Annotated in this window: 53 protein-coding genes and 1 pseudogene (1 of these 54 cut by a window edge); 12 read left to right on the plus strand and 42 right to left on the minus strand. The window is 69.3% G+C overall.

Translation table 11 applies throughout. The features are described from left to right. Nucleotides 1-47: 47 nt before the first annotated feature. The 5 genes from whiA to AB3M82_RS12120 all read right to left on the minus strand — a co-directional run bounded on the left by whiA (nt 48) and on the right by AB3M82_RS12120 (nt 7274). On the minus strand, nt 48-1025 hold the full coding sequence (whiA, locus tag AB3M82_RS12100; protein ID WP_412958192.1) for a DNA-binding protein WhiA: 978 nt from the start codon (nt 1023-1025) through the stop codon (nt 48-50). Nucleotides 1026-1092: 67 nt separating this feature from the next. Beyond that, nucleotides 1093-1965, minus strand: coding sequence for an RNase adapter RapZ (gene rapZ, locus AB3M82_RS12105; RefSeq protein WP_412958193.1), 873 nt, complete (start codon nt 1963-1965; stop codon nt 1093-1095). 36 nt (nt 1966-2001) lie between these two features. Continuing rightward, nucleotides 2002-3891 (minus strand): excinuclease ABC subunit UvrC, encoded by a 1890-nt coding sequence (gene uvrC / locus AB3M82_RS12110; protein WP_412958194.1) that lies wholly within the window; start codon nt 3889-3891, stop codon nt 2002-2004. Continuing rightward, entirely contained in the window at nt 3891-6779 is a 2889-nt protein-coding gene (uvrA, locus tag AB3M82_RS12115; protein WP_412958195.1) for an excinuclease ABC subunit UvrA, read from the minus strand. Before uvrA ends, uvrC begins: the two co-directional genes overlap by 1 nt. Before the next feature lie 60 nt (nt 6780-6839). Further along, nucleotides 6840-7274: a MarR family winged helix-turn-helix transcriptional regulator gene (locus AB3M82_RS12120; protein WP_412958196.1), complete on the minus strand. Its 435-nt coding sequence runs from the start codon at nt 7272-7274 to the stop codon at nt 6840-6842. A 44-nt stretch (nt 7275-7318) separates the two neighbouring features. Here AB3M82_RS12120 and AB3M82_RS12125 point away from each other — a divergent pair, with 44 nt between their 5' ends. Further along, the gene (locus AB3M82_RS12125; RefSeq protein WP_412958197.1) at nt 7319-7561 is read left to right on the plus strand and encodes a hypothetical protein; all 243 of its coding nucleotides are present in this window, start codon (nt 7319-7321) and stop codon (nt 7559-7561) included. Nucleotides 7562-7576: 15 nt separating this feature from the next. Here AB3M82_RS12125 and AB3M82_RS12130 read toward each other — a convergent pair whose 3' ends face one another. From AB3M82_RS12130 to rpsA, 4 genes are all read right to left on the minus strand, one after another. After that, nucleotides 7577-7900, minus strand: coding sequence for a TfoX/Sxy family protein (locus tag AB3M82_RS12130; protein ID WP_412958198.1), 324 nt, complete (start codon nt 7898-7900; stop codon nt 7577-7579). Nucleotides 7901-7921: 21 nt separating this feature from the next. Beyond that, nucleotides 7922-9994 carry an excinuclease ABC subunit UvrB gene (gene uvrB / locus AB3M82_RS12135; RefSeq protein WP_412958199.1) on the minus strand — a complete coding sequence of 691 codons (2073 nt, stop codon included), beginning with the start codon at nt 9992-9994 and terminating at the stop codon, nt 7922-7924. A gap of 69 nt (nt 9995-10063) precedes the next feature. Continuing rightward, nucleotides 10064-10663 carry a dephospho-CoA kinase gene (coaE, locus tag AB3M82_RS12140; RefSeq protein ID WP_412958594.1) on the minus strand — a complete coding sequence of 200 codons (600 nt, stop codon included), beginning with the start codon at nt 10661-10663 and terminating at the stop codon, nt 10064-10066. Nucleotides 10664-10735: 72 nt separating this feature from the next. Continuing rightward, entirely contained in the window at nt 10736-12190 is a 1455-nt protein-coding gene (rpsA, locus tag AB3M82_RS12145; protein ID WP_412958200.1) for a 30S ribosomal protein S1, read from the minus strand. A gap of 220 nt (nt 12191-12410) precedes the next feature. Here rpsA and AB3M82_RS12150 point away from each other — a divergent pair, with 220 nt between their 5' ends. Continuing rightward, nucleotides 12411-13337 carry a 5'-3' exonuclease gene (locus tag AB3M82_RS12150; RefSeq protein WP_412958201.1) on the plus strand — a complete coding sequence of 309 codons (927 nt, stop codon included), beginning with the start codon at nt 12411-12413 and terminating at the stop codon, nt 13335-13337. Between the two features lie 42 nt (nt 13338-13379). On the opposite strand, the gene AB3M82_RS12155 is transcribed toward AB3M82_RS12150, so the two are convergent. After that, nucleotides 13380-14366, minus strand: coding sequence for a PHP domain-containing protein (locus tag AB3M82_RS12155; RefSeq protein WP_412958202.1), 987 nt, complete (start codon nt 14364-14366; stop codon nt 13380-13382). Between the two features lie 7 nt (nt 14367-14373). Then, nucleotides 14374-15438, minus strand: a complete 1065-nt coding sequence (gene trpD, locus AB3M82_RS12160) for an anthranilate phosphoribosyltransferase (RefSeq protein WP_412958203.1) — start codon at nt 15436-15438, stop codon at nt 14374-14376. A 192-nt stretch (nt 15439-15630) separates the two neighbouring features. Here trpD and ctaE point away from each other — a divergent pair, with 192 nt between their 5' ends. The 6 genes and pseudogenes from ctaE to AB3M82_RS12190 all read left to right on the plus strand — a co-directional run bounded on the left by ctaE (nt 15631) and on the right by AB3M82_RS12190 (nt 20824). Further along, on the plus strand, nt 15631-16284 hold the full coding sequence (ctaE, locus tag AB3M82_RS12165) for an aa3-type cytochrome oxidase subunit III (RefSeq protein WP_412958204.1): 654 nt from the start codon (nt 15631-15633) through the stop codon (nt 16282-16284). Nucleotides 16285-16304: 20 nt separating this feature from the next. Then, complete coding sequence (qcrC, locus tag AB3M82_RS12170; RefSeq protein ID WP_412958205.1) at nt 16305-17108, plus strand: cytochrome bc1 complex diheme cytochrome c subunit; 804 nt, start codon at nt 16305-16307, stop codon at nt 17106-17108. Between the two features lie 36 nt (nt 17109-17144). Beyond that, the gene (qcrA, locus tag AB3M82_RS12175) at nt 17145-18221 is read left to right on the plus strand and encodes a cytochrome bc1 complex Rieske iron-sulfur subunit (protein ID WP_412958206.1); all 1077 of its coding nucleotides are present in this window, start codon (nt 17145-17147) and stop codon (nt 18219-18221) included. Then, nucleotides 18218-20038 (plus strand): cytochrome bc1 complex cytochrome b subunit, encoded by a 1821-nt coding sequence (gene qcrB / locus AB3M82_RS12180; RefSeq protein ID WP_412958207.1) that lies wholly within the window; start codon nt 18218-18220, stop codon nt 20036-20038. The genes qcrA and qcrB overlap by 4 nt, the downstream gene beginning before the upstream one ends. 68 nt (nt 20039-20106) lie before the next feature. Further along, a pseudogene (locus AB3M82_RS12185) lies at nt 20107-20325 on the plus strand (Rid family hydrolase); the annotation flags it as partial. A gap of 73 nt (nt 20326-20398) precedes the next feature. Further along, a complete protein-coding gene (locus AB3M82_RS12190) occupies nt 20399-20824 on the plus strand; it encodes a rhodanese-like domain-containing protein (RefSeq protein WP_412958208.1) in 426 nt (141 codons plus the stop codon). A 58-nt stretch (nt 20825-20882) separates the two neighbouring features. Here the strand turns inward: AB3M82_RS12190 and AB3M82_RS12195 are convergent, their stop codons facing one another. The 5 genes from AB3M82_RS12195 to AB3M82_RS12215 form a co-directional block, all read right to left on the minus strand. Then, nucleotides 20883-21317 carry a cytochrome c oxidase subunit 4 gene (locus AB3M82_RS12195; RefSeq protein ID WP_412958209.1) on the minus strand — a complete coding sequence of 145 codons (435 nt, stop codon included), beginning with the start codon at nt 21315-21317 and terminating at the stop codon, nt 20883-20885. 3 nt (nt 21318-21320) lie between these two features. After that, complete coding sequence (ctaD, locus tag AB3M82_RS12200) at nt 21321-23054, minus strand: aa3-type cytochrome oxidase subunit I (protein WP_412958210.1); 1734 nt, start codon at nt 23052-23054, stop codon at nt 21321-21323. Nucleotides 23055-23057: 3 nt separating this feature from the next. Further along, nucleotides 23058-23954 (minus strand): aa3-type cytochrome oxidase subunit II, encoded by an 897-nt coding sequence (gene ctaC, locus AB3M82_RS12205; protein WP_412958211.1) that lies wholly within the window; start codon nt 23952-23954, stop codon nt 23058-23060. A 96-nt stretch (nt 23955-24050) separates the two neighbouring features. Next, a complete protein-coding gene (gene erpA, locus AB3M82_RS12210; protein WP_412958212.1) occupies nt 24051-24413 on the minus strand; it encodes an iron-sulfur cluster insertion protein ErpA in 363 nt (120 codons plus the stop codon). Nucleotides 24414-24515: 102 nt separating this feature from the next. Continuing rightward, on the minus strand, nt 24516-25925 hold the full coding sequence (locus AB3M82_RS12215; protein WP_412958213.1) for a dipeptidase: 1410 nt from the start codon (nt 25923-25925) through the stop codon (nt 24516-24518). A gap of 47 nt (nt 25926-25972) precedes the next feature. On the opposite strand from AB3M82_RS12215, the gene AB3M82_RS12220 reads away from it, so the two are divergent. After that, the gene (locus AB3M82_RS12220; protein WP_412958214.1) at nt 25973-26545 is read left to right on the plus strand and encodes a DUF3043 domain-containing protein; all 573 of its coding nucleotides are present in this window, start codon (nt 25973-25975) and stop codon (nt 26543-26545) included. Nucleotides 26546-26608: 63 nt separating this feature from the next. Here the strand turns inward: AB3M82_RS12220 and AB3M82_RS12225 are convergent, their stop codons facing one another. The 25 genes from AB3M82_RS12225 to AB3M82_RS12345 all read right to left on the minus strand — a co-directional run bounded on the left by AB3M82_RS12225 (nt 26609) and on the right by AB3M82_RS12345 (nt 53286). After that, nucleotides 26609-27631, minus strand: a complete 1023-nt coding sequence (locus AB3M82_RS12225) for a quinone-dependent dihydroorotate dehydrogenase (RefSeq protein ID WP_412958215.1) — start codon at nt 27629-27631, stop codon at nt 26609-26611. Nucleotides 27632-27641: 10 nt separating this feature from the next. Next, nucleotides 27642-28112, minus strand: a complete 471-nt coding sequence (nrdR, locus tag AB3M82_RS12230) for a transcriptional regulator NrdR (protein WP_412958216.1) — start codon at nt 28110-28112, stop codon at nt 27642-27644. Nucleotides 28113-28121: 9 nt separating this feature from the next. Next, a complete protein-coding gene (gene hisD / locus AB3M82_RS12235; protein WP_412958217.1) occupies nt 28122-29426 on the minus strand; it encodes a histidinol dehydrogenase in 1305 nt (434 codons plus the stop codon). A gap of 2 nt (nt 29427-29428) precedes the next feature. After that, nucleotides 29429-30661, minus strand: a complete 1233-nt coding sequence (locus AB3M82_RS12240; protein ID WP_412958218.1) for a hypothetical protein — start codon at nt 30659-30661, stop codon at nt 29429-29431. Nucleotides 30662-30725: 64 nt separating this feature from the next. Further along, entirely contained in the window at nt 30726-34244 is a 3519-nt protein-coding gene (gene dnaE, locus AB3M82_RS12245) for a DNA polymerase III subunit alpha (protein ID WP_412958219.1), read from the minus strand. 105 nt (nt 34245-34349) lie between these two features. Next, a complete protein-coding gene (locus tag AB3M82_RS12250) occupies nt 34350-34922 on the minus strand; it encodes a GNAT family N-acetyltransferase (RefSeq protein ID WP_412958220.1) in 573 nt (190 codons plus the stop codon). 48 nt (nt 34923-34970) lie between these two features. Then, nucleotides 34971-35891 carry an RluA family pseudouridine synthase gene (locus tag AB3M82_RS12255; protein ID WP_412958221.1) on the minus strand — a complete coding sequence of 307 codons (921 nt, stop codon included), beginning with the start codon at nt 35889-35891 and terminating at the stop codon, nt 34971-34973. A gap of 1 nt (nt 35892) precedes the next feature. Beyond that, on the minus strand, nt 35893-36462 hold the full coding sequence (lspA, locus tag AB3M82_RS12260) for a signal peptidase II (RefSeq protein ID WP_412958222.1): 570 nt from the start codon (nt 36460-36462) through the stop codon (nt 35893-35895). Between the two features lie 10 nt (nt 36463-36472). Next, nucleotides 36473-37069 (minus strand): DivIVA domain-containing protein, encoded by a 597-nt coding sequence (locus tag AB3M82_RS12265; protein WP_412958223.1) that lies wholly within the window; start codon nt 37067-37069, stop codon nt 36473-36475. Nucleotides 37070-37219: 150 nt separating this feature from the next. After that, the gene (locus tag AB3M82_RS12270) at nt 37220-37516 is read right to left on the minus strand and encodes a YggT family protein (RefSeq protein ID WP_412958224.1); all 297 of its coding nucleotides are present in this window, start codon (nt 37514-37516) and stop codon (nt 37220-37222) included. 3 nt (nt 37517-37519) lie between these two features. Then, complete coding sequence (locus tag AB3M82_RS12275; RefSeq protein WP_412958225.1) at nt 37520-37999, minus strand: cell division protein SepF; 480 nt, start codon at nt 37997-37999, stop codon at nt 37520-37522. 44 nt (nt 38000-38043) lie between these two features. Continuing rightward, a complete protein-coding gene (locus AB3M82_RS12280) occupies nt 38044-38769 on the minus strand; it encodes a YggS family pyridoxal phosphate-dependent enzyme (protein ID WP_412958226.1) in 726 nt (241 codons plus the stop codon). A gap of 4 nt (nt 38770-38773) precedes the next feature. Next, nucleotides 38774-39928 (minus strand): cell division protein FtsZ, encoded by a 1155-nt coding sequence (gene ftsZ / locus AB3M82_RS12285; protein WP_412958227.1) that lies wholly within the window; start codon nt 39926-39928, stop codon nt 38774-38776. A 190-nt stretch (nt 39929-40118) separates the two neighbouring features. Next, nucleotides 40119-41039, minus strand: coding sequence for a cell division protein FtsQ/DivIB (locus AB3M82_RS12290; RefSeq protein ID WP_412958228.1), 921 nt, complete (start codon nt 41037-41039; stop codon nt 40119-40121). Nucleotide 41040: 1 nt separating this feature from the next. Next, nucleotides 41041-42438 carry a UDP-N-acetylmuramate--L-alanine ligase gene (murC, locus tag AB3M82_RS12295; protein WP_412958229.1) on the minus strand — a complete coding sequence of 466 codons (1398 nt, stop codon included), beginning with the start codon at nt 42436-42438 and terminating at the stop codon, nt 41041-41043. A 12-nt stretch (nt 42439-42450) separates the two neighbouring features. Next, the gene (locus AB3M82_RS12300) at nt 42451-43530 is read right to left on the minus strand and encodes a UDP-N-acetylglucosamine--N-acetylmuramyl-(pentapeptide) pyrophosphoryl-undecaprenol N-acetylglucosamine transferase (RefSeq protein ID WP_412958230.1); all 1080 of its coding nucleotides are present in this window, start codon (nt 43528-43530) and stop codon (nt 42451-42453) included. Further along, a complete protein-coding gene (gene ftsW / locus AB3M82_RS12305) occupies nt 43527-44768 on the minus strand; it encodes a putative lipid II flippase FtsW (RefSeq protein ID WP_412958231.1) in 1242 nt (413 codons plus the stop codon). Before ftsW ends, AB3M82_RS12300 begins: the two co-directional genes overlap by 4 nt. After that, nucleotides 44737-46275, minus strand: a complete 1539-nt coding sequence (gene murD / locus AB3M82_RS12310) for a UDP-N-acetylmuramoyl-L-alanine--D-glutamate ligase (RefSeq protein ID WP_412958232.1) — start codon at nt 46273-46275, stop codon at nt 44737-44739. Before murD ends, ftsW begins: the two co-directional genes overlap by 32 nt. After that, nucleotides 46265-47371 carry a phospho-N-acetylmuramoyl-pentapeptide-transferase gene (gene mraY / locus AB3M82_RS12315; protein WP_412958233.1) on the minus strand — a complete coding sequence of 369 codons (1107 nt, stop codon included), beginning with the start codon at nt 47369-47371 and terminating at the stop codon, nt 46265-46267. The genes murD and mraY overlap by 11 nt, the downstream gene beginning before the upstream one ends. After that, the gene (locus AB3M82_RS12320; protein ID WP_412958234.1) at nt 47368-48780 is read right to left on the minus strand and encodes a UDP-N-acetylmuramoyl-tripeptide--D-alanyl-D-alanine ligase; all 1413 of its coding nucleotides are present in this window, start codon (nt 48778-48780) and stop codon (nt 47368-47370) included. Before AB3M82_RS12320 ends, mraY begins: the two co-directional genes overlap by 4 nt. 27 nt (nt 48781-48807) lie before the next feature. Next, the gene (locus tag AB3M82_RS12325) at nt 48808-50574 is read right to left on the minus strand and encodes a peptidoglycan D,D-transpeptidase FtsI family protein (RefSeq protein WP_412958235.1); all 1767 of its coding nucleotides are present in this window, start codon (nt 50572-50574) and stop codon (nt 48808-48810) included. A 23-nt stretch (nt 50575-50597) separates the two neighbouring features. Continuing rightward, nucleotides 50598-51173, minus strand: coding sequence for a cell division protein FtsL (gene ftsL, locus AB3M82_RS12330; RefSeq protein WP_412958236.1), 576 nt, complete (start codon nt 51171-51173; stop codon nt 50598-50600). Further along, nucleotides 51170-52108: a 16S rRNA (cytosine(1402)-N(4))-methyltransferase RsmH gene (rsmH, locus tag AB3M82_RS12335; RefSeq protein WP_412958237.1), complete on the minus strand. Its 939-nt coding sequence runs from the start codon at nt 52106-52108 to the stop codon at nt 51170-51172. Before rsmH ends, ftsL begins: the two co-directional genes overlap by 4 nt. Nucleotides 52109-52209: 101 nt before the next feature. Then, nucleotides 52210-52641, minus strand: coding sequence for a division/cell wall cluster transcriptional repressor MraZ (mraZ, locus tag AB3M82_RS12340; RefSeq protein ID WP_391478398.1), 432 nt, complete (start codon nt 52639-52641; stop codon nt 52210-52212). A gap of 270 nt (nt 52642-52911) precedes the next feature. Then, complete coding sequence (locus AB3M82_RS12345; protein WP_412958238.1) at nt 52912-53286, minus strand: SCO2097 family morphological protein; 375 nt, start codon at nt 53284-53286, stop codon at nt 52912-52914. Nucleotides 53287-53371: 85 nt separating this feature from the next. On the opposite strand from AB3M82_RS12345, the gene AB3M82_RS12350 reads away from it, so the two are divergent. Beyond that, entirely contained in the window at nt 53372-54472 is a 1101-nt protein-coding gene (locus AB3M82_RS12350; protein ID WP_412958239.1) for a polyprenyl synthetase family protein, read from the plus strand. Nucleotides 54473-54484: 12 nt separating this feature from the next. Here AB3M82_RS12350 and AB3M82_RS12355 read toward each other — a convergent pair whose 3' ends face one another. Further along, complete coding sequence (locus AB3M82_RS12355) at nt 54485-54835, minus strand: Rv2175c family DNA-binding protein (protein ID WP_412958240.1); 351 nt, start codon at nt 54833-54835, stop codon at nt 54485-54487. A 141-nt stretch (nt 54836-54976) separates the two neighbouring features. Here AB3M82_RS12355 and AB3M82_RS12360 point away from each other — a divergent pair, with 141 nt between their 5' ends. Both AB3M82_RS12360 and pknB read left to right on the plus strand, forming a co-directional pair. Then, a complete protein-coding gene (locus AB3M82_RS12360; protein WP_412958241.1) occupies nt 54977-56167 on the plus strand; it encodes a LysM peptidoglycan-binding domain-containing protein in 1191 nt (396 codons plus the stop codon). 78 nt (nt 56168-56245) lie between these two features. Next, nucleotides 56246-57194, plus strand: partial view of a Stk1 family PASTA domain-containing Ser/Thr kinase gene (gene pknB / locus AB3M82_RS12365; RefSeq protein ID WP_412958242.1) — the 5' end (the start) only. Its footprint extends 998 nt past the window's final position; 949 of the gene's 1947 nt are visible here — the first part of the coding sequence; it begins with the start codon at nt 56246-56248; its stop codon lies off the right edge, out of view.

Here is a 57194-nt window from a genome sequence, read left to right on the forward strand (position 1 = left end):
CGGGGTGGGGATCGGCTCGTCGACGGATGCCGTCGCTTCGTCTGCTCCTAGACGTCGAGACCGGCCGGCACCGCGGCCTCGGTGCCGGGGATGCCCTCCTGCTGCGCGCGCTTGTCGGCCATCGCGAGCAGGCGGCGGATGCGACCCGCCACGGCATCCTTCGTCAGCGGCGGGTCCGCGTGGTGCCCGAGCTCGTCGAGGCTGGCGTCGCGGTGCGCGAGACGCAGCTCCCCCGCGACCTTCAGGTGATCGGGCACCTCGTCGGCGAGGATCTCGAGGGCGCGCTCGACGCGGGCGCAGGCGGCGACGGCGGCCTGGGCGGAGCGGCGCAGGTTGGCGTCGTCGAAGTTGACGAGGCGGTTGACCCCGGCGCGCACCTCGCGGCGCTGACGGAGCTCCTCCCACGCGACGGCGGTCCGGTGGGCGCCCATCTCGGCCAGGATCGCCCGGATGGCCTCCCCCTCGCGGACGACCACGCGGGGCATGCCGCGCACCTCGCGCGCCTTGGCCGCGACGCCGAGACGGTGAGCGGCGCCGACGAGCGCCATGGCCGCCTCCGACGACGGGCACACGACCTCGAGCATCGCCGAGCGTCCGGGCTCGCTGAGCGACCCGGCGGCCAGGAAGGCGCCGCGCCACAGGCCGGCGAGCTCCGAACGCGATCCCGTGGTGAGTCGGTTGGGCAGTCCGCGCACGGGGCGCCGACGCTGGTCGAGCAGACCGGTCTGACGGGCGAGGGTCTCCCCCGACTCGATCACGCGGACAGCCCAGCGGGCACCGTCGTTCGCGGTGCTGGACTGGACCTGCGCGATCTCGGGACGCACGCCGTAGATCTCGGCCAGATCGCGCGCGACGCGGCGCGCGAGGGTCTCGGCATCCACCTCGGCCTCGACGGCCACACGACCGGCGATCGAATGCAGGCCACCGGCGAACCGGAGGATCGCGGTCACCTCCGCGACGCGCACCGTGGGCGGTGCGTTTCGGATGCTGACCAGCTCGGCCTTGACGTCGGTGGTGAGTGCCACGAGACTCCTTTTTCGTTCACGCGCCGGATCGCGACGCAAACGTCCAGCTTACCGGCTGGGCGAGCGCCTACTCACGCCCCAGGTCGCGGTGGCGGACGTTGACGGCGACGCCCGGGATGGCCGACAGCCGCCGCGCCAGCTCCTCCGACATGGCGACGGAGCGGTGCTTGCCGCCCGTGCACCCGATCGCGACCGTCGAGTGGCTCTTGTTCTCGCGCTGGTACCCCTCCAGCACGGGTGTCAGCGCTGCCGCGTACGCATCGAGGAACTCGGCCGCGCCCTCGCGTGACAGCACGTAGTCGCGGACCGACTCGTCCTGACCGGTGAGGCCGCGCAGCTCCTCGTTCCAGAACGGGTTGGGCAGGAAGCGCATGTCGGCGACGAGGTCGACGTCCGTCGGCAGCCCGTACTTGAAGCCGAAGCTGAGCAGGGTGAGCCGGTGCCGAGCCTGCCCGTCATCGGAGAAGAGCTCCGAGACCTGGGTCGCGAGCTGGTGGATGTTGAGGTTCGTCGTGTCGATGACGATGTCCGCCGACTCGCGGATGGGCGCCAGCCGCGATCGCTCACCGCGGATGCCGTCGAGCAGCGTGCCGCCATCTTGGAGCGGGTGCGGGCGACGGACCGCCTCGAACCGCCGCACGAGCACGTCGTCCGAGGCGTCCAGGAACAGGACCCGCACCGATCCCCGGGTGCGCAGCACGCGCGCCACTCCGGGGAAGTCGTCGAACAGGTTGCGTCCGCGCACATCGACGACGGCCGCCACCTTCGGCAGCGCGTCGCCGCCGAGGTCCGTCAGATCGATCAGGGGGCGGAGGATCTGCGGGGGCAGGTTGTCGACGACGTACCAGCCGAGATCCTCGAGGGCGTTCGCGACGGTCGTCCGCCCCGCGCCGGACATGCCCGTCACGATCAGGAACTCGCCCTTTTCGGACTCGGTCATCGTTCTCAACGCTCCCTCTTCGATGCAGCTTTCAGCCTAGCGAGTCGAGAGGTGGGTATGGATGTTCTGAGCCAGCACCGGGCCGATGCCCTGCACCTCTTCGATGGCCCCGGGTTCTGCGGCTCGCAGCGCGGTCACGGAGCCGAAGTGCTTGAGGAGCACCTTGATGCGAGCGGCGCCGAGGCCCGGCACTTCGGCGAGGACGGTGGTGATGTCGTTCTTCCGCTTCTTGCGCTGATGCGTGATGGCGAAGCGATGCGCCTCGTCGCGCAGGCGCTGCAGCAGATACAGCGACTCGCTGGTGCGCGGAAGGATGACCGGGAAGTCCTCGCCCGGCAGCCAGACCTCCTCGAGCCGCTTCGCGATGCCGCAGACCGTGATCTCCGGGTGGCCGGCGTCTCGGAGCGCTCTCGCTGCCGCCTCGACCTGCGGCTTCCCGCCGTCCACGAGGAGCAGTTGCGGCCGGTAGGCGAACCGCGGTTTGCGCCGAGCGATCTCCTCCCCGTCGCCTGCCGCATCCTCGCCCTCCGCCGCGACCGGGTCCGGCCGGTCGAGATAGGCGAGCCGACGACGGAGCACCTGGTACATGGAGTCGGTGTCGTCGGTGGTCTCCGCGATGCCGAAGGACCGATACTGATCCTTCCGGGGCAGGCCGTCTTCGAACACGACCATCGACGCCACGACGTTGGTGCCGCCGAGGTGCGAGATGTCGAAGCACTCGATGCGGAGCGGCGCCTCCTCCATGCCCAGCGCCTCCTGCAGATCGGTGAGCGCCTGTGTGCGGGCGACGTAGTCGCTGGTGCGCCGGGTCTTGTGCCGGATCAGCGCTTGTTGGGCGTTCAGGGTGGCGGTGCGCATGAGATCGGCGCGCTGGCCCCTCTGCGCGACCGTGACCTCGACCTTCTTGCCCCGACGCTCGCGGAGCCACAATTCGAGCTCGGGAGCGTCGTCCGGGAGGGTCGGGACAAGGATGCGTCGAGGGATGTCCTGGGAGTCGCCGTACGCCCGCTGAAGCACCTGGTCGACCAGTTCGGAGCCGGAGATGTCGATCTCCTTCTCGATGGTCATCGCGCGCACGCCTCGAACGCGCCCTCCGCGGATCACGAAGTGCTGCACGGCCGCAGCGAGCTCGTCCTCCGCGATGCCGAACAGGTCGGCGTCCTCATCGGAGGGCAGCACCAGCGCGCTCTTGCCCAGCACGGCCTCGATGGCGGTCAGCTTGTCGCGGTATCGGGCGGCGGCTTCGTAGTCCATCGCGGCGGAGGCGTCCAGCATCCGCCGGCGCAGCTCGCGGGTGAACCGCTCATCGCCTCCGGCCATGAAGGCGACGAAGTCGTCGACCATCGCCCGATGCTCCTCGATCGTGACCGTCATGGAGCACGGTCCGCCGCACTTCCCGATCTGGCCGGGGAAGCACGGTCGCCCCGTCTGCATGGCGCGCTTGTAGCTGGCGTCGCTGCAGGTGCGGATCGGGAACGCCTTGATCATCAGGTCGATGGTCTCGTGCACCGCCCAGACCTTCGGATACGGACCGAAGTACCGCGCCCCGGGGATCTTGTGGTTCCGCGTCACGATGACGCGCGGCGCCTCGTCGGCGAGCGTCACGGCCATGAAGGGATACGACTTGTCGTCGCGGTAGCGCACATTGAAGGGCGGATCGAACTCCTTGATCCACATGTACTCGAGCTGCAGCGAATCGACGTCCGTGGGCACGACCGTCCACTCCACGGACGCGGCCGTCGTCACCATCCGCCGGGTTCGTTCGTGGAGGGTGCGCAGGGGTGCGAAGTAGTTCGACAACCGCTGACGCAGATTCTTCGCCTTGCCGACGTACAGCACCCGCCCGTCGGCGTCGCGGAAGCGATACACCCCCGGGTCGGTGGGTATCTCCCCCGTCTTCGGCCGGTAAGGGAGGACGTCGGCCACTAGCTGGCCTTCCGCGCCGCGCGACCTTCCCCGAGGATCTCGGCGAGGAACTGGCCGGTGTGGCTCTCCTCGACGCGAGCGATCTGCTCGGGCGTGCCGGTGGCGAGGATCTCGCCGCCTCCGGAGCCCCCCTCGGGGCCGAGGTCGATGACCCAGTCGGCCGACTTGATGACGTCGAGATTGTGCTCGATGACGACGACCGTGTTGCCCTTGTCGACCAGACCGTTCAGCACCTCGAGGAGCTTGCGGACGTCTTCGAAGTGCAGACCCGTGGTCGGCTCGTCGAGCACGTAGATGCTGCGTCCGTTGCTGCGGCGCTGGAGCTCGGTCGCGAGCTTCACGCGCTGCGCCTCACCGCCCGACAGGGTGGTCGCGGACTGGCCGAGCCGGACATAGCCGAGACCCACGTCGACGAGCGTCTTCATGTACCGGTGGATGGCCTGGATGGGCTCGAAGAACTCGGCGGCCTCCTCGATCGGCATCTCGAGGACCTCGGCGATGTTCTTGCCCTTGTAGTGGACCGCCAGCGTGTCGCGGTTGTAGCGCTTGCCGTGGCAGACCTCGCAGTCGACGTACACGTCGGGGAGGAAGTTCATCTCGATCTTGATCGTGCCGTCGCCGGAGCACGCCTCGCAGCGACCGCCCTTGACGTTGAAGCTGAACCGACCGGGCAGGTACCCGCGGACCTTGGCCTCGGGCGTCTCGCTGAAGAGCGATCGGATGCGGTCGAACACGCCGGTGTAGGTGGCCGGGTTGGACCGGGGCGTCCGCCCGATCGGGGCCTGGTCGACGTGCACGACCTTGTCGAGGTTGTCGAGGCCCGTCACGCGCTTGTGCTTGCCCGGAACCGTGCGCGCGCCGTTCAGCCGGGATGCGAGCACCTGGTAGAGGATGTCGTTCACCAGGGACGACTTGCCGGACCCGCTGACGCCGGTCACGGCGGTGAGCACCCCGAGCGGGAACGACGCGTCGACGTTCTTGAGGTTGTTCTCGCGTGCTCCCACCACCTGGATCATGCGCTTGCGATCGAGCTTGCGGCGCTTCGCGGGGACCGCGATCTCGCGACGCCCGGACAGGTACTCCCCCGTCATCGACGAGCGGTCCGCGAGCAGGGCCTCGTAGGGGCCCGAGTGGACGACCTCTCCGCCGTTCACACCGGCGCCCGGGCCGATGTCGACGACCCAGTCGGCCGCCTCGATCGTCTCCTCGTCGTGCTCGACGACGATCAGGGTGTTGCCCAGATCGCGGAGCTTGATGAGCGTGTTGATGAGGCGCCGGTTGTCGCGCTGGTGCAGCCCGATAGACGGCTCGTCGAGAACGTAGAGGACACCGGTGAGGCCGGAGCCGATCTGCGTCGCGAGCCGGATCCGCTGGGCCTCGCCGCCCGAGAGCGAGCCGGCCGAGCGGCTCAGGTTGAGGTACGACAGCCCGACCTGGAGCAGGAAGTCCAGGCGCAGCCGGATCTCCCTCAGCACCTGCGCGGCGATCTTCGCCTCGCGCTCGGTGAGGACGAGCGCCTCCATGAACTCGCGAGCATCACTGAGGCTGAGGTGCGAGACCTCGGCGATCGAGTGACCGTGCACCTGCACGGCGAGCACCTCGGGCTTCAGACGATCCCCGTCGCACACCGGGCAGGGCACCTCGCGGAGGTACTCGCCCCACCGGCTGCGCTGGGTGTCTGATTCGGCCTGCAGGTACTGACGCTCGATGTACGGCACGACGCCCTCGAACCCGGAGGCGTAGCGCATCTCCCGGCCGTAGCGGTTCTTCCACTTGACCGTGACCTTGTAGTTCTCGCCTCGGAGCACCGCGTTCTGCACGTCCGAGTGGAGCTGGTTCCACGGGGTGTCGAGAGAGAAGTCGAGGTCTCGAGCCAGTCCCTCGAGCAGCCGCTCGTAGTACTGGAACAAGCCCTTCCCCTGGGTCGTCCAGGGGATGATGACGCCTTCGCGGATCGAGAGGTCCTCGTCGCCGAGCATCAGATCGACATCGACGGACATGCGGGTGCCCAGGCCGGAGCACGCGGGGCACGCGCCGAAGGGCGCGTTGAAGGAGAAGGTGCGCGGCTCGATCTCGGTGAGGGTCAGGGCATGCCCGTTCGGGCACGCGAGCTTCTCGGAGAACGACTGCCAGGCGTCGTCGCCCTCCTCGTCGACGAAGTTGACCTGCATGACGCCGCCCGCGAGTCCGAGCGCCGTCTCGACCGAGTCGGTGACCCGACCGAGGATGTCGTCGGAGGCGACCAGACGGTCGACCACGACGGCGATGTCGTGCTTGTAGCTCTTCTTCAGCGTCGGCGGCTCGGCCAGCTGGATCAGGTCGCCGTCGACGATCGCGCGCGAGTAGCCCTTGGCTCCCAGCTCGCGGAAGAGGTCGACGAACTCGCCCTTCTTCTGGGACACGATCGGCGCGACGATCTGATACCGCGTCCGCTCCGGCAGCTCCATGAGCTGATCGGCGATCTGCTGGACGGTCTGGCGCTGGATCTTGGCCCCGCACTCGGGGCAATGGGGCACGCCGATGCGCGCCCACAGGAGCCGCATGTAGTCGTAGATCTCGGTGATCGTGCCGACGGTCGATCGCGGGTTGCGGTTGGTGGACTTCTGGTCGATGGACACCGCGGGACTCAGCCCCTCGATGAAGTCGACGTCCGGACGGTCGACCTGCCCCAGGAACTGGCGCGCGTAAGCGCTCAGGGACTCGACGTAGCGGCGCTGGCCTTCGGCGAAGATCGTGTCGAAGGCGAGGCTCGACTTTCCCGAACCGGAGAGACCGGTGAAGACCACGAGCGAGTCGCGGGGGATGTCGATGTCGATGTTCTTGAGGTTGTGCACGCGGGAACCGCGAACACTGAGTTTTCCGGGGGTGGCGACGGGAACGATGGGCACCAGACAAGTCTACGAGGGGCCACCGACATCGGCTCCGCCGGGGGTTCGCGCTCAGCGTTCTCAGAGGCGCCGGCCGGCGAACGGCTCCAGGCCGTCGCGGAGGACGCTGATCTGCTCCTCGTCCATCCCGACCGCCTCCATGACCCGGCGCGGCACCTCGAGGGCGCGGACGCGGAGTTCGCGCCCGGCATCCGTCAGCCCGATCTGGAGTCGACGCTCGTCGGCCGCGCTGCGCTCGCGGATCACGAGACCGTCGAACTCCAACCGCTTCACGAGGGGCGACGCCGTGGCCGGATCCATGGCCAGGTCCGCGGCGAGGTCGTTCAGCGTCCGGGGAGCCCGCTCCCAGAGCGCCAGCATCACGAGGTACTGCGGATGCGTGAGGCCGAGCGGCTCGAGGATCGGTCGGTAGATGGAGACCACATTGCGCGCGGCCGTGACCAGCGCGAAGCAGAGCTGGTTCTCGAGACGGAGGAGCGCATCGGGATCGGTCACGGGTCCACGATACATGTGCCCTAATCGTTAGTACACTAATAGACATGTCGAAGGAATCGGACCGTCCCCCGCTCCGCACCCGGATCCGCGAAGCGGGCGGACTCTACTCGTGGGTGAACTCGAATCTCATCCGCTTCGCCGGACCCGCGTCGGTGGGACCCTACGAGAAGACGCCCCCGCCGACCGCGGCCGAGCGCGCCGAACGCGCGTGCCCGCTCTGCGGCGCGCCGATGACCGAGCACGAGATCGACCGCTCGGGGCCCAAGCCGATCATGCACTGCCCCTGAGCCCCGGGAGCGCCCTCATGCGCTCCCGGCGCGCCCCGCGTCGAGCCAGAACATCAACTGCTCGTCGTCGGCGATGATCTCGGCCGCCACGTCCAGCCACCGGGCACTCATCGTCTGTCTGCCCATCACGGCCCGCGAGACGCCCCGGCGCGCCAGCAACGCCTCCTCCTCGCCGGGCGGGACGCGAACCAGGAGCACTCCCCCGCGGCGGGCGGCTGCCAGGATGCGGCCCTCGGCGAGGAAGGCGCGAGTCCCGAACATCCGTCGCTCCTCGACCCCGTCGCCCATCGTCAGCAGCGCGCGGAGTCGATCCGCGAGCTCCTCGGCCGCTGCATCCATGGCATCCTCCTGGGCGACTCGCTACGCGTGCCCTGCCCGCTCCATCGCTCGGAGTTCCTTCTTGAGGTCCTGCACCTCGTCTCGGAGGCGTCCGGCGAGCTCGAACTTCAGCTCGCTCGCCGCCGCGAGCATCTGGTCGGACAGATCCTGGATCGTCGCCTCGAGCTGCTTGGCGCCCTCGGCGGCGATCCCTGTGCGTCGCAGGTTCGGCGTCGGCGACTTGCCCTTGCCGCTCGCACGGCCGCGTCCGGACATCATGTCGGCGGTGTCCGCTCCTTCGCGCGCCAGCACCTCGGTGATGTCCGCGATCCGCTTGCGCAGAGGCTGCGGATCGATGCCGTTCTCCGTGTTGTAGGCGATCTGCTTCTCGCGGCGGCGGTCTGTCTCCTCGATGGCCTTCGCCATGGAGTCGGTCACCTTGTCGGCATACATGTGCACCTGGCCCGAGACGTTTCGCGCCGCGCGACCGATCGTCTGGATGAGAGACGTTCCGGAGCGCAGGAACCCCTCCTTGTCGGCATCGAGGATGGCGACGAGCGACACCTCCGGCAGGTCGAGCCCCTCACGCAGCAGGTTGATGCCGACCAGCACGTCGTAGACGCCTGCGCGGAGCTCGCTCAGCAGCTCGACACGGCGCAGCGTGTCGACATCCGAGTGGAGATAGCGGACCCGCACCCCGTGCTCGCCGAGGAAGTCGGTGAGCTCCTCCGCCATCTTCTTCGTGAGGGTGGTGACGAGCACGCGCTCGTCTCGCTCGACCCGTAGCCGGATCTCCTCGAGCAGGTCGTCGATCTGCCCCTTCGACGGCTTGACGATGATCTCCGGGTCGACCAGACCCGTCGGGCGGATGATCTGCTCCACCACGCCGTCGGCGATGCCCATCTCGTACTTGCCGGGCGTCGCCGACAGGTAGACGGTCTGCCCGATGCGGTTCTTGAATTCGTCCCACCGCAGGGGCCGGTTGTCCATTGCGCTGGGCAGCCGGAAGCCGTGGTCGACGAGGGTGCGCTTGCGCGAGGCGTCGCCCTCGTACATCGCGCCGATCTGCGGCACGGTGACGTGCGACTCGTCGATCACGAGAAGGAAGTCGTCCGGGAAGAAGTCGAGCAGCGTATGGGGCGGCTCGCCCGGCATCCGACCGTCCATGTGCCGCGAGTAGTTCTCGATTCCCGAGCAGAATCCGAGCTGCTGCAGCATCTCGAGGTCGAACGTGGTCCGCATGCGCAGACGCTGCGCCTCGAGCAGCTTGCCCTGTCGTTCGAACTCGGCGAGACGCTCCTCCAGCTCGTGCTCGATCGTGCCGATCGAGCGCTGGATCACGTCGGTGCCGGCGACATAGTGCGACGCCGGGAAGATCGGGACCGCGTCCAGCTTCTCGATGACCTCGCCCGTCAAGGGGTGGAGCGAGTACAGCGCCTCGATCTCGTCGCCGAAGAGCTCGATGCGGATGGCGTGCTCCTCGTAGACGGGGATGATCTCGATGGTGTCGCCGCGCACCCGGAAGTTCCCGCGCGAGAAATCGACGTCGTTGCGGTTGTACTGCATCGCGATGAACTGGCGGATGAGCGCGTCGCGGTCGTACCGCTCCCCCACCTGCAGCGCCACCATGGCACGCAGGTACTCCTCCGGAGCACCCAGACCGTAGATGCACGAGACGGTCGACACCACGACGACGTCGCGCCGGCTCAGGAGCGAGTTGGTTGTGGAGTGGCGCAGACGCTCGACCTCGGCATTGATCGACGAGTCCTTCTCGATGAAGGTGTCCGTCTGCGGGACGTAGGCCTCGGGCTGGTAGTAGTCGTAGTACGACACGAAGTACTCGACCGCGTTGTTCGGCAGGAGCTCGCGGAACTCGTTCGCGAGCTGCGCGGCGAGGGTCTTGTTGTGGGCGAGCACGAGGGTCGGGCGCTGCACCTGCTCCACCAGCCAGGCGGTCGTCGCGGACTTTCCGGTACCGGTCGCGCCGAGCAGGACGACATCGGTCTCACCCGCGTTGATACGCGCCGCGAGGTCGGCGATCGCCTGGGGCTGGTCGCCGGCCGGGGCGTACTCGCTGATGACCTCGAAGGGACGGACACTGCGCGTGGTCTGCATCCCTCCAGCGTAGGCCGGGGGTCGGACATCCGGGTCGCGGGGCGCATGCCCAGAGCGAACGGACCGGCCTCAGCGCACGCTGAGGCGCTCCCAGAGGGCGTCGGTCTGCGCCTCGGTCTCCCCGAGCGAGCCCGCCGTGTCGATGACGACGTCCGCGACCGCCAAGCGCTGATCGTCGGGCACCTGCGCCGCGATGCGGTCCGCTGCGGCCTTCGGATCCATGCCCCGCAGCTCCACAAGCCGACGGAGTCTCTCGGACGCCGGGGCGTGCGCGACGACGATCAGGCTCCAGGGGTCGTCGACCCGTGCCTCGACGAGCAGGGGGACGTCATAGACGACCACGGCCTCGGCATCCGACGCGAAAGCGCGGTCGAAACGTCGCTGCGACTCGGCGCGCACGGCCGGGTGCACGATTTCGTTGAGGCGCCCGAGCAGTTCCGCGTCGCCGAACACCCGCGCGCCCAGCGCGGGACGGTCGAGCGCCCCCTCCGCCGTCAGCACGTCCTCGCCGAACGCCTCGACGATCTGCTCGAGCACCGGCCCCCCGGGGGCCTGGACGTCGCGGACGATCTGATCCGCATCGACCACGACGGCTCCGTGCTCGGCGAGGCGACGCGCGATCGTGGACTTTCCCGAGGCGATGCCGCCGGTCAGCGCGATGAGAGGCATGGCTCCCATCCTGGCACGGGACGAAGAACGGGCCGCCACCCGAAGGTGACGGCCCGTTCCGAGAGGATCCGCTTACGCGTTGCCGCCCGAGAGCTTCTCGCGGAGAGCCGCGAGAGCCTCGTCGTCCGCGAGCGTGCCCGCGCCGGCGGTCTCGCTCGAGAAGGTCTGGCCGCCGAAGTCCTCGCCGGCAGCAGCCTCGGCCTCGGCCGCCTTGGTGACCTGAGCCTTGTGGGCCTCCCAGCGAGCCTGGGCCGCAGCGTACTCCTGCTCCCATGCCTCGCGCTGAGCGTCGAAGCCTTCCTTCCAGGCACCGGTCTCGGCGTCGAAGCCCTCCGGGTACTTGTACTCGCCGTTCTCGTCGTACTCCGCGACCATGCCGTAGAGGGCCGGGTCGAACTCGGTGCCGTTGGGGTCGACCGACTCGTTGGCCTGCTTCAGCGACAGCGAGATGCGACGACGCTCGAGGTCGATGTCGATGACCTTGACGAAGACCTCTTCGCCGACCGACACGACCTGCTCGGCGAGCTCGACGTGCTTGCTGGAGAGCTCGGAGATGTGAACGAGGCCCTCGATGCCGTCTGCGACGCGCACGAACGCACCGAACGGGACGAGCTTGGTGACCTTACCCGGCGTGACCTGACCGATCGCGTGGGTACGGGCGAACACCTGCCACGGGTCTTCCTGCGTCGCCTTGAGCGACAGCGAGACGCGCTCGCGGTCGAGGTCGACCTCGAGGATCTCGACGGTGACCTCCTGGCCCACCTCGACGACCTCGGAGGCGTGCTCGATGTGCTTCCAGGAGAGCTCGGAGACGTGCACGAGGCCGTCCACGCCGCCCAGGTCGACGAACGCACCGAAGTTGACGATCGACGAGACGACGCCCTTGCGGACCTGACCCTTGTGCAGGTTGTTCAGGAACGTGGTGCGCGACTCCGACTGCGTCTGCTCGAGCAGCGCGCGGCGGCTGAGGACGACGTTGTTGCGGTTCTTGTCGAGCTCGAGGATCTTGGCCTCGATCTCCTGGCCGAGGTACGGCGTGAGGTCGCGGACGCGGCGCAGCTCGATGAGCGAGGCCGGCAGGAAGCCGCGGAGGCCGATGTCGACGATGAGTCCACCCTTGACGACCTCGATGACGGTGCCGGTGACGACTCCGTCGTTCTCCTTGATCTTCTCGACGTCGCCCCAGGCGCGCTCGTACTGGGCGCGCTTCTTGGAGAGGATCAGTCGGCCTTCCTTGTCCTCCTTCTGGAGAACGAGCGCCTCGACCTGATCGCCGACGGCGACGACCTCGTTGGGGTCGACGTCGTGCTTGATCGAGAGCTCGCGCGAGGGGATGACGCCCTCGGTCTTGTAGCCGACGTCCAGCAGAACCTCATCGCGGTCGATCTTGACGATCGTGCCCTCGATGATGTCGCCGTCGTTGAAGAACTTCAGGGTCTTCTCGACCGCGGCCAGGAAGTCCTCAGCAGATCCGATGTCGTTGATGGCGACCTGCTTGGTGGCCGGGGCGGTCGTTGCGGTAGTCATGTAGTGGGTTGTCCTTGTTGAATGGGAACTCGGGCTGGCAGCACAGGCCGCGCACGGCCGACAGGATGCTTCACAGCGGGTGGATTTGATGTGATCGTCACGAGCGCATGCAAGTGCACGCCACGAGTGACACTTCAGATTATCAGAAGTTCGGATGCTGCGACAGCGGTCCCGCGAGGGCACACCGCGCCGTGTCGGGGGTGCATGCCAGACTGTCCCCGTGACCGATCGCCTCATGCTGCTCGACACCGCAAGCCTCTACTTCCGGGCGTTCTACGGCGTGCCGGACAGCGTCAAAGCGCCCGACGGCTCGCCCGTGAACGCGGCCCGCGGTCTGCTCGACATCATCGCGAAGCTCGTCTCGACCTACGCGCCGACGCACCTGGTCGCGTGCTGGGACGACGACTGGCGCCCCCAGTGGCGCGTCGATCTGATCCCCAGCTACAAGACGCACCGGGTGGTCGAGGTCGTCGCCGGGGCTCCGGACGTCGAAGAGGTGCCCGATCCGCTCGAGGCCCAGATCCCGCTCATCCGCCAGACGCTCGATCTGCTCGGCATCCCGATCGTCGGCGTCGCCGAGCACGAGGCGGACGATGTGATCGGCACCCTGGCGACGCGTTCTCCCCTGCCGGTCGACATCGTCACCGGCGACCGCGACCTGTTCCAGCTCGTCGACGACGCCCGGGACGTCCGCGTCATCTACACGGCGCGCGGCATGAGCAACCTCGAGGTCGTGACCGACGCGACGGTGGTCGCCAAGTACGGGGTCCTCCCCCAGCAGTACGCGGACTTCGCGACGATGCGCGGCGACGCGTCCGACGGCCTGCCCGGCGTCGCCGGTGTGGGCGAGAAGACGGCGGCGACGCTGTTGCAGGCCCACGGAGATCTCGCCGGCATCCGCGACGCCGCCGAGGCGGGGGAAGGCATGAGCGCGGGCGTCCGCGCGAAGATCCTGGCGGCGGCTCCGTACCTCGACGTCGCACCGACGGTCGTCGCCGTCGCCACCGATCTCGACATCGCGGTGCCGGACACGCGTCTCGGGAACCTCGACGACGCGACGCTCGCACGGGCCGCGGAGCTCGCGGAGAAGTGGAATCTCGGCACGTCGATGACTCGTGCGCTCACCGCGATCGCGGCCGTCGCCTGACGCTGCCGCCCCGCAACACCCCCGGCACTCGCCCGGCGATGATCACTCGGCCCAGGCCAGGAGCCGTTCGAGTCCCCACGTCGTGACGATCCGGGAAGCGGGCACGCCCGCCCGCTCCGCACGCTCGGCGCCGTGATCCAGGAGCGAGAGCTGCCCGGGCGCGTGCGCGTCCGAGTCGATCGAGAAGAGGCAGCCGGCCGCCAACGCGACGGCGATCAGCTCGTCCGGGGGGTCCTGTCGCTCGGGACGCGAGTTGATCTCGACGGCGACGCCGTTCTCCGCACAGGCGGCGAAGACGGCGGCCGCGTCGAACTCGGACTGCGGTCGCGTTCCCCGGTCCCCCTGCACCAGGCGGCCCGTGCAGTGCCCCAGAACGTTGACGCGCGGATGCGCCACCGCGGCGAGCATCCGCTTCGTCATGGAGCGAGCGTCCATGCGGAGTTTGGAATGGACGGAGGCCACGACGATGTCGAGCTCGCCCAGCAGGGAGTCCTCCTGATCCAGCGTGCCGTCCTCGAGGATGTCGACCTCGATCCCCGCGAGAAGGGTGAACCCGTCCCCCGACTCGGCACGGACGAGCGGCATCTGCTCCCGCAGGCGCTCGGCCGACAGGCCGCGAGCCACGCGAAGACGCGGCGAGTGATCCGTGATGGCCTGGTACTCGTGCCCGAGCGCCCGGGCCGCCGCCGCCATGACGCCGATCGGCGTCGTCCCGTCGGACCAGTCGGTGTGCGCGTGCAGGTCGCCGCGCAACCGAGCACGGAGCTCCGACGCGATCTCCGGCTCGACGTCTCCGCGTAGCTCGACGAGGTACTCGGGCACCCGCCCGTCCTGGGCCTGTCGGATGACGGCGAAGGTCGACTCGCCGATCCCTCGGCTCGCACGCAGACGGGTCGGATCCGACCGCACGTCGTCCGGCAGGGACTGGAAGGTCGCCGCTGCCTGGCGGAAGGCCTTCGCGCGGTAGCGGGACGCCCGCTCCCGCTCCAGCAGCGAGGCGATCTCCAGCAGCGCGTCGACCGGGTCCATCGTCGCCCTAACTCGCCGCGAGCTCGCGGCTCGCGCCGATCCACTCGTCGAGCTTCGCCGCCGCGCGTCCGTCGTCCACGGCCGCCGCCGCGCGCTCGTACCCGCTGCGCAGACGCTCGAGGATCGGGTACTGCACCTGACCGGCGTCCTGCGCCAGCTCGAAGGCGACGATGCCGGCTGCGGCGTTGAGGAGCACGATGTCGCGCACCGCCCCCGCCTCTCCGGAGAGTGTGCGCCGCAGCACCTCGGCGTTGTGCTCCGGCGACCCGCCGATCAGCTCCGAGAGGTCGGCGATGCGGATGCCGAGGTCGCGGGGATCCAGATCGTGCTCGTGCACGTCGCCGCGGGTGACCTCCCAGATGCGACTGTGGCCCGTGGTGGTCAGCTCGTCGAGCCCGTCGTCGCCGCGGAAGACGAGCGCGGTCGCACCCCGGGTGCGGAACACGCCGGTGATGAGGGGAACGCGTTCCATCTGGGCCACGCCCACGGCGTTGGCCTCCGCCCGCGCCGGGTTGCAGAGGGGCCCGAGCATGTTGAACACCGTCGGCACGCCGAGCTGCGCACGGACGGCGCCCGCGTGGCGGAAACCGGGGTGGAAGGCCCCCGCCCAGGCGAACGTGATCCCTGTGCGGTCGAGGATGGAGGCGACGGATTCCGGATCCAGCGACAGCTCGAGACCGAGCGCCCCGAGCACGTCGGAGGAGCCGGAGGACGAACTCGCCGCGCGGTTGCCGTGCTTCACCACGGGGATGCCCATCGCGCCGATGATGATCGCGGCCGTGGTGGAGACGTTCACCGTTCCGACGCGGTCGCCGCCGGTGCCCACGATGTCCAGGACATCCGGCGAGACGGGAAGCGGCACCGCCGCTTCGAGGATGGCGTCGCGGAAGCCGACGATCTCGTCGATCGTCTCGCCCTTAGCCCGCAGTGCGATGAGGAAGCCCGCCAGCTGCGCCTCGGTCACGTCCCCGCGCATGATCTGTCGCATGGCCCATGTCGATTCCCAGACGCTGAGGTCACGGCGCTCCAACAGAGAGGTGAGCACATCGGACCAGGTCAGGGTTTCAGCCATGTGTGCGATCCTATCCGCGCCCGGAAATGCTCCCGCACCCTCCTGTTCCTCCGTCCTCTCGCGCCCAGCCGCGGTTTCCCGCGGATTCACCGAGGATTCGCAGTGTTTTCTTAGGGTCCCCTAACCCGGACCGAGGCGAATCGAAGGTCGCGGGTGCAAGAATCACCCCCGGGAATCGGCCATAATGGAACGGTGACGACCTCAGCGACGTATGCCCCGGCGGCGAGAACCATCAAGCGGCCCAACCCGGTAGCTGTCGGCACCATTGTGTGGCTCGGCAGTGAAGTGATGTTCTTCGCGGGACTCTTCGCGATCTACTTCACCCTCCGCAGCACCTCCCCCGAGCTGTGGGCCGACCGCACGGAGCTGCTGAACGTCCCGTTCGCCTTCGTGAACACGGCCATCCTGGTCCTCTCCTCGTTCACGTGCCAGATGGGCGTCTTCGCCGCCGAGGATCTGCAGCCGTACCGCATCGCGAAGGGCCAGAAGAACGGCGCAGGACGCCGTCGCCTGTTCGGCTGGGGCATGGTCGAGTGGTTCTTCCTCACCTTCGCTCTCGGCGCGATCTTCGTCTCCGGTCAGGTGTGGGAGTACGCGCAGCTGGTCGCCGAGGGCATGCCCATCAATGCGGACTCGTACGCCTCCGCGTTCTACCTGACGACCGGCTTCCACGCCCTGCACGTCACCGGCGGCCTCATCGCGTTCCTCCTCGTCATCGGCCGCGCATACGCCGTCAAGAATTTCCGGCACAAGGAGGCGACCTCCTCGATCGTGGTGTCCTACTACTGGCACTTCGTCGACGTCGTCTGGATCGTGCTGTTCGTCGTTATCTACTTCCTGAAATAAGAGCGGAGCTGATCCCCGAGATGGCACGAGAGAAGAAGCGCCGTTCTGGCGGTCGTCGCAGCCCCCTGGCAGCGGCGGCCCTGATCGGAGCAGGCCTGATGATCACCGGTGCGGTCTATGCCGGCGCGTCCGCGGCCTTCGCTGCGACCGACACGCAGACCGCAGCGGCCACGCAGCTCACGGTGGAGGACGGCGAGAAGCTGTTCCAGGCCAACTGCGCCACCTGTCACGGCCTCGACCTGCAGGGCACGCCGAACGGCCCGAGCCTCTACGGCGTGGGCGAGCTGGCCGTGGAGTTCCAGGTGTCCACCGGACGCATGCCGCTGCAGATGCAGGGTCCGCAGGCCCCGCAGAAGGAGCCGCAGTTCACCGAGGAGCAGGTCCTCGCGATGTCGGCCTACGTGCAGTCGGAGGCCCCCGGCCCGACCTTCCCGGAGGAGCGGATCCTCGACGGAGAGGGCGACGTCTCCCACGGCGCCGAGCTCTTCCGCGTCAACTGCGCGATGTGCCACAACGTCGCCGCCGCCGGTGGTGCTCTCACCGAAGGCAAGTACGCGCCGTCGATCAAGGAGACGAGCGCGCTCCACATCTACGCCGCCATGGTCACCGGCCCGCAGAACATGCCCGTCTTCGGCGACATGAACCTGTCGGACGAGGACAAGCGCGACATCATCTCGGCGCTGCTCTTCCAGCAGCAGTCCGTGCAGCCCGGAGGCTTCGACCTCGGCTCTCTCGGACCGGTCTCCGAGGGCCTGTTCGTCTGGATCTTCGGCATCGGCGCTCTCGTCGCCATCACCGTGTGGATCACGGCGAAGTCCAACTGACGCTTATTCATCGAAGAGGAACGTACGAGGAGCACCATGGCACACGACGACGACTCGCAGGCTCTTGACAGGGCCTACCAGCCCTCTCCGGGGCTGGGCGTCGCAGTCAGCGACCCTGTGCAGAACCCGGGGCTGCCCCCGCACCGTGAGCGGATGACCGACAAGGACCCGCGCGTCGAGAAGACCGCGGTCCGCACCGTCTACACGCTGTTCTACCTGTCGCTCGCAGGCAGCATCTGGGCGGTCGCCGCCTACATGCTGTTCCCGATCGAGAGCGGCGCGCTCATCGACATCCGTCAGAACAACCTCTTCATCGGTCTGGGCATCGGTCTCGCGCTCTTGTCGCTCGGCCTCGGCGCCATCCACTGGGCGAAGGCCCTGATGTCCGACAAGGAGCACATCGAGCACCGGCACCCCACGCGAGGCAAGGACTCGACCCGCGAGGCGGCCGTCAAGGCCTTCGCCGATGCGAACGAGGAGTCCGGGTTCGGACGCCGCACGATGATCCGGAACTCGCTGTTCGCCGCCGTGGTCGCGTCGATCATCCCCGGCGTCACGCTGTTCCGCGGTCTCGCGCCGCACGCCACCCCGGACGACCCGCACGCCGGCGACCCCGTGCACCTGCTCAAGCACACGATGTGGGACGAGGGCATGCGCCTGGTGCGCGACCCCGACGGCACCCCCATCCGAGCGGCGGACGTCACCCTGGGATCGGCCTTCCACGTCATCCCCGCCGACCTGGCTGAACTGAGCCACCACGACGGATACCTCGAGGAGAAGGCGAAGGCCATCGTGCTGATGATGCGCCTGCGCCCCGAGCAGCTGATCGAGGCCGAGGACCGCAAGGACTGGTCGTACGACGGCATCGTCGCGTACTCGAAGGTCTGCACGCACGTCGGATGCCCCGTGGCCCTGTACGAGCAGCAGACGCACCACCTCCTCTGCCCCTGCCACCAGTCGCAGTTCGACGTGACGGACCACGCCAAGGTCATCTTCGGCCCGGCCGCGCGTCCGCTGCCTCAGCTGCCCATCACCGTCGACGACGAGGGATACCTCATCGCGCGGAGTGACTTCACCGAGCCCGTCGGCCCGAGCTTCTGGGAGCGCCATTGAGCACCGCAACGCTGTCCAAAGAGGACAAGGACACCAAGGCGCCCCTGGGCGGCCGATTCGTCGGCGCCGCGTCGAACTACATCGACGAGCGCACCAGCCTCTCCGGCTTCGTCAAGGAGCTCGGCCGCAAGATCTTCCCCGACCACTGGTCGTTCATGCTGGGCGAGATCGCGCTGTGGAGCTTCGTCGTCGTGTTCCTCTCGGGGACCTTCCTGACGTTCTTCTTCGAGGCATCCATGGTCGAGACGCATTACACCGGCGCGTACGCTCCGATGCGCGGCATCGAGATGTCCGCGGCCCTCGAGTCCACGCTGAACATCTCCTTCGATGTGCGCGGCGGTCTCCTCGTGCGTCAGATCCACCACTGGGCGGCTCTGGTCTTCATCGCCGGCATCGGTGTGCACATGCTCCGGGTGTTCTTCACCGGGGCGTTCCGCAAGCCGCGTGAGCTCAACTGGGTGATCGGCTTCCTGCTCTTCATCCTGGCTCTGGCCGAGGGCTTCACCGGCTACTCGCTCCCCGACGACCTGCTGTCGGGCAACGGCCTCCGCATCATCGACGGCATGGTCAAGGGCATCCCGCTGATCGGCACCTGGACGTCGTTCCTGCTGTTCGGCGGTGAGTTCCCCGGCACTGCGATCGTCGGCCGCCTGTACACGCTCCACATCCTGCTGCTGCCGCTGCTGGTGATCGCGTTCATCGCGGTGCACCTCATGCTGATGATCGTGAACAAGCACACGCAGTTCGCGGGCCCCGGCCGTACGAACGACAACGTCGTGGGCTACCCGATGATGCCGGTCTACATGTCCAAGATGGGCGGCTACCTGTTCATCGTGTTCGGCACCATCGTGCTGATCGCGACGTTCTTCCAGATCAACCCGATCTGGAACTACGGACCCTACGACCCGTCCCCGGTGTCGGCGGGAACGCAGCCCGACTGGTACATCGGCTTCGCCGACGGCGCGCTGCGTCTGGCACCGTCCAACTGGGACATCGTGTTCCTCGACCACACCTGGTCGTTCGGAATCCTCGCCCCTGTGGCGGTCCTGGGTCTGTTCATCGTGATCGTCGCGATCTACCCGTTCATCGAGGCGTGGATCACCGGCGACAGGCGCGAGCACCACATCGCCCAGCGTCCGCGTAACGCCGCGACCCGCACGGCCATCGGCGCTGCCGGAGTCATCTTCTACGCCGTGCTGTGGGCTGCCGCCTCGTCGGACCTCATCGCGACGCATTTCATGCTGACCATGGAAGGCGTCATCCACACGCTGCAGGCTCTGCTGTTCCTCGGCCCGATCATCGGCTACTTCGTGACGAAGCGCATCTGCCTCGCGCTCCAGAAGAAGGACCGCGAGATCGTGCTGCACGGCTTCGAGTCGGGTCGCATCGTGCGCCTCCCCGGTGGCGAGTTCATCGAGGTGCACCAGCCGGTCGACCAGTACGACCGTTGGAAGCTCATCGACGTCCCCGGGTACGAGCCGCTGGTCGTTCGTCCGAACGACAAGGGCCGCATCCCCTGGACCGAGAACCTGCGCTCGAGCCTGTCGCGCTGGTTCTTCGAGGATCGGATCGCTCCGCTCACGCAGGCCGAGGTCGAGGCTGCTGATGCGCATCAGCACCACGTGACGGCCCAGAACGATGAGGCCGAGGTCGCCGAGATCCAGGCCGCGCATGAGCGCGCCGGTGCTCCCGACGCCCCGCTCACCGCCAGCGAGGACCACGTCGACGAGACCCCGAACACCCCGAGCACGGTGATCGCCACCGAGCCGGCGAAGAGGCCGCGTCGGAAGAAGTCGGAGGACGAGGACGGCGAGTAGCCCGCTCCTCCCCCACACGAGACAGGCCCTGTCCCTCGGGACGGGGCCTTTCTCGTCGGCACGGCACACTCCATGCGGCCGGCGCCTCGCTGGACGACGTCATCAGCAGTCGCATCCTCGTGGCTTCTCCGAGGCGCGAGGATCTCGTCGCGGCCTGGGAGGTCGTCCGAGCCGCGTTCGGGGCACACGACTCCCCCAGCACGCTCCTGGGGGTGACTGCCCTCGGGTATCCGGATCAGTTGGTCGAGATTGAGACGGTCGCGGCCGTCACTGCCGCGGAGGGGTGAGAGTGGCAGGGATCATGTCCTCGGCGTCCGCCTGGCGACGGTGATTCCGTCCCGCCGCTTCTAGGCTGAGAGCATGATCGATCGTGCTGCCTTCTTCGCCACCAAGCTCGCCTGCGAGACCGACCCCAGTGACGTCCACGCGGCGGTGAGGGCCGGTGACGACGTCATCATCATCGATGTCCGCTCGGACGAGGCGTGGGCTCAGGGCCGCGTCGCCGGCGCCCGCCACATGCACTACAGCGAGATCCCCGCACGCGCCGCGGCCGAGATCCCTCTCGATGCCGATGTCGTGGTGTATTGCTGGAGCCCGGGCTGCAACGCCGGGGCCAAGGGAGCTCTGGCCTTCGCCGAGCTCGGCTACCGGGTTCGCGAGATGATCGGCGGCTTCGAGTACTGGGCGCGCGAGGGTTACCCGATCGAGGATGCCGAGGGCGTGCACCGGCGCCCGATCGATCCGTTGACCGGCGTCCCACGCATCCGCACACGCGCGCACGCCTGACCTGCGACGACGAAGAAGGCCCCGGGACGGATCCCGGGGCCTTCTCTCGTGAATACGGTCAGCGTGCGAAGTTGCCGCGGTAGTACTCGTAGACCCAGCCGATGATGGCGATGACGAAGATGCCCAGACCGATCGGCAGGAGGAAGTGTCCGACCGCAAGGCCGACGACGAAGACTCCGGCCGACGCGGCCAGGACGATCGGCCACCAGGACCAAGGGCTGAACTCGCCGAGCTCGGGGTCACCGTCGTCGATGTCTGCCGTCAGGATGTCCTCGGGCAGCTCACCGCCCTGCGCGTTGCGCGTCCGGTCGAGGTAGAAGGCCACCATCGCCCCCATGAACGCGGCGAAGAACAGCGCCACGGTTCCGACCCACTCGATCTGGTTGACCAGCGGGAGGGTGGGGTGGGCGAGGATGTTCCATCCGGTGTACACGACGCCGACGAGGGCGAAGAACGCCGTCAGCACCCACCAGAGAATGACATTGTCGCGCATGGTTCAGGAGACCTCTCGCTCGCCCGGAGCCGTCGTGGCGAACTCCGCGGCCTCGGGGTGGTTCAGGTCGAACGCGGGGCGCTCGCTCCGGATCCGCGGGATCGACGTGAAGTTGTGACGCGGCGGCGGGCAGGACGTCGCCCACTCGAGCGACGCGCCGTAGCCCCACGGGTCGTTGACCGTGACCTTCGGCGCCTTGCGGGCCGTGATCCACACGTTCAGGAAGAACGGCAGCATCGACGCGCCCAGGATGATCGCGCCGACCGTCGAGACCTGGTTCTGCCAGGTCCAGCCGTCCGCCTCGGAGTAGTCCGCATAGCGTCGCACCATGCCGTCCACGCCCAGCCAGTGCTGGATGAGGAAGGTCATGTGGAAGCCGATGAACAGCATCCAGAAGTGGAAGTAGCCGAGGCGCTCGTTCAGCATGCGTCCGGTCCACTTGGGCCACCAGAAGTAGAAGCCGGCGAACATCGCGAACACGACGGTGCCGAAGACGACGTAGTGGAAGTGGGCGACGACGAAGTACGAGTCGCTCAGGTGGAAGTCCAGCGGCGGAGCCGCGAGGATCACGCCGGTCAGACCACCGAACACGAACGAGACGAGGAAGCCGAGCGAGAACACCATCGGGGTCTCGAAGGTCACCGACCCTCGCCACATCGTGCCGATCCAGTTGAAGATCTTCACACCCGTCGGCACCGCGATGAGCATCGTCATCAGGGCGAAGAACGGCAGCAGAACTCCGCCCGTCACGTACATGTGGTGAGCCCACACCGCCACCGACAACGCGGCGATCGCGATCGTCGCGTAGACGAGCGTCTTGTAGCCGAAGATCGGCTTGCGGCTGAACACCGGGAAGATCTCGGAGACGATGCCGAAGAACGGCAGCGCGATGATGTAGACCTCGGGGTGGCCGAAGAACCAGAACAGGTGCTGCCACAGCAGGACGCCGCCGTTCTGCGGGTCGTAGATGTGAGCGCCCAGAACGCGGTCCGCGCCGGCCGCGAAGATCGCCGCTGCCAGGACCGGGAAGGCCATCAGGATCAGGAGGCTGGTGACGAGCGTGTTCCAGGAGAAGATCGGCATGCGCCACATCGTCATGCCCGGGGCGCGCATCGTGATGATGGTCGTGATGAAGTTCACGGCGCCGAGGATCGTGCCGAAGCCCGAGATGCCGAGCCCGAGCATCCACAGGTTCCCTCCGGCGCCCGGAGTGAACGTCGCGCTCGCGAGCGGCTGATAGGCGAACCACCCGAAGGATGCGGCGCCCTGCGGCGTGAGGAATCCGGCGACGGCGATGGTCGAGCCGAAGAGGAAGAGCCAGAAGGCGAAGGCGTTCAGTCGCGGGAACGCGACGTCCGGCGCGCCGATCTGCAGCGGCAGGATCGCGTTGGCGAAGCCGGCGAACAGCGGCGTCGCGAACATCAGCAGCATGATCGTGCCGTGCATCGTGAACAGCTGGTTGTACTGCTCCTTCGTCGGCACGATCTGCATGCCGGGCGCGAACAGCTCGGCGCGGATCACGAGGGCCATCACGCCGCCGAGGAGGAAGAACAGCACCGAGGCGATGAGGTACATGTACCCGATCGTCTTGTGGTCGGTGGAGGTGATCCACTTGACGACGATGTTGCCCTTCTGCTCCACGCGGGACGAGCTCATCAGAGCGGCCTGGCGCGGGGGCAGGGTGGTGGGGCGGGAGCGGTGCGCCTCGTCGGTGCGGGGGGCTTCAGTGGTCGACATGGCTTACTCCTCTCCTTCCTCGGAGTCGTTCTGCCCGGTCGTGCCGGGGTAGTTCGCGAGACGGTCGTACTCGTCCGTGATGTCGCCGGTGTTGCCCTGCTCCTGGAGGTCGCGGAGGTAGGCGTCGTATTCGTCCTGCTCGACGACCTTGACGTTGAAGAGCATCATCGAGTGGTACTCGCCGCAGAGCTCGGCGCACTTGCCGGCGTACTCCCCCACACGCGTGGGGATGAAGGACCACGAGTTGTCCTTGCCGATGTACATGTCCTTCTTGTACAGGAAGTCGATGATCCAGAAGGAGTGGATGACGTCGCGCGACTGCAGGTTGATCGTGACCTTCTGGTCGACCGGCAGCACCAGGGTCGGGAGCTGCGCCTGGTCGATGTTGCCGGCCGCGTCGGGCTGGGCCTGGATGCCCATCGTCCACACGGTGTCGTCGTCGGACTCGGCGTCGTACTGGAAGTCCCACGCCCACTGCTTCGCGATCGCGGTGATCTCGACGTCGGGGTCGTCCCACTTCGTCTCGATCTCGCTCTGGTCGCGAGCGGTGAAGAAGAACATGCCGAGCACCAGGATCAGCGGCACGATCGTGTAGAAGATCTCGATCGGCATGTTGTAGCGCATCTGCACCGGGAGGCCGGTCTGGCCCTTGCGGCGACGGTAGGCGATCGCCGCCCAGGCCATGAGGGCCCAGGTGATGACGCCGACGGCGAGCAGCACGATCCAGGAGTTGACCCAGAGCGAGGAGACCCGCTCGGTCTGGTTGGTGGCGGCGGTGCCGTCGTCTACGAAGCCGGGGAGGAACCCGTGCTGCTCGGCGGTGGTACATCCCGCCAGGGCCACGGCTGCCACGACTCCCAGAGGGAGTGCGGCCCAACGAAGGCGGCGTTTCGAGGGCACGATGCACCTTTCAGATTGCGGACAGGGCACACCCAAGTCTAGGGCAACCTCACACCTGATTCATGCCAACCACGCAGGTTGGCGAGGCGGTCCGGGTCAGTGGAAACTGTCGCCACAGGCGCAGCTGCCGGCGGCGTTGGGGTTGTCGATCGTGAAGCCCTGCTCCGAGATCGTGTCCTTGAAATCGATGGACGCGCCGTCGAGATACGGGACGCTCATGTTGTCGACGATGACTTCGACGCCGTCGAAGTCGACGGTCTCGTCGCCCTCGAGGAATCGCTCGTCGAAGTAGAGCTGGTAGATCAGTCCGGAGCATCCTCCGGGCTGCACGGCGACGCGCAGGCGCAGGTCGTCGCGCCCCTCCTGCTCGAGAAGGTTCTTCACCTTGGTGGCGGCCGCGTCGGTCAGGCTGACGCCGTGGGCGCGGGTGGTCTGTGAGGTCAGGGTGGTGTCGCTCATGTCGCTCCTTGTGACGGGCCGCACTCGCACGGCTTTGCTCTCCGATTCTACCGTCGCGGCGCGGGAACGAGGCGAGCCGCGGCAAAGCCGTGCGCGGTGGCCTCAGAGGGTCTGGCGCACCCCGTTCATGCGTGCCAGCAGGAGCGCCTCGGTCGCCACCGCCCGCCGGAACGTGTCGAGGTGCAGCGACTCATTCGGGCTGTGCGCACGCGAGTGCGGGTCCTCCACCCCGGTGACGAGGATCTGCGCCTCGGGGAACTCGCGGACGAGGTCGGCGATGAACGGGATCGATCCCCCCACCCCCAGGTCGACCGGAGCGACGCCGTAGGCATCGCGCATCGCGTCACGGGTCAGCGACACGGCCCATCCGGACGTGTCGACCAGGAAGCCGTCGCCCAGGTCGACGTCGGAGAACGTCAGCTCGGCCCCGAAGGGCGCGTGCTCGCGCAGGTGCCGCTCCAGGGCGTCGTAGGCCTCCTGGCCCGTCTGGCCGGGGGCGACGCGCGCGCTGATGACGACGGTCACCTCGGGGAGGAGCGTGTTGGATGCCGCGGCCACGCTCGTGGCGTCGATGCCGATCACGGTGACCGCGGGCTTGTTCCAGATGCGGCTCAGGATCGTGCCGTCGCCGATCGGCGAGGTTGCGGGGAGCAGTCCCGCCTCGTCGCGCAGGGTCGCCTCCGTGTACTCGGGCGTCGCGGCATCCCGATGCGTCATCCCCTCGACGGCCACGGACCCGTCGTCGTTCCAGAGCGTGGAGAGCAGCTTCACCGTGGTCATCATGGCGTCCGGCACCGCGCCGCCGAACATGCCGGAGTGCGAGGCGTGGGCGAGGGTCCGTACGCGCAGGGTGAAGCGCGCGTTGCCGCGGAGCGAGACGGTCAGCCCCGGCGTGACCGAATCCCAGTTGCCCGAGTCCGCCACCACGATGGCGTCCGCGCGCAGGGCGTCCTTGTTGTCGGAGAGGAACTGCGCGAACGACCGCGAGCCGTACTCCTCCTCCCCCTCGATGAACAGGGCGATCCCGAGATCGAGGTCGTCGCCGAGCACCTCCCCCACGGCGCGGATCGATGCGATGTGCGCCATGATCCCGGCCTTGTCGTCGGCGGCTCCGCGTCCGTAGAGGCGCCCGTCGCGCACGGTCGGCTCGAACGGAGGCGTCTCCCACAACGCGTCGTCCCCCGGGGGCTGCACGTCGTGGTGGGCGTACAGCAGGATGGTCGGCCGCCCGTTGCGGGCCGCGCGCGTGGCGAGCACGGCGGGTTGGCCCAGCTCTTCGGTCCCCGGGATGCCCGCGCGGAGGACGCGCACGTCGTCGAACACCCCGGTGCCGGTGGCGAGGGCGGCGACCGCCTCGGCGCTCCGCTCGAGCTGCGTCTGATCGAACGCCGGCCATGCCATGCCGGGGATGCGGACGAGTCGCCCGAGATCCGACAGCGCCGCGGGGTGACCCGTCGCCACCGCCTCCAGGATCTCCGGTTCGCGGATGGGGGGAATTGCAGGAGAGGTCATGCGAGTAATCTTAAGGCGATCCCTTTTTCCGTGAACCGAGGAACACCGTGGCCCCGACTCCAGCTTCCCCATCGACGAACGACGACGCGCCCGAGACGACCGCCGTCGGCAAGGGACGCCGGACGCCGACCCGCGCGGAACAGGAGGCGGCACGACGTCGCCCGCTCGTCGCGAACACCAAGGAGGCCAAGGCTGCCGCGCGCGCGGAGCTGAACGAGCGCCGTGCGCGAGCGCAGGCGGGCATGGCGGCCGGTGAGGACAAGTACCTCCCGGCTCGCGACAAGGGACCGCAGCGCCGGTGGGTGCGCGACTACGTGGATGCCGGCTGGCATCCCGCCGAGTTCGTCATGGCCGTCATGGTGCTCGTCATCCTCGCCACTCTCATCCCGGCGGGCAGCTACGTCGCGTTCTACGCCTACCTCGTGATGATGGCCTACCTCGTGATCGCGATCGGCGGCATGGTCCTGCTCGGCATGCGCGTCAAGCGGAAGGCCGCGGCGAAGTTCGGCAAGGAGCGCATGGAGCGGGGCCTCGGCTGGTACGCCGGGATGCGATCGCTGCAGATGCGCTTCATGCGCCTTCCGAAGCCCCAGGTCAAGCGCGGTCAGTACCCGGACTGATCTCCGTCCTACGAAAGACGCCTCGGAGCCGATGGGCCCGAGGCGTCTTTCGTCTGCGCGTCGTCAGCGACGAGCCAGACCGCGGTTGATCTGTCGGGCCCAGAGCGGTCCGCGATACAGGAACGCCGTGTATCCCTGGACGAGCGTGGCTCCGGCGGCGAGGCGCTCCTCGACGTCGGACGCCGTCTCCACTCCCCCGACGGCGATGACGCAGAAGTCCTCGGGCACCGCCGCGCGGACGAGACGCAGCACCTCCAGAGAGCGCGCCTTGAGGGGAGCCCCGGAGAGCCCGCCGGCACCGGCCGCCTCGACGACGGCGGGATCCGTGCGCAGGCCCTCGCGGCTGACGGTCGTGTTGTGGGCGATGATGCCCGCCAGACCCTCGGTCACGGCGAGCTCGGCGATCGCCGTGATCTCCTCGTCCGGGAGATCGGGAGCGATCTTGACGAGCAGCGGTGTGCGGCCCGACGCGTCGCGCACCGCGCGCAGAAGGGGCGCCAGGGTCTCGACCGCCTGGAGCCCGCGGAGCCCCGGGGTGTTCGGTGACGAGACGTTGACGGCCAGGTAGTCGGCGAGCGGCGCGAGACGGGTCGCCGAGGCCACGTAGTCGGCCGTCGCGTCCTCGACGTCGACGACGCGGCTCTTCCCGATGTTCACGCCGACGACCGCATCCGGCGCGCCCCGACGAAGCCGCGCGAGACGACGCGCCGCGGCATCCGCTCCCTTGTTGTTGAACCCCATGCGGTTGATGACCGCGCGGTCGGGCACCAGCCGGAACAGGCGCGGCTTCGGGTTGCCCTCCTGCGGGATGGCCGTGACCGTGCCGACCTCCACGTGCCCGAAGCCGAGAGCGGCGAGCCCACGCACGCCGACTGCGTTCTTGTCGAAACCGGCGGCGACACCGAACGGGGAGGGGAAGGTCAGCCCCAGCGCCTCGACGCGCAGGGAAGGATCCGGGCGGGTCATCGCCTTCACGGCCGCGGCGAACGGCGGCACGCCGAGGACCCGGATCACCGCCATGCCGGCGTGATGGGCGAACTCGGGGTCGAAGCGCGACAGGACAGCGCGGAAGAGCAGCGGATACATCCCTGCCAGATTACCGGTCGTCGGCCGCGACCCTCGGGTGGTCGGCGCGGAGATCGGTGATCGCCGACTCGAAGTCCTCGAGGGAGTCGAACGCCTGGTACACACTCGCGAAGCGCAGGAACGCGACCTCGTCGAGCTCGCGGAGCGGCCCGAGGATGGCGAGACCGATCTCGTTCGCATCGAGCTGCGAGACGCCCGTCTGACGCACGGCCTCCTCGACGCGCTGGGCGAGGATCGCGAGGTCGGCCTCTGTCACGGGCCGACCCTGACAGGCCTTCCGCACGCCCGAGATGACCTTCTCCCGGCTGAACGGCTCCATGACCCCCGAGCGTTTGATGACGTTCAGGCTCGCGGTCTCCGTCGTCGTGAAACGGCCGCCGCACTCCGGGCACTGCCGGCGTCGGCGGATCGAGAGACCGTCGTCACTCGTCCGGGAATCGATGACGCGGGAGTCCGGATGACGGCAGAAGGGGCAGTGCATCCGTCCAACCTACTCCGAGAATCGGGCTTCGATCGCCTCGCCGTGCGCGGGGAGCACCTCGCTGTTCGCGAGCGCGACCACGCCGTCGCGCACCTCTGCGAGGGCGCGGCGGTCGTACGAGATCACCTGCTGCGGTCGCAGGAACGTGTAGGCGCCGAGACCGGGCGCGTAGCGGGCCTGACCGCCGGTCGGCAGCACGTGGTTGCTCCCCGCCATGTAGTCGCCGAGGCTCACGGGGGTCTGGTCGCCCACGAAGACGGCACCTGCGCTGGTGAAGGCCGACGCGGCCTCCTCGGCATCCGCGAGGTGCAGCTCGAGGTGCTCCGGCGCGTAGGCGTTGCTGAAGGCGACCGCCATCGCGCGATCGTCCACCAGGACGATCGCGGACTGCGGGCCGTCCAGCGCCACGCCGACACGTGCGGCGTGGCGGGTGCGGCCGGACTGCCGGTCGAGCTCCGCCTCCACACGCTCGGCGAGCTCGGTCGAATCCGTGACGAGCACGGCCGACGCCTGCTCGTCGTGCTCGGCCTGGCTGACGAGGTCGGCGGCGACCAATCGCGCGTCGGCCGCGGCGTCTGCCACGACGAGGATCTCCGTGGCACCCGCCTCGGCATCCGTCCCGACCACACCGGCGACGGCCCGCTTCGCGGAGGCCACGTAGTTGTTGCCCGGGCCGGAGACGACGTCGACGGGGTCGAGCCCGATGTCCGGCACTCCCCACGCGAACGCGCCGATCGCTCCGGCGCCTCCCATCGCGTAGACCTCGGTGACGTCGAGGAGCGCGGCGGCGGCGAGGATCGTGGGGTGGATCCGGCCGCCCTGGTCGGCCTGCGGCGGGGAGGCCAGCGCGATCTGCGCCACTCCGGCGACCTGAGCCGGGACCACGTTCATGATGACGCTGGACGGATAGACCGCCTTCCCGCCGGGGATGTAGACGCCGACGCGGGCGACCGGCTGCCATCGCTGCACGATGCGCGCGCCGTCGCCGATCTGCGTGACCTGCTCCGCCGGGACTTGGGCCGTCGAAGCCAGGCGGACCCGCCGGATCGCTTCCTCGAGCGCGGTGCGCACGGAGGGTGCGAGGGAGGCGAGGGCCTCGGTCAGGTGCGCGGCAGGCACGCGGATCGCGTGGCCCTCGACGCGGTCGAACCGGGCGGCCTGCTCGCGCAATGCCGCCTCTCCGCGGTGGCGGACGTCGTCGACGATGCGCGCGGCGGTGTCGAGCGCCTCGGCACGCGCCTGCGTCGCGCGGGGCACGGCGGCGAGCATGTCTGCCGGCGAGAGCTCGCGCCCCCGCAGATCGATGAGTCGCACCCTCAGCCCTTCGTGATGTCGGAGATGTCGTGCAGGTAGCCGATGCGGCCATCGTCGTGACGGATCACGAAGGCGCCGCCGCGGTCCTCGATCACGAGAGCCCAGGCGCTCGGCCCGATGCGGAAGACCGGTTCGCCGCGCTCGTCGTGCACGTCGCGCTCCGTCGGGGCCAGGATCCAGAAGGGCTGGGTCGCGGGAGCGGGCATGCGCGGGTTCGTGGCGTCGACGTCGCGCTCCTCGTCCGTGCGATCGAGGACGACCTCGGTCGGCTGCGCGTCGGCGGGTGCATCCGACACGGACGCCTCCTCGAAGAACGAACGGATCGCGCCGGTGTCGGAGACGTCCGCGTCGGGCTGCGAGCGACGGGAGTAGTGCGGCATGTAATCGTCGTCTGCCGACGAGGCGCGATCGTCGGTGCCGATCCCGCCGCCCGAGGCGTGCGAGGCGAGGGGGACCTGCTCGGGCAGATCGAACCGGGCGACCTCGTCCGTGGCATGCCCGCGCGACGAAGCGACGGCGGAGTCGTCGAAGCGATCGTCTGCGGCGAGGGCCGGAGCGACACCCGTACCGGACGTCGTGTCGGACGCGGCCGCGAAGGAGTCGGCGCTGGAGTTGACGGACGTCGGCTCGGCGACGATGGCCTCGGATGCCGGCTCGGGGCGAGGCCGAGGGATCACCGGGCGGACGGGATTCGCGTTGCGGTGGGCCAGCGTGACCAGTCGTCCCTGGAAGTCCTCGCGGAGCCCGGGCACGAGAGGGGCGAAGACCGTGAGCACCACGAGGGCCAGCATGGCGACGAGCTGCACCACCCCGACCCAGTTCAGCACCCAGATGCCGAACTCGAGAGCGCCGGCGACCGCGGTCCAGAGAGCGCTGAGCCAGGTGACGAGGGCGACGGAGAACGCCACGGAGGCGAACTGGTCGATCCCGAGCGATCCCACTCGGCGGATGCCTTCCGGAGAGAACCGCCGGAGGACGACCAGGAAGACCGCCGCCGTGGGCAGCCCGATCGGGAGGATCCACTGGATCCCCGCGCCCCAGATGGAGACGCCGTTGGCCAGCGGGAAGAACGAGACGATGAACGCCACCAGCCAGACCGAGACGATCAGCAGCTCGCGGAGGGTGAATCCGAGGATGCCGAACTCGGGCGTCACCTCGTCGTCGTACAGCACGCCGTCGTCATCGAGGAACTCGTCGTCCTGGGCATCCGCGTTGTCGGGAATATCGGTACTCATCGGTCTTCCTTTCGTCACGACGCGCGACAGGAGCGCCCTTCCGACGCGTCCTGATCCTACCCGCTCAGCCCAGACAGGCCGGGCCGAGCAGGGACTTGAGATCGCCGAAGAGGTCGGCGGACACCTTCACCGGCAGGGGCACCTCGAACACCTTCGCGGTGCCGCCGCGGTGCACGCGCAGCAGCACCTCCGTCTCCCCGTTGTGACGGCGGAGCACGTCGGCGAGCTCATTCATGACGCGCTCCGTCGCCCGCTGCTCCGCGAGCACCAGTGCGAGAGGACCCGCCGCGTCGAACGAACCGACGTCCGGCGCGAAGGCGGACTGCGCATGCAGGTTGAGACCGTCGTCACGGCGCGAGACGCGCCCGCGCACGGCGAGGATGGCGTCCTGCTGGAGCGTGTGCTGGAACTCGGTGTACGTCTTGCCCATGAACATCACGGTCACCTCGCCGTTGAAGTCCTCGACGGTGATCATGCCGTAGGGGTTCCCGCTCGCCTTCGCCACGCGGTGCTGGACGCTCGTCACGAGTCCTGCGACCGTGACCTGGTCGCCGTCCTGCAGATCCTCGGAGTTGTTCAGGTCGTGAATGGAGATCGACGCGTGCTTGGCGAGGGCGACCTCGAGACCGGCGAGCGGGTGGTCGGAGACGTAGAGCCCGAGCATCTCCCTCTCGAACGCCAGCTTGTCCTTCTTGATCCACTCCGGCCGGGCCGGGACCTTCGCGGGGGCGGCCTCCTCCATGCCGTCGTACAGGCTGTCGAAGTCGAAACCGATCGCGCCCTGGGCCTCGTTCCGCTTGCGGTCGACCGCCGCTTCCACGGCGTCCTCGTGGATCTCCAGGAGAGCACGCCGGGAGTCCCCCATCGAGTCGAACGCCCCGGCCTTGATCAGCGACTCCACCGTCCGCTTGTTGGCGACGTGCAGGGGCACCTTGTCGAGGAAGTGGTGGAACGACGTGAACCGCTCGTCCTTGCGGGCCTGGACGATGCCGTCGACGACGTTGCTGCCGACGTTCCGGACCGCACCCAGACCGAAGCGGATGTCGTCGCCGACGGCGGCGAAGAAGTTGATGGACTCGGAGACGTCCGGCGGCAGCACCTTGATGCCCATGCGACGGCACTCGTTCAGGTACAGCGCCATCTTGTCCTTCGAGTCACCGACGCTCGTGAGCAGCGCGGCCATGTACTCGGCCGGATAGTGCGCCTTGAGGTAGGCCGTCCAGTACGAGACGAGCCCGTAGGCGGCGGAGTGCGCTTTGTTGAAGGCGTAGTCGGAGAAGGGGAGCAGGATGTCCCACAGCGCCTTGATCGCCCCCTCGCCGAATCCGCGCTCCTTCATGCCGCCCGCGAAGCCCTCGTACTGCTTGTCGAGCTCGGACTTCTTCTTCTTGCCCATGGCGCGCCGCAGGATATCGGCCTGGCCGAGGCTGAAGCCGGCGACCTTCTGGGCGATGGCCATCACCTGCTCCTGATAGATGATCAGGCCGTACGTGGTGTCGAGGATGTCGCGCAGGGGCTCTTCGAGCTCGGGATGGATCGGGGTGATCGGCTGCTGCCCGTTCTTGCGCAGGGCGTAGTTGGTGTGCGAGTTCGCCCCCATCGGTCCCGGGCGGTACAGGGCGATGACGGCCGAGATGTCCTCGAAGTTGTCGGGCTTCATCAGCCGCAGCAGCGAACGCATCGGACCGCCGTCGAGCTGGAACACGCCCAGCGTGTCTCCCCGTGCGAGGAGCTCGTAGGCGCCGCGGTCCTCGAGCTCGAGGTGCTCGAGGTCGAGCTCCTCGCCCCGGTTGGTGCGGATGTTGTCGAGCGCGTCCGAGATGATCGTCAGGTTCCGCAGCCCGAGGAAGTCCATCTTGATGAGCCCGAGGGTCTCGCACGACGGGTAGTCGAACTGCGTGACGATCTGCCCGTCCTGCTCGCGGCGCATGATCGGGATGATGTCGAGCAGCGGCTCGGACGACATGATCACGCCCGCGGCGTGCACACCCCACTGACGCTTCAACCCCTCGAGGCCCAGCGCGCGGTCGAAGACCGTCTTCGCCTCGGGATCGGTCTCGATGAGCGCGCGGAACTCGCTCGCCTCCTTGTAGCGGGGGTGCGCGGAGTCGAACATGCCGTCCAGCGGCATGTCCTTGCCCATCACGGGCGGCGGCATCGCCTTCGTCAGACGCTCGCCCATGCTGAACGGGAAGCCGAGCACGCGACCGGCGTCCTTGAGGGCCTGCTTCGACTTGATGGTGCCGTAGGTGACGATCTGCGCGACGCGCTCCGAGCCGTACTTCTCGGTGACGTAGTCGATGACTTCGCCGCGGCGCCGGTCGTCGAAGTCGACGTCGAAGTCGGGCATCGAGACACGGTCCGGGTTCAGGAAGCGCTCGAAGATGAGGCCGTGCTCGAGCGGGTCGAGATCGGTGATCCTCATCGCGTACGCGACCATCGACCCGGCGCCCGAGCCGCGGCCTGGGCCGACGCGGATGCCGTGGTCCTTCGCCCAGTTGATGAAGTCGGCGACGACGAGGAAGTACCCCGGGAACCCCATCTGCAGGATGATCCCGGTCTCGTACTCGGCCTGCTTGCGCACCTTGTCGGGGATCCCGCCGGGATACCGGTAGTGCAGACCGGTCTCGACCTCCTTGATGAGCCAACTGTCCTCGGTCTCGCCGTCGGGGACCGGGAATCTCGGCATGTAGTTCGCCGAGGTGTTGAACTCGACCTCGCAGCGCTCGGCGATCAGGAGGGTGTTGTCGCACGCCTCCGGGTGATCGCGGAACATCTGCCGCATCTCGGCGGCCGTCTTGATGTAGTAGCCGTCTCCGTCGAACTTGAAGCGGTTCGGATCGTCGAGCGTCGACCCCGACTGCACGCAGAGCAGTGCCGCGTGCGCGTCGGCCTCGTGCTGGTGGGTGTAGTGCGAGTCGTTGGTCGCGACCAGCGGGATGTCGAGATCCTTCGCCAGGCGCAGCAGATCGGTCATCACGCGCCGCTCGATCGAGAGACCGTGGTCCATGATCTCGGCGAAGTAGTTCTCCTTGCCGAAGATGTCCTGGAACTCGGCCGCCGCGGCGCGCGCCGCCTCGTACTGCCCGAGACGCAGACGCGTCTGCACCTCGCCCGACGGGCACCCCGTCGTCGCGATCAGACCCTTGCCATAGGTCTGCAGCAGCTCGCGGTCCATACGGGGCTTGAAGTAGTAGCCCTCCATGCTGGAGCGGGAGCTGAGCCGGAAGAGGTTGTGCATGCCCTCGGTGCTCTGACTCCACATCGTCATGTGGGTGTACGCGCCCGAACCCGAGACGTCGTCGCCCTTCTGATCGGGAGAACCCCACTGCACACGGGTCTTGTCGCTGCGATGGGTCCCGGGCGTCACATACGCCTCGAGACCGATGATCGGCTTCACGCCGGCGTTGCGCGCGGCGTTGTAGAACTCGAATGCGGCGAACGTGTTGCCGTGATCGGTCACCGCGATCGCCGGCATCCCGTACTCGGCCGCGGCCTGCGTCATCGCATTGATCTTCGCCGCGCCGTCCAGCATCGAGTACTCGCTGTGCACGTGCAGGTGGACGAAGGAGTCGGATGCCATGGGTTCGAGTCTACGTTTCGCTTCCGACATCGGGTGCCGCCGGACCCGGGTCGCCGGTGGTCCCGAGGCCGCGCTGCCGCGACTCGGTCCCGCGGGGCCCTCGACTCACCGGAGACCCAGGCGCATGAGCACGCGGGGGAAGCCGTCGAGCACCGAGCCGGTGTCGGCGGCCTTCCGGAAACCCGCGTCCTCGAAGAGCTTCCGCGTGCCGACGTAAGCCATCGTGAGATCGACCCGTTCGCCCCGGTTGTCCACCGGGTACCCCTCGATCGCCGGGGCTCCGCGGGCGGAGGCGTACGCGACAGCGCCGTCGACCAGGGCGTGCGAGATGCCCTGCTTGCGATGCCCCGGCCGCACGCGGAGGCACCACAGCGACCAGACGTCCAGATCGTCGACGTGCGGGATCAGCCGATTCCGCGCGAAGCTCGTCTCGCGACGCGGGTGCAACGCCGCCCAGCCCACCGGCTCGTCGTCGAGGTAGGCGATCACGCCGGGCGGCGGGTCCCGACGGCAGAGCTCCCGTACCCGGTCCGCCCGCGCCGGGCCCCGGAGCGCCCCGTTCTCCGCGCTTCCCAGACGGTAGCTGAGGCAGAAGCACACGGTGGACGTCGGCTTCTTCGGCCCGACCAGCGTCGCCACATCGGCGAACTCGGTCGCCGGCCGCACCTCGATGCTCATGACGACAGTCTCCTGCAGGCGACCGGCGCGCGGAAGGACGGGACGGGATCAGTCCCCGCGGAGCACGCTCAGGGCGTGCTGGATGTCGTCGGGATAGGGCGAGGAGAACTGCACCAACTCCCCCGTCGTCGGATGCGCGAACGCCAGCTGGTGAGCGTGCAGCCACTGCCGGGTGAGCCCGAGCCGAGCCGAGAGGGTCGGATCCGCGCCGTACAGGGGGTCGCCCACGCACGGATGCCGGTGGGCGGCCATGTGGACCCGGATCTGGTGGGTGCGCCCGGTCTCCAGGTGGATCTCGAGGAGCGACGCGCCGGGGAACGCCTCCAGCGTCTCGTAGTGCGTCACCGACGGCTTGCCGTCCGGCGTGACCGCGAACTTCCACGAGTGGTGGGGGTGGCGGCCGATGGGCGCGTCGATCGTGCCGGACAGCGGGTCGGGATGGCCCTGCACGACCGCGTGGTAGATCTTCTCGACGGTGCGCTCCTTGAAGGCGCGCTTGAGGGCGGTGTAGGCCGCCTCCGTCTTGGCGACCACCATCAGGCCGCTGGTGCCGACGTCGAGACGGTGCACCACGCCCTGGCGCTCCGGCGCTCCGCTCGTCGCGACGCGGAAACCCGCGGCGGCGAGGGCGCCGACAACCGTCGGACCCTCCCAGCCGAGCGACGGGTGAGCGGCGACGCCGGTGGGCTTGTCGACCACGACGATGTCCTCGTCGTCATGGACGATCCCCAGCTCCGGAACCGCGATCGGGATGATCCTCGGCTGCTCCTTGGGGCTCCACTCGACCTGCAGCCATCCGCCAGCATGGAGTCGGTCGGACTTCTCGAGCGTCACGCCGTCGAGGCTGACGCCCCCGGCGCCGGCGACCTCGGCCGCGAAGGTACGCGAGAACCCCAGCATCTTGGCCAGGGCCGCATCGACGCGCACGCCCTCGAGGCCGTCGGGAACCGGCAGCGAGCGGGATTCCACGTCAGCGCTCCTCGGCCGCTGCGGCCTCGGCATCCTCATCGGTCTCGACCGGGGCGTGATCGCGCTCGCGCGTGCCGTCGAACCGGAGGCCGAACACCACCAGCAGTGCGACCGAGATCATGCCGGTCACGATGAAGATGTCGGCGACGTTGAAGATCGCCGGCATCATCCACGGCATGGAGATCATGTCGACGACATGGCCGACGGGGAAGCCCGGGTCACGGAACAGCCGGTCGCCGAGGTTGCCCAGGACGCCGCCGAGGAGGCAGCCCAGGACCACGGCCCACAGGCGCGAACGGAGTCCGAACGCCTTCCAGACGATCACCCCGGCCACGACCGCGAGGGCGATGGTGAACAACCAGGTGACGTCGGAGCCGAGGGAGAACGCGGCTCCGGGGTTCCTGACGTAGTACAGCTGCAGGAACTCGCCGAGGACCGGGACCGGTTCCTGGTACGGCAGGTTCTCGATCGTGAGGTACTTCACAAACTGATCGGCGGCCAGCACGAGCGCTGCGAGGATCGCAACGATCGCACCGGCCGCCGACCGACGAAGGGGAAGGCGTCGGCTCAAGACCTAGGCCCTACAGTCCGATCGCGGAGACGGGCGTGGAGTCCGTGGAAGCCGACTTCTCGTCGAGGTCGCGGAGCTGACCCTCGATGTAGCCGCGCAGCTGCGAACGGTAGTCGCGCTCGAAGTTGCGGAGCTCGGTGATTCGGGCTTCGAGAGCGTTGCGCTCGCGCTCGAGACGCGCCGACTCCTCGCGCTGCTTCGCCTCGGCCTCGGTGCGGATGCGGTTGACCTCGGACTCGGCCTCGGCGATGAGCTGGTCGCGCTTCGCCTCGCCCTCGGCGACGTGCTCGTCGTGCAGGCGCTGGGCCAGCTCGATGATGCCGGCGGTGGCCGTCGCGGAACCGGAGGGGGCCGCCTCGGCGGGCGCCTCGACCGGAGCGGGCGCGGGTGCGGGTGCGGGTGCCGCAGCGGCGGGCTCGGTCGACGGAGTCGCACCGGACTCGTAGGCGGCGAGCTTCGCCTTCAGCTCGACGTTCTCCTCGAGGGCCTTGCGCCACTCGATGACGATCTCGTCGAGGAAGTCGTCGACCTCGTCCGGGTCGAAGCCGTCCTTGAAGCGGACGTGCTGGAACTGCTTGGTGACGACGTCATCCGGGGTAAGTGCCATGATGGCTCCTCTTTCGATGAGTTCGGTTGCCAGTTTCGATATGGCGCGGTCGTGATGTGGCGCGAACCCGGGGCGCGCACCTGCGTGCCAGCATAGCCCCCGAGCCTCGGCGTCGCGATGTCGCGACTCCCGGGCACGCCGCACCGGGGGTCAGATGAAGAGGCGCACGATGTTCATCAGCACGAGCACGATGATCATCGTCAGCGCGAATCCGAAGTCCAGCGAGAGCGTCCCGATGCGCAGCGGGGGGATGATCCGCCGGAAGAACCGGATGGGCGGATCGGTGATCGTGTACACGGCTTCCGCGACGACCAGACCGAAGCCCTTCGGCCTCCACTCGCGGTTGAACAGCGGGATGTAGTCGAGGACCAGGCGCGCGAAGAGCACGAAGATGTAGAGCAGCAGCAGCAGATGGACGATGCTCGCTGCGACCGAGACCAGCGCCACGGGTTAGGAGTGGTCGAAGCCCGCAGACTCGGCGTCTGCGTGCGCGATTCCTCCCTGGCCCGAGACCGCGATGTTCTCGGGCGAGAGCAGGAAGACCTTCGAGGTCACTCGCTCGATGCGGCCGTACAGGCCCAGCGAGAGTCCGCTGGCGAAGTCGATCAGTCGTCGCGCGTCGGCGTCGGACATCTGGGACAGGTTGATGATGACCGGAACGCCCTCGCGGAAGCTCTCGGCGATCAGCTGCGCGTCGCGGTACTGCTTCGGGTGCACCGTGAGGATCTCGTTCACAGCGCCCGCCGCAGGCTGACGGACGGCGACGGGGCGGCGCAGCGGCGTGACGGGAGCCGGAGCCGGCTCTTCCCGGTCCCGGTCGCGGTCGCGCTCTCGCTGGGCGCGGACAGGAGTCTGCTGCTCCTCTTCATAGGCTTCTTCCTCGTCGGCGAGGCCGAGGTACACCATCGTCTTCTTCAGCGGGTTGCCCATCGTGTCCTCCGGTTCGAACGGTGCGGGTCTGGTCTGTCTAGAGGTTAACCCCGGTCGGGGCGCGGTCCGGTGATTGCCGAGCCGATGCGTAGGTGTGTCGCGCCGGCGGCGATCGCCTCGGCGAAGTCGCCGGTCATGCCGGCCGAGATCCACGTGGCCGCGGGGGCGAGGGTGCGGACCCCGTCGGCGATCCCGCGGAGCCGGGCGAAGGCGGCGGCCGGCTCCTCGTCGAGAGGGGCGACCGCCATCACGCCGCGCAGCCGCAGCGAGTCGAGCGACAGCACGTGCTCGACGAGGGCCGGGACAGCACCCGGCTCGGCTCCCCCGCGTCCGGCGTCGGCGGTGAGATTCACCTGCACGAGCACGTCCAGCCGATCGTCGTCCTCGGCCGCGCGGTGCAGCGCGTCGGCGAGGCGCGCGCGGTCGACGGAGTGCACGGCATCCGCGCTGCGTCGGATCGCTCCGGCCTTGTTCGTCTGGGCCTGGCCGATGAAGTGCCAGCGGAGGTCGACGTCCGCGAGCTCGTCCCGCTTCGCGGAGAGCTCCTGCTGGCGGTTCTCGCCCACCTCCTGCACGCCCAGGGCACGCAGATCGCGGACGAGCGACGCCGGGTGGAACTTCGTCACGACGATCCGCGTGATGTCCTCCGGCCGGCGATCCGCTCGGCGCGCGGCGTCGGCGATCCGTGCGTCGATCGCCGCCAATCGCGCGCCGAGCGGTGCCAGGCGCTCGTCGTCTGCGGAGGTCACGCCTCCGGCGTCCGCCGGCATCGGGTCACTTGAGGAACTCGGGGATGTCGATGTCGTCATCCGCGAACGCCGGTTCGATGCTGGTGGGCGTGGTGCGCTGCGGCGCGGCGGGGCGCTCGGCGGCCTCCTCCGACGCGGCGGGGGCCGCGGGCTCCTCGGTCAGCGTGACCTCGGGCAGCGCAGCCGTGCTCGCGGGCCGGCTCACGACCATCGGGTCGAGACGCAGCGAGGGCTCGCCGCCGTCGAAGCCGGCGGCGATCACCGTCACGCGCACCTCGTCGCCGAGCGTGTCGTCGATCACGGTACCGAAGATGATGTTGGCCTCCGGGTGCGCGGCCTCCTTGACGAGGTCCGCCGCGTCGTGGATCTCGAAGATGCCGAGGTTGGACCCGCCCTGGATGGAGAGCAGGACGCCGTGGGCGCCCTCGATCGACGCCTCGAGCAGCGGGGACTCGACCGCCAGCTCGGCGGCCTTGATGGCCCGGTCCGCGCCGCGCGCCGAGCCGATGCCCATGAGCGCGGACCCCGCGCCCTGCATCACGGACTTCACGTCGGCGAAGTCGAGGTTGATGAGACCGGGCGTCGTGATGAGGTCGGTGATGCCCTGCACACCGGCGAGCAGCACCTGGTCGGCGGTCGCGAAGGCCTCGATCATCGAGATGCCGCGGTCGCTGATCTCGAGGAGTCGGTCGTTCGGCACCACGATGAGGGTGTCGACCTCTTCCTTGAGCTTCGCGACACCGGCCTCCGCCTGGCTCTGGCGGCGACGGCCCTCGAAGGAGAACGGCTTGGTGACGACACCGATGGTGAGGGCTCCGATGGACTTGGCGATGCGGGCCACCACGGGGGCGCCGCCGGTGCCCGTTCCGCCGCCTTCGCCGGCGGTGACGAAGACCATGTCGGCGCCGGTCAGCGCCTGCTCGATCTCCTCGGCGTGATCCTCGGCGGCACGACGGCCGACCTCGGGGTCGGCGCCCGCGCCGAGGCCGCGGGTGAGCTCGCGGCCGACGTCGAGCTTGACGTCCGCGTCGCTCATGAGCAGCGCCTGCGCATCGGTGTTGACGGCGATGAACTCGACTCCGCGGAGACCGAGCTCGATCATGCGGTTGACGGCGTTGACGCCGCCACCGCCGACGCCGACGACCTTGATCACGGCGAGGTAGTTCTGGTTCTGGCTCATGTGCCGGCCTCCGAGTTGTTGTCGAGCCTGAAGTGGGTGAACCTTAAACCTCAACTAGAGGTGTAAAGTATTTCCCGGTATTGCGTTCTCTTGTTTCGAAGGTATGCGCAGCATCCGCCCGTGCGCGCAGCGACACGGGCGTGTCGCCCGTTCCACCGAGATATCGGTGTCCTCAGGCGCCGTGCCGGTCTCAGCCGACGACTGCGACGTCCGGCGACGAGATGTCGATCGACGACGCCCCCGGGTTGGCCGCCAGGGCCTTCGCCAACGCGATGCCCTTCAGGACGGACTCCTCTTCACTCCCCCACAGCACCGTGAGCCCACTCTCGAGGGTCAGGGTGACGTCGTCGGCGGTCGAAGCCCGCACGGCCGTGAGCTGGGACCGGACGTCCGCCGGGAGCGAGCGGATCACCAGCCCGGCGCTCTCGAAGGCCCGGGAACCGACACCGCCGGTGATGTCGAGCTCGGGCTGTCCGGCGGGACGCTCCGCCGTGGTCGACAGCGCGACGCCGGCCGCGTCCACGAGGGTGTAGCCGGCATCCGAGACGATGACCCCCACGGGGGTGCGCTCGACGATGCGCACGGTCAGGTCGTGCGGCGGGCGCGCCTCCAGCGCGTAGGTCTCGATGAGCGGATAAGCGAGAAGGGCCGCCTTGACCTCGCTGCTGTCGACGAGCGCCAGAGGCGTGCCGATCTGGTCGGCCAGCGCGGCCTCGAGGACGGCGGGGTCGAGCGAGGAGGCACCCACGATCGTGATCTTCTCCACGGCGAACAACGGGCTGTAGGCCGCGGCGACGCTGCCTCCCACGAGCAGCACGAGCGCGCCCGCGACGCTCCATCCGACGATGCGACGACGGCGTGACCGTTGCGTGAACCGACGGATCTCGGCGCGCAGGGCCTTGCGTCGTGCGCGCGCCGCGCGCCAGACGTCCCGCGTCGACGTCGAGATCGGCGCCCCCTCCTCCGGCGCCGGCCCGGAGGGCGCCGCGCTGTCGGGAGCACCGGTGTCCTCGGGGTCGAGGACGACGGAGCCCCGGCCTGGCGCGGAGTCGTCGCGCTCGTGCCCGCGCCGGTCCTCCGGACGGTTCGGAAGCGGTGCGGGCCGACGCACGCTACGCCTCGGTCCGGCGCAGCGCCTCCAGCACCTGCGGGATCATCTGGTACACGTTGCCGCAGCCCAGGGTGATGACGTAGTCGCCGTCGCCGGCCACGCTCGCGGTGTAGTCCGCGGCCTGCTGCCAGTCGGCCACGAAGTGGACGCGGGCGGGGTCCTGGAACGCGCCGCTCACCAGCTCGCCGGTGACGCCGGGCACCGGGTCCTCCCGGGCGCCGTACACATCGAGCATCACCGTGTGGTCGGCGTGGGTCTCCAGGACTTCGGCGAACTCTCGGTACATGTGCTGCGTGCGCGAATAGGTGTGCGGCTGCTGGATCGCGATGATCCGCCCCGAGCCGGCGATGCTGCGCAGCGCCTCCAGCGCGGCGCGCACCTCGGTGGGGTGATGGGAGTAGTCGTCGTAGACCCTGACCCCGCGCTCGACGCCGTGCTGCTCGAGACGGCGCACGGTCCCGGCGAAGCCCTCGACCGCCCGCGTCGCCTCCGCGAGACCGTACCCGAGCGCCTGCAGGACCGCGACGGCGCCGGCCGCATTGACGGCGTTGTGCACCCCCGGCACCGCCAGGGTCATCCGCACGCTCTCGCCCCCGCGGGTCAGCGTCGCCGACACGTGCGCCGCGGCGGTCACATCGGTGAGGCGCAGATCGGCATCCTCCGACTGCCCGAAGGTGATCACGTTTCGGTGCGACAGCCCGGCGCCGACCCGCAGCGCTCCCGGGTCGTCGCTGGAGATCACGACGGCCTCGGTCGCGGCATCCGCGAACCGGATGAACGCGTCGTGGAACGCCTCTTCCGACCCGAAGTGGTCGAGATGGTCGGGGTCGACGTTGGTGATCAGAGCGACGGCGGTGTCGTAGAGCAGGAACGTGCCGTCGGACTCGTCGGCCTCGATGACGAACAGCTCGCCGGATCCGGTGGCGCTTGAGACGCCGAGCTGCTCGATGACCCCGCCGTTGACGAAGTGCGGGTCGGCCCCGAGCTCGCGCAGCGCCGTCACGATCATCCCCGTCGAGGTCGTCTTCCCGTGCGCGCCCGCCACCGACACGAGTCGGCGACGACCGATCAGCCAGTGCAGGGCCTGGGAGCGATGGATGACGTGCAGCCCGCGCTCCTTCGCCGTGACGAACTCGGGGTTCTCGGGCCAGATGGCGCCCGTGTGCACGACGGTGTCGGCGTCTCCGAGATGCGCGGCGTCGTGCCCGACGTGCACGGTGGCTCCGGCGGCCGCGAGGGCGCGGAGGTTGTCGCTGTCGGCGCGATCCGAGCCCGAGACGCGGATGCCGGCGTCGAGGAACATGCGGGCGAGGCCGCTCATGCCCGAACCGCCGATGCCGATGAAGTGCGCGGAGGTGATGGTGTCGGGGATCGGGAGGGAGAGGTCGGGTCTGATCATGTCGTGGCCAGTCTAGTTCGCGGCGCCCAGCGCACGGTCGATGAGGGACAGCAGGTTCTCGGTCCCGGTACGGGTGCCCGCGTCCGCCGCGGCGGCGGCCATCCGGGCGATCCGGTCGGGGTCCCCCAGCAGCGGCACGACGGTACGGCGCACGGCCTCGCCGTCGAACGACGCGTCCTCGAGGAGCAGGGCGGCTCCGGCCGCCACGGCCGAACCGGCGTTGAGCCGCTGCTCCCCGTTGCCGACCGCGTACGGCACGTACAGGGCGGGGATGCCGAGGGCACTGATCTCGCTCACGGTCGCCGCACCGGCGCGCGACACGACGAGGTCGGCGAGGGCGAAGGCCAGGTCCATCCGGTCGACGTAGCGGCGCATCGTGTAGCCGGGTGCACCCGGGTCGGCGAGCTCGCTCCGCTCCCCCGTGACGTGCAGCAGCTGCCAGCCGGCATCCCGCACGTCCTGCCACGAATCAGCGAACGCCTCGTTGAGGCGCTGAGCGCCCAGCGACCCGCCGAAGACCAGGAGAACGGGGCGCGACGGGTCGAGCCCGAAGTGCTCGGCCGCCTCCGCGCGCACGGCGGCTCGATCGAGGGAGACCACCTCGCGGCGCAGCGGCATCCCGACGACCTCTGCGCGACGCAGGGGCGTGCCCTCGAACGCGACGCCGACGGCGGCCGCCCCACGGGCGCCCAGCACGTTCGCCAGCCCCGGCTTGGCGTTCGCCTCGTGGACCACGAAGGGGATGCCCTCGCGGCGCGCGGCGACGTAGGCGGGAGCCGAGGCGTAGCCGCCGAACCCCACCACGACGTCGATGCCATGCGCCCGGATGTGCGCGCGGACCTGCGCGATGGCTCGTCGGAAGCGCTGCGGAAAGCCGAGCGCCTGGCGGTTCGGCCGACGCGGGAACGGGACCTTGTCGACGATGAGCAGCTCGTAGCCGCGGGCCGGGACGAGACGCGACTCCAGCCCCTCGGCCGTGCCGAGGACGAGCACGCTCGCATCCGCCGCGCGCGCGGTGAGGGCGTCGGCGACGGCGAGCAGGGGGTTCACATGACCGGCGGTGCCACCGCCGGCGAGAAGGTACGAGGTCACCGAGCGACCCTACCCCGCCCGGTCGGGGGATTCCGGGGAGCCGGCCGCGACGCCGTCGCGTCGCGCCGATCGGCCACGGGGATCGTCCGGGCGAAGGCCAGGAGCACGCCGCACGCGATGAGCACGGCGAGGAGCGCGGTGCCGCCCTGCGACATGAACGGCAGCGGCACGCCCATGACGGGGAACAGGCCGACGACGACGCCGATGTTCAGCACCGCCTGTCCGACGATCCAGACCGTGATGCCGCCGGCGGCGACGCGGACGAAGGGATCGGGCGTCTTGCGGATGATGTGGAAGGCGCCCACCGTGAAGAACGTGAAGAGCGCCAGAACGACGAGGCAGCCGATCAGCCCGAGCTCCTCACCGACGATGGCGAAGATGAAGTCGTTGCCCGGGGCGGGCAGCCAGCCGTACTTCTCCTGCGAGTTCCCGAGGCCCAGTCCGAAGATGCCGCCGTTGGCCATCCCCCAGATGCCGTGGATCGACTGGTAGCAGTCGGTGTGGTACAGCGCCATGTCGTCGCAGTTCGCGGTGATGCGCCGCATGCGGTCGGCGCTCGAGAGCGCGTAGGCGAGCACGGCCACGACGCCCAGCACGACCGGGATGATGAACAGCCGGAGCTTCACGCCCGAGAAGAACAGGCAGCCGAGCAGGATCAGGACGAGCACCATCGCCGTCCCCAGGTCGCGACCGGCGAGCACCGTGCCGATCGCGAGCGCGCCCACCGGGATCACCGGGATGAAGACGTGGTGCCAGGTACCGAGCATCGCCCGTTTGCGCAGCAGCACGAAGGCGATCCAGAGGGCGAGGGCGAGTTTGAGGAACTCCGAGGGCTGCATCTGCACGCCCGCGAGCTGGATCCAGTTCCGGTTGCCGCCGTCGGCCACGCCCAGCGGGGTGAACACCAGCAGCTGCAGGGCCACCGCCAGGAACAGGGCCGGCCAGGCCATCCGCTTGAGGAAGCGCAGGGGGAACCGGCTGATGAGGAACATCAGCGGTACGCCGAGCAGCGCGAAGATCCCCTGCCGCAGCGCACCGCTGGTGGGGTCGTTGCCGCTCGCCACGGCGGTGGCGCTCGTGGCCGACAGCACCATGACCAGTCCGAAGAGCGTGAGGAGGAGAGCGGTCGAGGCGATCAGCAGGAACTCGCTCGACACCGGCGTGAACCGCCGGCCGAGCGAGACGCGCGCCGCGAGACCGCCGGGCTCAGAGCCGGGTGGGCGAGTCACCTGCGTCATCGGCGCTCCCCCGGTCGATCCAGTCACGCACCGCTTCGGCGAAGCGGCGGCCGCGATCCGCGTAGCTCGAGAACTGGTCGAAGGATGCCGCAGCCGGGGCCAGCAGGACCGTTCCCTCGCCGTCGACGATCCCCGCCGCGATCTCCACGACACGGTTCATGACCTGTCCAGTGTCGCCAGCATCCACCTCGAACACCGGCACCGTGGGCGCGTGTCGCCGGAATGCCGAGACGACATCGGCCCGATCGACGCCGATCACCACGGCGGCCCGCGCGGTACCGCCGACGTCGGAGACCAGATCGGCGATGTCGACGCCCTTGAGGTCGCCGCCGACGATCCACACCGCGCCGGGATAGGCGCGCAGAGACGACGCCGCCGCGTGGGGATTGGTCGCCTTCGAGTCGTCGACCCAGGTGATGCCCGCGTGGCGCGCGATGATCTGGATCCGGTGGGCGTCCAGGCGGAAGGCCTGCAGTGCACTGTGCACCGCCTCCGGCTCGACGCCGAGGGAGCGGGCGAGCGCGCTGGCGGCCAGGATGTTCTGCACGATGTGCGGTGCGGCGAGGCCGGCCTGCTCGAGGTCGGCGACCGTGGTCAGCTCGAGGGCGCTGCGCGCGCGGTCGTCGAGGAAGGCCCGATCGACCAGCAGGCCCTCCACGATCCCCAGGTCGCTCGGACCGGGGATGCCCAGGTCGAAGCCGATCGCGCGGGCGCCTTCGACGACGTCCGCCTCCTCCACCATGCGCCGGGTCGCCTCGTCGGCCTTGTTGTAGACGCAGGCCACACGGGTGTTGCGGTAGACCAGGGCCTTCGCGTCGCGGTACGCCTGGGCGCTGCCGTGCCAGACCAGATGGTCGTCGGCGAGGTTGAGGCAGACGGCGGCGTGCGGCACGAGCTGCCCCTCGGAGCGCGACTGGCCGAGGTACCAGAGCTGGTGGCTGGAGAGCTCGACGACGAGCACGTCGAAGCCCGCCGGATCGCGGACCGCGTCGAGCACGGGCACGCCGATGTTCCCGCACGGAGCAGCGCGGAGGCCGCCCTCGACGAGCAGCGACGCGGTGAGCTGCGTCGTGGTGGTCTTGCCGTTCGTGCCGGTGATGAGCACCCAGTCGGCCGGAGAGCCGTCGGCGCGCGTGACCTTGTCGCGCACCCGCCAGGCCAGCTCGATGTCTCCCCACAGGGCGATACCCGCCTCCTGCGTCCAACGGATCACCGGGTGCGAGGGCGCGAACCCGGGCGAGGCGAGGACGACGTCGGGGGCGAAGTCGCGAAGAGCCGCGGGCACGTCCGAGAGGGGGCCGAGCTCGAGTCGCGCGCCGATCACCGGGACGAGCCGCGCGTACTCCTCCGCGGCGTCCTCGCTGAGCACGAGCACGTCGGCGCCCAGCTCCGCCAGCGTGTCGGCGGCGGAGAAGCCCGTCATCGACAGCCCGAGCACCGCGACGCGCAGTCCGCGCCAGTCGGCGTCCCAGCTCGTCAGCCCGGCGAGGCGCTCGTCAACCGACACGGGTGAGCCATTCGACGTAGAACAAACCGACGGCCGAGACGGCCAGCAGCCCCGTGATGATCCACAGGCGCACGACGATCGTCACCTCGGCCCATCCCCGCATCTCCAGGTGGTGGTGGAAGGGGCTCATGAGGAACAGCCGCTTGCCGCGGGTGAGCTTGAAGTACGCGCGCTGCAGGATGACGGATCCCGACGACAGCACGAAGACGCCGGCCAGCACGATGAGCAGCAGCTCGGTGCGGGTGAGGATGGCGAGGGCCGTGATCACGCCGCCGATCGCCATCGAGCCGACGTCGCCCATGAATACCTTGGCCTTGGGGGCGTTCCACCACAGGAAGCCGATCAGGCTGGCCGCGAAGGAGGCGGCGATGATCGCGAGGTTGAACGGGTCCCGCACCTCGTAGCAGCCGCCCAGGGCGTCGACGTCGCCGCCGATGCACGGCTGCTTGAACTGCCAGAAGGCGATGAGGCTGTACGCGCCGACCACGATGACGCCGGCGCCGGCCGCCAGCCCATCGAGACCGTCGGTCAGATTGACGCTGTTCGAGGTGGCGACGCCGATGATCGCGATCCAGGCGAGGTACAGCACCCACCCCAGCACCACGCCGAACGCGAAGAGGTTGAGCCAGCTGATGTCGCGGAAGAGCGAGATCGACTCGCTGGCCGGTGTCTGCCCGAAGGCGTTGGGGAAGTTGAGCGCGACGATGCCGAAGGGGATGATCACCAGCAGCTGACCGATCACCTTGCGCCAGCCCGACAGCCCGAGGCTGCGCTGGCTGCGCACCTTCATGTAGTCGTCGATGAAGCCGACCACGCCGAAGCCCACCATCAGCCAGATGACGAGGATCGCCGACAGCGCCGGGACCCCTCCTCCGACGTACACGCCGGTGAAGTAGCCGACGATGGTGCCGGCGATGAAGATCACTCCGCCCATGGTGGGCGTCCCGCGCTTCGCCTCGTGGCTGGGATTCTCCATGGCCTCGGGCGTGCGGATGACCTGGCCCCATCCCCACTTCCGGAAGAGCCGGAGGAAGACGGGTGTCAGGAACAGGGTGAAGGCGAGCGAGATCGCCGCCGCCATGATGAGTGACCTCACGAGAACAATTCTCCCAGACGATCGCCGAGATGCCGGAGGCCCACGGAGTTGGATGACTTCACGAGGACGCGGTCTCCGTCGCGAAGCTCGGTGCGCAGGTACTCGAACGCGGCGTCCTGATCGGGCAGGTGCACGGCCTCGCTGTCCCACGAGCCCTCGCCGACGGCTGCGAGGTAGAGGCGACGGGCCTCGGGTCCGACGACGACGATGCGGCGGATGTTCAGGCGCACGGCGAGAAGTCCGATGCGGTCGTGCTCCTCCCCCGCGCTCTCGCCGAGTTCGCTCATCGCGCCGAGGACGGCGACGGTGCGCTCCTCGGGACCCGTGATCTGGGCGAGCGTGCGCAGCGCCGCGGCCATGGAGTCGGGGCTGGCGTTGTAGGCATCGTTGATGATGCGCACCCGGTCGTTGCCCATCGGCTGCATGCGCCAGCGTTCGGCGATCTCGACCGTCTCGAGACGTGCGATGGCGTCGGATGCCGGCACCCCGAGCACGCCGGCGGCGGCGATCGCGGCGAGGGCGTTCGTGACGTGATGCGCGCCGAGCACCTGCAGGTGGAGCGGGTGGCGCTCGCCCTCCGCCTCGATGACGCAGCGCGTGCCCTCGGCCGTCACCTCGACCTCGTGGGCGCGCACGTCGGCGGCCGGGCCGTGTCCGAAGCCCACGACGCGCATGCCCCGGTCGTCCGCGAGAGCGCGCATGGCCGCCACCCGCGCGTCGTCCACGTTGAGCACGGCGGTGCCGGATGCTCGTGCGGCCGCGACGAGCTCCGCCTTGGCCTTCGCCGTCGCCTCGATGCCGCCGAAGCCGCCGGCGTGCGCCAGGCCCACCATCAGGACGACCGCGACGTCCGGCTCGACGAGCCCGGCGAGCCGCGCGATGCTCCCGGCACCGGCGGCGCCGAACTCGCTGACCAGGAAACGGGTCGACGCGGTCACGCGCAGCATGGTGACCGGTGCCCCCACCTCGTTGTTGTACGAGTTGATCGGTGCGACGGTCTCGCCCTCGTCGGCGAGGATGCGCGCGAGGAAGTTCTTGGTGGTCGTCTTGCCGTTCGAGCCGGTGATCCCCACGATCCGCAGATCGCTCGCCGACCGCACGCGTCCCACGACCTCGCGAGCCAGATCGGCCAGGGCCGCCACGGCATCCGCGACGACGACCTGGCTCACGGGCTCGTCCACGGGTCGCTCGACGATCGCGAGCACCGCGCCGGCCTCGACCGCCGCACCCACGAAGCGGTGCCCATCGGTCTCGGCGCCGGGCTTGGCCACGAAGATCGTTCCCGGCCCCATGTTCCGGGAGTCGGTGTCGACGACGCCGTCCACCACGGTCTCGGGCGAATCCTCTCCGGCGAGGCGCAGTTCACCGCCGGTGGCTGCGGCGATCTCAGCGAGCGACAGGGCGATCATGACATCTCCAGGCGCGGCTTTCGCCGGCTATTCGAACTTGGGCAGCAACTCGTCCATCGGAACGGAGGACGGCATCACGCGATAGGTCTTCATCACCTGCGTCATCGCCTTTTGGAAGGCGGATGCGGTTGCAGCGGACGATACAACCTTAGTCGGCTCGTCCAGGGTGACCACGACGACGTACTTCGGATCGTCGACCGGCGCGAAGCCGACCATGCTGGTGAAGTAGACGCCGGCCTTGTAGCCGCCGTTGCCGTCGGGGACCTGCGCGGTACCCGTCTTGCTGGTGACGCGGTATCCCGGCACCTCGATGCGGTCGGCGTTGCCGCCCTGCACCGCCACGTTCTCGAGCATCCGCGTCAGATCGGATGCCGTCTGCTCGGCGATGATCTGCTCGTGGTCCGGCTGCTTCGGGGTCACGACGGTCCCGTCGGCGCGCGTGCAGGACTCGACGAGCGACAGGTCGATCTTCTCCCCGCCGTTCGCGATCGCCTGGTAGGCGCCGGCGACCTGGGCCGCGGTCACCGTGAAGTACTGGCCGAACGTCGTCGTGTAGAGCGACTGCGCGTCCCACTCGCTGACGGGGTGCAGGATGCCGCCGACCTCGGTCGGGAAGCCGATCGTCTTCTCGCCGACGCCGAACCGCTGCAGGTAGTCGTATCGGATGTCGGGGCTCACCATCGTGCCGAACTTCGACAGTGCGACGTTCGAGGAGTCGATCAGGCCGCCCGCGAGGGTGTAGTTGTACGCCGGGTGCGAGAACGCGTCGTTGATCACGGCGCCGTTCGGGAACTTCTCCCGCGAGGCGGCGCTGACGGTGCTCAGCGGCGTGAGACCGGCCCCTTCCATCACGGCCGCGGCGGTGATGGCCTTGAAGGTCGAGCCGGGCTCGAAGTCCCGGTGGAAGATCTGGCTGCCCCACGAGGCGGAGGTCGCGCCGTCCAGGTCGTTGGGGTCGAGGGACGGCCACTCCGCGGCCGCCCGGATCTTCCCGGTCTCGACCTCGACGACCGTCACCGTGCCGCCCTTGGCGCCCTGCACCTGGGCTTCCTCGGCGATCATCTGCTGCAGGTACCAGTTCAGGTCGCTGTTGATCGTGAGCTGGACGGTCCCGCCGTCCACGGCATCCGTGATGCGCTCGCTGCCCGGGATGACGACGCCGTCCGCGCCCTTGCGATAGGTCTGCTCCCCGTCGGTGGGAGCGAGGCACGACTGGTCCATCTTCTCGATGCCCGCCTGCGCCTCGCCGCTGCCGTTGAGGAAGCCGACGATGTTGCCCGCGACGGCGCCGTTGGGATAGACCCGCGTCTCGCGCCCCGTCTGGTGCAGGTAGGCGAGCTTCAGGTCGCGCAGCGCGATGTACTGCTCTGTGCTCAGCGACTTCTTGAGCTCCACGTACTGGCTCTCGGGGTTCACCGCGAGGGCGTCGGCGACCAGCGCGCGCACCTCGTCGCCGGTCTGCCCGGTGATGGCCGCGATCTTCTCGGAGGCCTCGGCCCACGGCATCTCGGGGTCCTCGCCCTCCAGCTGCGTGATGACGAGCGGGCTGAGCTCGGCGTCGTAGACGAGCACGCTCGAGGCGAGCACGGAGCCGCCGGCGTCGACGATGGTGCCGCGCTGCCCGGGGATGGTGGCGGCCTTGCCGATCACGCCCATGGACTGCGTCACGTGCGCGTCGGCGCTGACGACCTGGATGTCGACGAGCCGGACGACGAACGCGCCGAGCACGGACAGTATCACCGCGAGGGCGACCACGGTGCGTCGACGAGGTCCGCGCGTGGCTCGTGTCGTCATGCGATCTCTCCGTCCGTCGTGGGTCAGTGCGTGGTGGGGCTCGGGAGGCCGTCGGTGATCGCCGGCGGGAGGTCCTGCACGGGATCGGCGCCGGCGGGCGTCTCCGCGCCCTCCTCCGCCGTCGGCTCGGCGGGCGGCGGGACGATCAGCGCGTTGCTGACGGCGCCGGCGCCGTTGGGATCGACGGTGGAGGTCCAGTCGGCGCCCGCTCCGGTGCCGAAGACCGCGCCGTCGCTCAGCCGCAGGTAGGACGGCGCACCGGCGACGACCATCCCGAGTCCGGCCGCATTGGTGGCGAGCACCTGGGGGGAGCTGAGACCGGTGAGATCCTCCTGGAGGGCCTCGGTACGCAGGTCCAGCTCGTGCTGCTGCGCGTTCAGGCCGGCGAGCGTGAACGAGTCCTGGGTGATGGCGAGCGAGAGGGCGATCTGCACGCCACCGATCGCCAGCGCACCGGCCAGGGCGATGAGCGCGTAGGCGAGCTTCGGCTTGCGGCGGCCGGCCGGGGCGGTGACCGGCTGGAGGCGACGCGGGGAGTCGATCCGTGGTGCGGCCGGGGCGGCCGGGCGGCGGACGGGGGCGACGGCGGGCACGCTCATGCGGTCTCTCGGACTTTCTCGGCGGCGCGCAGCCGCACCGGGATGGCTCGCGGATTGCGTGCGCGCTCCTCGTCGTCGGCGAGCTCTGCGCCCTTGGTGAGGACGCGGAAGCGCGGGGCGTGCTCGGGGAGCTCGACCGGGAGCCCGGCGGGGGCGGTCGAGGCGGATGCCGCGGCGAAGGCCTGCTTCACCAGGCGGTCCTCCAGGGACTGGTACGACATCACGACGATGCGACCGCCGACGGCCAGGGCGTCCATGGCGGGGGTGATCGCGTCGGCGAGCACGGTCAGCTCGGAGTTCACCTCGATGCGCAGCGCCTGGAACACCCGCTTCGCGGGGTGACCCGCGCGCTGTGCGGCGGCCGGCGTCGCGGCCTGCAGGATCTCGACGAGCTGGGCCGATCGGGTGATCGGCTCCTTCTGGCGGGCCTCGACGATGAAGCGGGCGTACCGGCCCGCGAGCTTCTCCTCGCCGTAGCGTTCGAAGATGCGACGGAGGTTGCCCTCGCTGTACGTGGCGATGACGTCGGCCGCGGTCATCCCCTTGGTCTGGTCCATGCGCATGTCGAGCGGGGCGTCCTTCGAGTACGCGAACCCGCGCTCTGCCTCGTCGAGCTGCAGGGAGGAGACCCCGAGGTCGAACAGGATGCCCGACGCTCCCTGGGCGTGCAGCCCGATCTCGTCGTAGACCGTGTGCACGAGGGTGAGCCGGTCGGCGAAGCGTGCGAGTCGCTGACCGGCGATCCGCAGGGCGTCCGTGTCGCGGTCCAGGCCGACGAGACGGATGTTGTCGAACCGCTCGAGGAAGGCCTCGGCGTGACCGCCCATGCCGAGGGTGGCGTCGACGAGCACCGCCCCGTCGGCACGGAGGGCCGGGGCGAGGAGCTCGATGCAGCGCTCGAGCAGGACGGGGGTGTGGATGTCTCGGAGGTTCATGATCTTTCTCGGGCGACCTTCGGCTCTGATCCCCCTCCGCTTCACGACCCGGCACCGGGGAAGTGTGTCGGGGCGGGAGCGGCGGGGCATCACAGCCGTGGTCAGAAGAGTCCCGGGATCACCTCCTGCTCCAGGTCGGCATAGGACTCCTCGCCGGCGGCGAGGTAGGCGTTCCAGCTCTCGGCATCCCAGATTTCGGCGTGCGCGCCGACTCCGGTGACGATGAGCTCCTTCTGAAGACCCGCGTACTGACGCAGGTGCGGCGGGATGGTGATGCGGTTCTGACTGTCGGGCATCTCCGCACTGGCACCGGAGAGGAAGAGGCGCATGAAGTCGCGCGCCTGCTTGTTGGCGAGCGGGGCCTGGCGGATCCGCTCGTGCATCGCCTCGAACTCGGCCGTGCTGAAGACGTAGAGGCATCGCTCCTGACCTCGGGTGACGACGATGCCGCCGCCGAGGTCCTCGCGGAACTTCGCGGGAAGGATGACCCTTCCTTTGTCGTCCAGCTTGGGCGAGTGCGTTCCCAGCAGCATCGGCCACCACCCCCTCTCCGTCCGGCCAAACTCGAGGTGCGCCCCACTTTACTCCACTTCCCTCCACTTTCCTACGACCAATATGTGGAATTCACCCTGATTCCGGGCATGGGTGCTCGGTCTTCCGCGGAATTCCGCGGTGGAGCGGAGTGGAGGGCGAGTGGAGGGCCGGTGGAGGAGAGACGACGGCGAAAGGCCGGCGAGATCACCGGAGAACGACGAAGGCCCGGATGCTCAGCGCATCCGGGCCTCGTGGCAGGAAGTGGAGGGTCAGTTCCCCTCGTGGCGTCGATCCCATCGATCGTTCATCCGATCCATGAAGGAGGCGGAGTCCTGACGCTTGGGAGCCGGGCGATCGCTCTTCGCGGCGGGGGTCGCGCGGCGGACGGGCGTGACGGCCAGCATGACGCCGGCGAGCATCGCGGCGAATCCCACGACGCCCACGACGATGCCCCAGACGTCGCCGAGGACCACGCCGACGACGAGGCCGCCGACACCGGCGAGCAGGAGGAGGGCTCCGTAGACGAGATTTCGGTAGCTCAGCGTCCGGTCGCCCGAAGGCGCACTCACGACGTCGGCGTCATTGTGCAGGAGATGGCGTTCCATCTCGTCGAGCAGACGCTGCTCCTGTTCGGAGAGTGGCATTTCGTCCCCCTCGGGTATCGTGCGTTCCATTCTACGCGCGCCGAACGCCGCGAGGCTAGCGGTTGGACGCGTCGTTGCTTTACGTATGCTGGGAGTCGTGCCCTCCCCCGTGGTCGTCTCCGACGCCGTCGCCGCCCGCCTGGATCTGTTCGTCGCACGGATGCGCGCGGAGTCCCGCGAGTACGGCCCGGATGCCGAGGCGCTCCTGGACGCGGCAGCCGACACCCTCGTCGGCGGCAAGCGGCTCCGCGCCCGCTTCTGCCACGCGGGCTGGCGCGCGACGGCCCTCTTCCGCGACCGCCGAGCGACCGAGGATCCCTCCCTGTGGGACGTGTGCGCGGCGCTGGAGATCTTCCAGTCCGCCGCCCTCGTGCACGACGACCTGATCGACAACTCCGACACCCGCCGTGGACGCCCCGCCGCGCACCGCGCTCTCGAGGCCGCGCATCGCTCGTCCTCGTGGACGGGAGACGCCGAGGCGTTCGGCCGGGCGGCGGCGGTGCTGCTCGGCGACCTGCTCGTCGCGTGGAGCGACGACCTGCTCGAGAGCGCGATCGACGGACACACCCAGGCCGCCGCCGTGCGCGCCGAGTACGCCCGGATGCGGCGCGACGTGACCATCGGTCAGTACCTCGACATCGCGGAGGAGTCGGCCTGGAGCGTGAACGGCGACGCGACCCACGCGGATCGCGCGCTGCGCGTCGCCTCCCTCAAGTCGGCCCGGTACAGCATCCAGCAGCCCCTCGCCCTGGGCGCCGCCCTCGCCGGGGCGGACGGCGAGCAGCAGGAGTCGCTGCGCCGGTTCGGCCATCCGGTCGGCATGGCGTTCCAGCTGCGCGACGACGTACTGGGGGTGTTCGGCGACGAGTCCCTGACGGGCAAGCCCGCCGGCGACGACCTTCGCGAGGGAAAGCGGACCGTTCTCATCGCCCTCACCCGCGAACGCCTGGACCCCTCGGCGCGCGCACTGGTCGACGAGATGCTCGGCGACCCCGGGCTGACGCCTCAGCAGGTGTCGTTCCTCCAGGCGACGATCGCCGACACCGAAGCACTCGAGCGGGTGGAGACGATGATCGCGGACTACGCCCACGAGGCGGACCGCGCGCTCCGCAGCGCCCGACTGGACAACTCAGCCGTCGGTGACCTGCGCGAGCTCGCCCGCGCGGCGACCGTTCGTTCCGCCTGAGCCGCGCTCGCCTCAGGCGAGAGTGCGGGCGATGCGACGCACCTCGCTCTTGTGGCCGGCCCGGAGGGCGTCGATCGGCGAACGCCCCATGGTGTCCTCCTCGGCCAGGAGCCAGTCGATCACCTCGTCGTCGTCGAAGCCGGCATCCTGCAGCACCATGATCGTGCCCCGCAGGGAGGCGATCGGCCGCCCCTCGAGGAGGAAGACCGCCGGCACCGCGAAGACGCCGGTGCGTCGTGAACCGATCAGGTGGTGGTCGTCGATCAGGCGGCGGACCCGACCGAGGGGCTCATCGAGCGCCTCCACGAGATCCGGCATCGTCAGCCACTCGACGGCGGGGGTTTCCTCAACGTTCTCAGACACCAGGCCACTATCTCACCTCGCTCCGTTCCGCGCATTCCGACGACTCGGGCCCGCGCGTCACTCCATTCACATGAGTCACTTCTGTTGACTTCTACACCGGTCCGTGTCAGCGTGGCTGAGGTCGATAAGGGGGTCCACCGCATGAGGACGAACACCGCAGCGCGCCGCACCCGTCATGCACCGTGGGGTGTGCCGGCCGCCCTCCTCGGAGCCCTCGCGGGCTCCCTCGTCTCGTCCCCCGCGCAGGCGGAGGCCGTCACGACGGCCGTCCCGCTCGGGCTGGGCGGCCCCGCGTCGCGCATCCTGCCCACGGAAGTCGCACCCCCCGTCTACACCGTCCGGGAAGGCGACACCGTGTTCGCCATCGCCCGTCGCTTCGGCCTGCATACCGCCGACGTCCTCGCGTGGAACGGCCTCGACGCTCGCGCAGTGATCCACCCCGGGCGGACCCTGCGACTGACGAGTGCCGCCGTCGAGGCCGCTCCCCCTCCCGCCCCACCCGCACCGGCCGCCGTGCACACCGTCGCAGCGGGCGACACCCTGTTCGCGATCGCCCAGCGGAACGGCATGACCCTCGACGCGCTGCTCGCCGCCAACGGCCTCGACAGGTCGTCGATCATCTATCCCGGCCAGAGCATCCTGCTCGCGTCGGCGCCGGCCGCTGCGGCGGCACCGGCGCCCGCGGCGACGGCCCCGGCGCCCGCCCCGGTGGCCGGCGCATACACGGTCCAGGTCGGCGACACGCTCTTCGCCATCGCCCAGAGGCACGGGATGACCCTCGACGCGCTGCTCGCCGCCAATGGCCTCGATCGCGCCTCCATCATCTACCCGGGGCAGACCCTCGCCCTGCAGGCGGCTCCCGCGGCACCGGCCGTGAGCGAGCCGGCACCCGCCGCGCAGCCCGACCCCGCTCAGCGCTGGGCCGACCTGACGCCGGAGCAGGCCGCGCACGCCGAGCACATCATCCGCATCGGTCGCGAGCTCGGGGTCTCGGACCGCGGCATCGCGATCGCCCTCGCGACCGGAATGGTCGAGTCGGGGCTCCGCAACCTCGACTGGGGCGACCGCGATTCCCTCGGCCTGTTCCAGCAGCGGCCGAGCACCGGCTGGGGCACCCCGGAGCAGGTGCAGGACGCCGATCGCAGCATCCGCGTCTTCTACGGCGGCCCGCAGGATCCCAACGGCCGGACCACCCGCGGTCTGCTCGACATCCCGGGATGGGAGGGGATGCCGTTCACCGAGGCCGCGCAGGCGGTGCAGATCTCGGCCTACCCCGACCGCTACGGCCAGTGGGAGACCGCGGCGCACCGCTGGCTCGCCCTGTACGGGTGACCCCGGACGGGAAAACCGGATGCCCGAAGAGGTGAGGCGTTCCCGGGGCTTTCAGCCAGTCCTCCATAGAATCTTGACGTGACGACCAATCAGCAGGCCGACCCCCTCATCGGGCGGCTCGTCGACGGTCGCTACCGTGTCCGCGCTCGGATCGCCCGAGGCGGGATGGCGACGGTGTACGTCGCCACCGACCTCCGCCTCGAGCGCCGCATCGCCCTGAAGGTGATGCACGCCCATCTCAGCGACGACTCGGCGTTCCAGAGCCGGTTCATCCAGGAGGCCCGCTCGGCCGCCCGGCTCGCCGATCCTCACGTCGTGAACGTGTTCGACCAGGGGCAGGACGGCGAGCTCGCCTACCTCGTCATGGAGTACCTGCCCGGCATCACGCTGCGCGAGCTGCTCCGCGAGCAGAAGCGCCTGACGGTGCCGCAGACCATCACGATCATGGACGCCGTGCTGTCCGGCCTCGCGGCCGCGCACCGCGCCGGGATCGTCCACCGCGACGTCAAGCCCGAGAACGTCCTGCTCGCCGAGGACGGCCGGATCAAGATCGGCGACTTCGGGCTCGCGCGCGCGACGACCGCGAACACCGCCACCGGGCAGCAGCTCCTGGGGACGATCGCCTACCTCGCCCCCGAGCTCGTCACCCGGGGCACGGCGGACGCACGCAGCGACATCTACGCGCTGGGCATCATGCTGTACGAGATGCTCGTGGGCGAGCAGCCGTACAAGGGCGAGCAGCCGATGCAGATCGCCTTCCAGCACGCCACGGAGTCCGTGCCCCGACCGAGCGTCCGCAATCCGGCGGTGCCCGAGCAGCTGGACGAACTCGTCCTGTGGGCGACCGAGAAGGCGCCCGAGGAACGGCCGGACGACGCCACGCAGATGCTGAACCGGCTACGCGAGATCGAGTCCGCGCTCGGCGTGGCCCCCGCGGCGACGAGGACGGTCCCGATCTCGCGGTCCGTCGCGGATTCGGGCGAGCTGACCAAGGTCATGCCGGCGGCGGTGCCCGTCGCCGATCCCA

This window comes from Microbacterium californiense (assembly GCF_047246625.1).
GTDB lineage: Bacteria > Actinomycetota > Actinomycetes > Actinomycetales > Microbacteriaceae > Microbacterium.

Excerpts from the sequence above, each read along its gene's own strand:
- rpsA (WP_412958200.1), bottom strand. The coding sequence starts at position 12,190 with ATGACTACCGCAACGACCGCCCCGGCCACCAAGCAGGTCGCCATCAAC.
- AB3M82_RS12280 (WP_412958226.1), bottom strand. The coding sequence starts at position 38,769 with ATGCCGGCGGACGCCGGAGGCGTGACCTCCGCAGACGACGAGCGCCTG.
- ctaD (WP_412958210.1), bottom strand. The coding sequence starts at position 23,054 with ATGTCGACCACTGAAGCCCCCCGCACCGACGAGGCGCACCGCTCCCGC.
- AB3M82_RS12225 (WP_412958215.1), bottom strand. The coding sequence starts at position 27,631 with ATGTATCCGCTGCTCTTCCGCGCTGTCCTGTCGCGCTTCGACCCCGAG.
- mraZ (WP_391478398.1), bottom strand. The coding sequence starts at position 52,641 with ATGCTGCTGGGAACGCACTCGCCCAAGCTGGACGACAAAGGAAGGGTC.
- AB3M82_RS12350 (WP_412958239.1), top strand. The coding sequence starts at position 53,372 with ATGCTGGGAGTCGTGCCCTCCCCCGTGGTCGTCTCCGACGCCGTCGCC.
- AB3M82_RS12345 (WP_412958238.1), bottom strand. The coding sequence starts at position 53,286 with ATGCCACTCTCCGAACAGGAGCAGCGTCTGCTCGACGAGATGGAACGC.
- rapZ (WP_412958193.1), bottom strand. The coding sequence starts at position 1,965 with ATGACCGAGTCCGAAAAGGGCGAGTTCCTGATCGTGACGGGCATGTCC.
- trpD (WP_412958203.1), bottom strand. The coding sequence starts at position 15,438 with ATGGCTGAAACCCTGACCTGGTCCGATGTGCTCACCTCTCTGTTGGAG.
- AB3M82_RS12125 (WP_412958197.1), top strand. The coding sequence starts at position 7,319 with ATGTCGAAGGAATCGGACCGTCCCCCGCTCCGCACCCGGATCCGCGAA.
- coaE (WP_412958594.1), bottom strand. The coding sequence starts at position 10,663 with ATGCCTCTCATCGCGCTGACCGGCGGCATCGCCTCGGGAAAGTCCACG.
- uvrB (WP_412958199.1), bottom strand. The coding sequence starts at position 9,994 with ATGCAGACCACGCGCAGTGTCCGTCCCTTCGAGGTCATCAGCGAGTAC.
- AB3M82_RS12250 (WP_412958220.1), bottom strand. The coding sequence starts at position 34,922 with ATGAGCATCGAGGTGCGGCCGGCGACCGAGTTCGCCGATGTGGCGACG.
- ftsW (WP_412958231.1), bottom strand. The coding sequence starts at position 44,768 with ATGACGCAGGTGACTCGCCCACCCGGCTCTGAGCCCGGCGGTCTCGCG.
- AB3M82_RS12190 (WP_412958208.1), top strand. The coding sequence starts at position 20,399 with ATGATCGATCGTGCTGCCTTCTTCGCCACCAAGCTCGCCTGCGAGACC.
- ftsZ (WP_412958227.1), bottom strand. The coding sequence starts at position 39,928 with ATGAGCCAGAACCAGAACTACCTCGCCGTGATCAAGGTCGTCGGCGTC.
- AB3M82_RS12215 (WP_412958213.1), bottom strand. The coding sequence starts at position 25,925 with ATGACCTCTCCTGCAATTCCCCCCATCCGCGAACCGGAGATCCTGGAG.
- ftsL (WP_412958236.1), bottom strand. The coding sequence starts at position 51,173 with ATGAGCGTGCCCGCCGTCGCCCCCGTCCGCCGCCCGGCCGCCCCGGCC.
- AB3M82_RS12265 (WP_412958223.1), bottom strand. The coding sequence starts at position 37,069 with ATGGCACTTACCCCGGATGACGTCGTCACCAAGCAGTTCCAGCACGTC.
- AB3M82_RS12155 (WP_412958202.1), bottom strand. The coding sequence starts at position 14,366 with ATGGACCCGGTCGACGCGCTGCTGGAGATCGCCTCGCTGCTGGAGCGG.
- AB3M82_RS12130 (WP_412958198.1), bottom strand. The coding sequence starts at position 7,900 with ATGGATGCAGCGGCCGAGGAGCTCGCGGATCGACTCCGCGCGCTGCTG.
- AB3M82_RS12240 (WP_412958218.1), bottom strand. The coding sequence starts at position 30,661 with ATGAGTACCGATATTCCCGACAACGCGGATGCCCAGGACGACGAGTTC.
- murC (WP_412958229.1), bottom strand. The coding sequence starts at position 42,438 with ATGATCAGACCCGACCTCTCCCTCCCGATCCCCGACACCATCACCTCC.
- erpA (WP_412958212.1), bottom strand. The coding sequence starts at position 24,413 with ATGAGCGACACCACCCTGACCTCACAGACCACCCGCGCCCACGGCGTC.
- AB3M82_RS12325 (WP_412958235.1), bottom strand. The coding sequence starts at position 50,574 with ATGACGACACGAGCCACGCGCGGACCTCGTCGACGCACCGTGGTCGCC.
- AB3M82_RS12320 (WP_412958234.1), bottom strand. The coding sequence starts at position 48,780 with ATGATCGCCCTGTCGCTCGCTGAGATCGCCGCAGCCACCGGCGGTGAA.
- dnaE (WP_412958219.1), bottom strand. The coding sequence starts at position 34,244 with ATGGCATCCGACTCCTTCGTCCACCTGCACGTGCACAGCGAGTACTCG.
- AB3M82_RS12195 (WP_412958209.1), bottom strand. The coding sequence starts at position 21,317 with ATGCGCGACAATGTCATTCTCTGGTGGGTGCTGACGGCGTTCTTCGCC.
- AB3M82_RS12275 (WP_412958225.1), bottom strand. The coding sequence starts at position 37,999 with ATGGGCAACCCGCTGAAGAAGACGATGGTGTACCTCGGCCTCGCCGAC.
- rsmH (WP_412958237.1), bottom strand. The coding sequence starts at position 52,108 with ATGAACCTCCGAGACATCCACACCCCCGTCCTGCTCGAGCGCTGCATC.
- qcrC (WP_412958205.1), top strand. The coding sequence starts at position 16,305 with ATGGCACGAGAGAAGAAGCGCCGTTCTGGCGGTCGTCGCAGCCCCCTG.
- qcrA (WP_412958206.1), top strand. The coding sequence starts at position 17,145 with ATGGCACACGACGACGACTCGCAGGCTCTTGACAGGGCCTACCAGCCC.
- nrdR (WP_412958216.1), bottom strand. The coding sequence starts at position 28,112 with ATGCACTGCCCCTTCTGCCGTCATCCGGACTCCCGCGTCATCGATTCC.
- AB3M82_RS12360 (WP_412958241.1), top strand. The coding sequence starts at position 54,977 with ATGAGGACGAACACCGCAGCGCGCCGCACCCGTCATGCACCGTGGGGT.